Origin of the sequence: Asaia bogorensis (assembly GCF_900465345.1) — a bacterium.
Lineage (GTDB): Bacteria > Pseudomonadota > Alphaproteobacteria > Acetobacterales > Acetobacteraceae > Asaia > Asaia bogorensis_A.
In genome coordinates this window covers 171,734-229,404 of record NZ_UEGO01000001.1, presented here as the reverse complement: position 1 = coordinate 229,404, position 57,671 = coordinate 171,734, and the positions used below count along the sequence as shown (strand labels likewise).

The 57,671-nt window shown below is 59.6% G+C and carries 50 protein-coding genes (2 of these 50 running past the window's edge); 27 read left to right on the top strand and 23 right to left on the bottom strand.

Annotation, left to right across the window (positions count from 1 at the left end):
* Positions 1–331: the start of a substrate-binding periplasmic protein gene (locus ED655_RS01065; RefSeq protein WP_122048658.1), read on the bottom strand. Its footprint begins 623 nt before the window's first position; only the first 331 of its 954 coding nucleotides appear in the window; its start codon is at positions 329–331; its stop codon lies off the left edge, out of view.
* Positions 332–1,138: a phytanoyl-CoA dioxygenase family protein gene (locus ED655_RS01060; RefSeq protein ID WP_122048657.1), complete on the bottom strand. Its 807-nt coding sequence runs from the start codon at positions 1,136–1,138 to the stop codon at positions 332–334. It lies immediately after the preceding gene.
* Between the two features lie 194 nt (positions 1,139–1,332).
* Between ED655_RS01060 and ED655_RS01055 the strand changes: the two genes are divergently transcribed.
* Genes ED655_RS01055 through ED655_RS01040 form a run of 4 tightly spaced genes read left to right on the top strand, consistent with a single transcriptional unit; the run spans position 1,333 to position 5,427 of the window.
* A complete protein-coding gene (locus ED655_RS01055) occupies positions 1,333–2,484 on the top strand; it encodes an aminotransferase class I/II-fold pyridoxal phosphate-dependent enzyme (protein WP_240993434.1) in 1,152 nt (383 codons plus the stop codon).
* A 1-nt stretch (position 2,485) separates the two neighbouring features.
* Positions 2,486–3,883, top strand: a complete 1,398-nt coding sequence (locus tag ED655_RS01050) for an FAD-binding oxidoreductase (RefSeq protein WP_122048656.1) — start codon at positions 2,486–2,488, stop codon at positions 3,881–3,883.
* Positions 3,880–4,452 carry a HutD/Ves family protein gene (locus ED655_RS01045; protein ID WP_122048655.1) on the top strand — a complete coding sequence of 191 codons (573 nt, stop codon included), beginning with the start codon at positions 3,880–3,882 and terminating at the stop codon, positions 4,450–4,452. The genes ED655_RS01050 and ED655_RS01045 overlap by 4 nt, the downstream gene beginning before the upstream one ends.
* A 24-nt stretch (positions 4,453–4,476) precedes the next feature.
* Positions 4,477–5,427: an isopenicillin N synthase family dioxygenase gene (locus ED655_RS01040; RefSeq protein WP_122048654.1), complete on the top strand. Its 951-nt coding sequence runs from the start codon at positions 4,477–4,479 to the stop codon at positions 5,425–5,427.
* A 4-nt stretch (positions 5,428–5,431) separates the two neighbouring features.
* Here the strand turns inward: ED655_RS01040 and ED655_RS01035 are convergent, their stop codons facing one another.
* The 5 genes from ED655_RS01035 to hutI form a co-directional block, all read right to left on the bottom strand.
* Positions 5,432–6,592 carry an alpha-hydroxy acid oxidase gene (locus ED655_RS01035; protein ID WP_122048653.1) on the bottom strand — a complete coding sequence of 387 codons (1,161 nt, stop codon included), beginning with the start codon at positions 6,590–6,592 and terminating at the stop codon, positions 5,432–5,434.
* Positions 6,589–8,139 (bottom strand): histidine ammonia-lyase, encoded by a 1,551-nt coding sequence (hutH, locus tag ED655_RS01030; RefSeq protein ID WP_408735633.1) that lies wholly within the window; start codon positions 8,137–8,139, stop codon positions 6,589–6,591. Before hutH ends, ED655_RS01035 begins: the two co-directional genes overlap by 4 nt.
* Positions 8,140–8,142: 3 nt before the next feature.
* Entirely contained in the window at positions 8,143–9,816 is a 1,674-nt protein-coding gene (gene hutU, locus ED655_RS01025; protein WP_122048698.1) for a urocanate hydratase, read from the bottom strand.
* A gap of 264 nt (positions 9,817–10,080) precedes the next feature.
* On the bottom strand, positions 10,081–10,806 hold the full coding sequence (gene hutC, locus ED655_RS01020) for a histidine utilization repressor (RefSeq protein ID WP_122048651.1): 726 nt from the start codon (positions 10,804–10,806) through the stop codon (positions 10,081–10,083).
* Positions 10,807–10,917: 111 nt separating this feature from the next.
* Complete coding sequence (hutI, locus tag ED655_RS01015) at positions 10,918–12,162, bottom strand: imidazolonepropionase (RefSeq protein ID WP_122048650.1); 1,245 nt, start codon at positions 12,160–12,162, stop codon at positions 10,918–10,920.
* Between the two features lie 158 nt (positions 12,163–12,320).
* On the opposite strand from hutI, the gene ED655_RS01010 reads away from it, so the two are divergent.
* Both ED655_RS01010 and hutG read left to right on the top strand, forming a co-directional pair.
* Entirely contained in the window at positions 12,321–13,691 is a 1,371-nt protein-coding gene (locus tag ED655_RS01010; RefSeq protein WP_205835957.1) for a formimidoylglutamate deiminase, read from the top strand.
* A 46-nt stretch (positions 13,692–13,737) separates the two neighbouring features.
* On the top strand, positions 13,738–14,547 hold the full coding sequence (gene hutG, locus ED655_RS01005) for an N-formylglutamate deformylase (protein ID WP_122048648.1): 810 nt from the start codon (positions 13,738–13,740) through the stop codon (positions 14,545–14,547).
* Between the two features lie 390 nt (positions 14,548–14,937).
* Here the strand turns inward: hutG and arfB are convergent, their stop codons facing one another.
* Both arfB and ED655_RS00995 read right to left on the bottom strand, forming a co-directional pair.
* The gene (gene arfB / locus ED655_RS01000) at positions 14,938–15,360 is read right to left on the bottom strand and encodes an alternative ribosome rescue aminoacyl-tRNA hydrolase ArfB (protein WP_122048647.1); all 423 of its coding nucleotides are present in this window, start codon (positions 15,358–15,360) and stop codon (positions 14,938–14,940) included.
* 220 nt (positions 15,361–15,580) lie between these two features.
* Complete coding sequence (locus ED655_RS00995; protein ID WP_162993334.1) at positions 15,581–16,444, bottom strand: helix-turn-helix transcriptional regulator; 864 nt, start codon at positions 16,442–16,444, stop codon at positions 15,581–15,583.
* A gap of 98 nt (positions 16,445–16,542) precedes the next feature.
* On the opposite strand from ED655_RS00995, the gene ED655_RS00990 reads away from it, so the two are divergent.
* The 6 genes from ED655_RS00990 to ED655_RS00960 all read left to right on the top strand — a co-directional run bounded on the left by ED655_RS00990 (position 16,543) and on the right by ED655_RS00960 (position 22,469).
* Positions 16,543–17,436, top strand: coding sequence for an SDR family oxidoreductase (locus ED655_RS00990; RefSeq protein ID WP_122048645.1), 894 nt, complete (start codon positions 16,543–16,545; stop codon positions 17,434–17,436).
* A gap of 269 nt (positions 17,437–17,705) precedes the next feature.
* Positions 17,706–18,584, top strand: a complete 879-nt coding sequence (locus ED655_RS00980; protein ID WP_122048643.1) for a LysR family transcriptional regulator — start codon at positions 17,706–17,708, stop codon at positions 18,582–18,584.
* A gap of 210 nt (positions 18,585–18,794) precedes the next feature.
* Positions 18,795–19,772 (top strand): DUF1852 domain-containing protein, encoded by a 978-nt coding sequence (locus tag ED655_RS00975; RefSeq protein WP_122048642.1) that lies wholly within the window; start codon positions 18,795–18,797, stop codon positions 19,770–19,772.
* Positions 19,773–19,843: 71 nt separating this feature from the next.
* Complete coding sequence (locus tag ED655_RS00970; protein ID WP_122048697.1) at positions 19,844–20,875, top strand: methionine synthase; 1,032 nt, start codon at positions 19,844–19,846, stop codon at positions 20,873–20,875.
* 134 nt (positions 20,876–21,009) lie between these two features.
* Positions 21,010–21,561, top strand: a complete 552-nt coding sequence (locus ED655_RS00965) for a flavin reductase family protein (protein ID WP_122048696.1) — start codon at positions 21,010–21,012, stop codon at positions 21,559–21,561.
* Between the two features lie 26 nt (positions 21,562–21,587).
* Positions 21,588–22,469, top strand: coding sequence for a methylenetetrahydrofolate reductase (locus ED655_RS00960; protein WP_122048641.1), 882 nt, complete (start codon positions 21,588–21,590; stop codon positions 22,467–22,469).
* A 78-nt stretch (positions 22,470–22,547) separates the two neighbouring features.
* Here the strand turns inward: ED655_RS00960 and purU are convergent, their stop codons facing one another.
* The 4 genes from purU to ED655_RS00940 form a co-directional block, all read right to left on the bottom strand.
* Positions 22,548–23,432, bottom strand: a complete 885-nt coding sequence (gene purU, locus ED655_RS00955) for a formyltetrahydrofolate deformylase (RefSeq protein WP_122038423.1) — start codon at positions 23,430–23,432, stop codon at positions 22,548–22,550.
* Positions 23,433–23,629: 197 nt separating this feature from the next.
* Entirely contained in the window at positions 23,630–24,745 is a 1,116-nt protein-coding gene (locus ED655_RS00950; protein ID WP_122048640.1) for a metallophosphoesterase, read from the bottom strand.
* A gap of 143 nt (positions 24,746–24,888) precedes the next feature.
* Positions 24,889–28,242, bottom strand: coding sequence for a TonB-dependent receptor domain-containing protein (locus tag ED655_RS00945; protein WP_240993433.1), 3,354 nt, complete (start codon positions 28,240–28,242; stop codon positions 24,889–24,891).
* 287 nt (positions 28,243–28,529) lie between these two features.
* On the bottom strand, positions 28,530–29,225 hold the full coding sequence (locus ED655_RS00940; RefSeq protein WP_122048638.1) for an aspartate/glutamate racemase family protein: 696 nt from the start codon (positions 29,223–29,225) through the stop codon (positions 28,530–28,532).
* Positions 29,226–29,600: 375 nt separating this feature from the next.
* Between ED655_RS00940 and ED655_RS00935 the strand changes: the two genes are divergently transcribed.
* From ED655_RS00935 to ED655_RS00920, 4 genes are read left to right on the top strand one after another with little or no spacing between them, the layout of a single operon-like run.
* Complete coding sequence (locus ED655_RS00935) at positions 29,601–30,971, top strand: NAD(P)-dependent oxidoreductase (RefSeq protein WP_122048637.1); 1,371 nt, start codon at positions 29,601–29,603, stop codon at positions 30,969–30,971.
* 2 nt (positions 30,972–30,973) lie between these two features.
* Positions 30,974–32,242, top strand: a complete 1,269-nt coding sequence (gene preA, locus ED655_RS00930) for an NAD-dependent dihydropyrimidine dehydrogenase subunit PreA (protein ID WP_122038418.1) — start codon at positions 30,974–30,976, stop codon at positions 32,240–32,242.
* Positions 32,243–32,258: 16 nt separating this feature from the next.
* The gene (locus tag ED655_RS00925) at positions 32,259–33,494 is read left to right on the top strand and encodes a M20 family metallo-hydrolase (protein WP_122048636.1); all 1,236 of its coding nucleotides are present in this window, start codon (positions 32,259–32,261) and stop codon (positions 33,492–33,494) included.
* Between the two features lie 59 nt (positions 33,495–33,553).
* Complete coding sequence (locus tag ED655_RS00920) at positions 33,554–34,321, top strand: TetR family transcriptional regulator C-terminal domain-containing protein (protein WP_240993432.1); 768 nt, start codon at positions 33,554–33,556, stop codon at positions 34,319–34,321.
* Here ED655_RS00920 and ED655_RS00915 read toward each other — a convergent pair.
* Positions 34,281–35,735, bottom strand: coding sequence for an NCS1 family nucleobase:cation symporter-1 (locus ED655_RS00915; RefSeq protein ID WP_122048694.1), 1,455 nt, complete (start codon positions 35,733–35,735; stop codon positions 34,281–34,283). The genes ED655_RS00920 and ED655_RS00915 overlap by 41 nt on opposite strands.
* A gap of 225 nt (positions 35,736–35,960) precedes the next feature.
* Between ED655_RS00915 and hydA the strand changes: the two genes are divergently transcribed.
* Positions 35,961–37,355 (top strand): dihydropyrimidinase, encoded by a 1,395-nt coding sequence (gene hydA, locus ED655_RS00910; RefSeq protein WP_122048635.1) that lies wholly within the window; start codon positions 35,961–35,963, stop codon positions 37,353–37,355.
* Between the two features lie 21 nt (positions 37,356–37,376).
* Here hydA and galE read toward each other — a convergent pair whose 3' ends face one another.
* The 4 genes from galE to ED655_RS00890 form a co-directional block, all read right to left on the bottom strand.
* Positions 37,377–38,366, bottom strand: coding sequence for a UDP-glucose 4-epimerase GalE (galE, locus tag ED655_RS00905; RefSeq protein ID WP_122048634.1), 990 nt, complete (start codon positions 38,364–38,366; stop codon positions 37,377–37,379).
* Positions 38,367–38,647: 281 nt separating this feature from the next.
* Positions 38,648–39,961: a bifunctional folylpolyglutamate synthase/dihydrofolate synthase gene (locus ED655_RS00900; protein WP_122048633.1), complete on the bottom strand. Its 1,314-nt coding sequence runs from the start codon at positions 39,959–39,961 to the stop codon at positions 38,648–38,650.
* 76 nt (positions 39,962–40,037) lie between these two features.
* Complete coding sequence (accD, locus tag ED655_RS00895) at positions 40,038–40,907, bottom strand: acetyl-CoA carboxylase, carboxyltransferase subunit beta (protein WP_122048632.1); 870 nt, start codon at positions 40,905–40,907, stop codon at positions 40,038–40,040.
* Positions 40,908–41,101: 194 nt separating this feature from the next.
* The gene (locus tag ED655_RS00890) at positions 41,102–42,583 is read right to left on the bottom strand and encodes a sugar porter family MFS transporter (protein ID WP_122048693.1); all 1,482 of its coding nucleotides are present in this window, start codon (positions 42,581–42,583) and stop codon (positions 41,102–41,104) included.
* A 67-nt stretch (positions 42,584–42,650) separates the two neighbouring features.
* On the opposite strand from ED655_RS00890, the gene ED655_RS15945 reads away from it, so the two are divergent.
* A complete protein-coding gene (locus tag ED655_RS15945; RefSeq protein WP_277302596.1) occupies positions 42,651–42,776 on the top strand; it encodes a hypothetical protein in 126 nt (41 codons plus the stop codon).
* A 132-nt stretch (positions 42,777–42,908) separates the two neighbouring features.
* Here the strand turns inward: ED655_RS15945 and ED655_RS00885 are convergent, their stop codons facing one another.
* From ED655_RS00885 to ED655_RS00875, 3 genes are read right to left on the bottom strand one after another with little or no spacing between them, the layout of a single operon-like run.
* Positions 42,909–43,745, bottom strand: coding sequence for a metal ABC transporter permease (locus ED655_RS00885; RefSeq protein ID WP_346773202.1), 837 nt, complete (start codon positions 43,743–43,745; stop codon positions 42,909–42,911).
* Complete coding sequence (locus ED655_RS00880) at positions 43,729–44,406, bottom strand: metal ABC transporter ATP-binding protein (protein WP_122048631.1); 678 nt, start codon at positions 44,404–44,406, stop codon at positions 43,729–43,731. Before ED655_RS00880 ends, ED655_RS00885 begins: the two co-directional genes overlap by 17 nt.
* Before the next feature lie 6 nt (positions 44,407–44,412).
* A complete protein-coding gene (locus ED655_RS00875) occupies positions 44,413–45,321 on the bottom strand; it encodes a metal ABC transporter solute-binding protein, Zn/Mn family (RefSeq protein WP_122048630.1) in 909 nt (302 codons plus the stop codon).
* A 90-nt stretch (positions 45,322–45,411) separates the two neighbouring features.
* Between ED655_RS00875 and ED655_RS00870 the strand changes: the two genes are divergently transcribed.
* The 4 genes from ED655_RS00870 to ED655_RS00855 are packed head-to-tail and all read left to right on the top strand — an operon-like array spanning position 45,412 to position 48,892.
* The gene (locus ED655_RS00870) at positions 45,412–45,912 is read left to right on the top strand and encodes a Fur family transcriptional regulator (RefSeq protein WP_122048629.1); all 501 of its coding nucleotides are present in this window, start codon (positions 45,412–45,414) and stop codon (positions 45,910–45,912) included.
* A gap of 19 nt (positions 45,913–45,931) precedes the next feature.
* Positions 45,932–46,426, top strand: coding sequence for a hypothetical protein (locus ED655_RS00865; RefSeq protein ID WP_122048628.1), 495 nt, complete (start codon positions 45,932–45,934; stop codon positions 46,424–46,426).
* Between the two features lie 33 nt (positions 46,427–46,459).
* The gene (locus ED655_RS00860) at positions 46,460–47,467 is read left to right on the top strand and encodes an asparaginase (protein ID WP_122048627.1); all 1,008 of its coding nucleotides are present in this window, start codon (positions 46,460–46,462) and stop codon (positions 47,465–47,467) included.
* A 9-nt stretch (positions 47,468–47,476) separates the two neighbouring features.
* Entirely contained in the window at positions 47,477–48,892 is a 1,416-nt protein-coding gene (locus tag ED655_RS00855) for a sugar porter family MFS transporter (protein ID WP_122048626.1), read from the top strand.
* Between the two features lie 174 nt (positions 48,893–49,066).
* Here the strand turns inward: ED655_RS00855 and ED655_RS00850 are convergent, their stop codons facing one another.
* Positions 49,067–50,038 carry an AraC family transcriptional regulator gene (locus tag ED655_RS00850; RefSeq protein ID WP_205835956.1) on the bottom strand — a complete coding sequence of 324 codons (972 nt, stop codon included), beginning with the start codon at positions 50,036–50,038 and terminating at the stop codon, positions 49,067–49,069.
* Between the two features lie 60 nt (positions 50,039–50,098).
* On the opposite strand from ED655_RS00850, the gene ED655_RS00845 reads away from it, so the two are divergent.
* Entirely contained in the window at positions 50,099–51,217 is a 1,119-nt protein-coding gene (locus ED655_RS00845) for a zinc-binding alcohol dehydrogenase family protein (protein ID WP_122048625.1), read from the top strand.
* 324 nt (positions 51,218–51,541) lie between these two features.
* Entirely contained in the window at positions 51,542–52,891 is a 1,350-nt protein-coding gene (locus ED655_RS00840) for an inorganic phosphate transporter (protein WP_122048624.1), read from the top strand.
* 30 nt (positions 52,892–52,921) lie between these two features.
* Here ED655_RS00840 and ED655_RS00835 read toward each other — a convergent pair whose 3' ends face one another.
* Positions 52,922–54,292, bottom strand: coding sequence for a glycosyltransferase 61 family protein (locus tag ED655_RS00835; RefSeq protein WP_162993333.1), 1,371 nt, complete (start codon positions 54,290–54,292; stop codon positions 52,922–52,924).
* 300 nt (positions 54,293–54,592) lie between these two features.
* Between ED655_RS00835 and ED655_RS00830 the strand changes: the two genes are divergently transcribed.
* From ED655_RS00830 to ED655_RS00820, 3 genes are all read left to right on the top strand, one after another.
* Positions 54,593–55,357, top strand: a complete 765-nt coding sequence (locus ED655_RS00830; protein WP_346773201.1) for an EAL domain-containing protein — start codon at positions 54,593–54,595, stop codon at positions 55,355–55,357.
* A 734-nt stretch (positions 55,358–56,091) separates the two neighbouring features.
* The gene (locus tag ED655_RS00825; protein ID WP_122048622.1) at positions 56,092–57,240 is read left to right on the top strand and encodes a tetratricopeptide repeat protein; all 1,149 of its coding nucleotides are present in this window, start codon (positions 56,092–56,094) and stop codon (positions 57,238–57,240) included.
* Positions 57,231–57,671, top strand: the beginning of a protein-coding gene (locus tag ED655_RS00820) for an SGNH/GDSL hydrolase family protein (protein ID WP_122048621.1). It continues 900 nt past the right edge of the window; the window shows 441 of its 1,341 coding nt (coding positions 1–441); it begins with the start codon at positions 57,231–57,233; its stop codon lies off the right edge, out of view. The genes ED655_RS00825 and ED655_RS00820 overlap by 10 nt, the downstream gene beginning before the upstream one ends.

Sequence of the window (57,671 nt, the reverse complement as noted above, 5' to 3'; positions counted from 1 at the left end):
TCGGCCATTCGGTGATGATGAATTCGGAACGCGCCACGCCGAGGCGTTGCGTCAATGCGTCCAGGAGGTCGGCATCGATACCGTGATATACCCCATCATGGCTTTGCCAGAGAGAGGGATGAGCGCCAAGCAGCCCATTCCCGACACGCAGAACCCCCGATGCACGTATCGTGTCCAGACACCCGGCCTGTGCGACGCCCGACGCCGCCAAAGTGAGAAGACTGCAGGACGCGAGACGACGCGCCACCCGCCAGCGGCACTGACGTAGCCCCGCACGGATCGTGCTGGCTGTTCGGGACCTGCGCGCCGCGACGGGAGCCGGTTCGGCCATTCAGGCCGCCGTCGCGAGAACGGGAAAATCGGGGCCTGTTAGTTTCTCACCATCTTGCAGGGTGAGATGGGAGAAAGGCGGCGATCCCTTGCCACCTCTGTCGGCAAAGCACGCATTATCTCCCACGAGCCGCGCTGAGAACACCCGCCTCCTTGTGACCGCGCCCAGAGTCGCAGCAGCGCCATGCACTGTCCCGAAATCGAAAGCCACGGCATCACCGGGCTCCATAGCGGCAGAGACGATCCGGTAAGCGCTCCTGTCAGCGTCGATATCCGGCATGGGCGTACTGTCATCGCCCGCATAGAGGGGTGTCCCGTCAAAACGCATGGGCTTGTGATCGACGCCCCATCGGTGAGACCCGGCAACACATTCCAGCGCATTTGCCTGGGGTACCGGGTCGAGCGGAATCCAGAAACTCACGCTTTGCGGCCCGCTCACGCAGTAATAAGGACGGTCCTGGTGCCACGGCGTCACGAGCGATGTCCCTGGCTCCTTCACCAGAACATGATCATGGAAAAATCGCGCCTCTCGCGCACCCATCAACGACGCAGCCAGAACTCCAAGGGGCGAGTCTTCTATGAATGCGCGGAATTCCGGGATCCTTTGCCAGTTGCAGAGATCCTGGAAAAACGGTGCCGAGTCGGTCGGCTGATAGGATCGCTCGAGCGGGCTGGGCGATGCCATCAACCGATCGATTCCCTCACGCAGGGACTCGATCCAGGGCGTAAAAACGCCACGCAGAATGACGACGCCGTCATCACGAAAAGCCTTGACCAGTTCGGGCGACAAGGGGGAGGCAGACATCATCACGGCATGATCTCCTGACACAATCTGACGGCAAGCCTATGTTGTCTGTACAAGGAAGGTCAATTTATTTTCGTAATGAAAAAGCGAATAACCGCCACAAATATCGTATATAAGGCGCTATAAATCTTCGCGCTTGCATGATGCGAGTCGATATCGCTAGTCTTGTCTATACAACCATAAACTGGATATCGGCCGTGCATTCTCCCCTTGGAACCCCGTCATCCGTCTCATGCTGCCGCCCTGAAATAGCGGCCTTGCCAGCCTATAATGCAGGCCTTGCATCAGATGCGGTCAAGGAACGATACGGCCTCAATTCTATCGCCAAACTCGGAAGCAATGAAAATCCCCACGGGGCCCCGCCTCAGGTGCGCGACGCCCTTACCAGCCTTTTCGACAAGCTGGCCCTTTATCCCGAAGCAGAACCGAAGCTGCGCGCGCGTCTTGCCACCTACCTGGATGAGCGGATGCAGGCGCTCATCCTCGGGAATGGCTCGGAACAACTCATACGCATGATCATGCAGGGGGTAATCTCCACTGGCGACAGGGTGGTGACCGTTCTGCCCTCGTTCGGCCTGCATATCCTGAACGCAGTGGCGATGGGAGGGGTCGTCGATTCCGTGCCGGTCACCGAAACATGCGATTTTGATCTCCAGGCCCTCTGCGCTGCGGTATCCCAACCGACGCGTATCCTCATCTTTTCCAATCCATCCAATCCTGTGGGTTGCATGATGACAGAGACGCAGCTGGAAACGCTGATCTCTGCCTGCCCACATGATTGCCTGATTGTGATCGACGAGGCTTATCGGGAATACGCGGCCCACACCGCGCATTACCCGGATGCGCGCCGCGTTCTGCGCCGCCAATCCCGCCCCTGGATCGTGCTCGGTACGTTTTCCAAGGCCTGGGGACTGGCGGGGCTGCGCATCGGCTGGGCCCTGAGTGACACCCCGGCCCTGATTAACGCGCTCGAGGCCGTTCGCGATCCGTTCAATACCAATATCGTGGCACAGCTCGCTGCCCTCGCTGCACTGGAGGGAGAGAGCCATATGCGCGAGAGCGTAGCGGCCACGGTCAGGGCGCGGGATGCCCTCAAAGCCAAGATCGAAGCCATGGGCCTGGATGTCGCTCCCTCGAGCGGTAATTTCCTGTTTGTCAGACTACCCTGCCCAGCCGCACCGGTTGCAGAGACGCTGCTCCGTCACGGCGTGATCGTCAAACCCTGGAAAGAACCGGGGTTCACGGACAGGATACGCGTCTCCATTGGCCTCGATGAGGAAAACATGCGTTTCACCGTGGCACTGCGTGCCATCCTTGCCGAGCCACCCGCCCTTGAGGAAGTGTCCTGAAATGAGACCCTCTGCGCCAGACCGTATCCGACTTGTCGCCGAACTCGACACCCTTTTTCCCGGGCGGGTCTCGCGCAGCCCCTCCCTGCTGGAACAGCACAGCCACGGCGAGGGCTATCACGCCGCCCATGCGCCCGATGCCGTTCTTTATGTCGAGTCGACACAGGAGGTCTCGCAGGCCCTCGCATTCTGCAACGCCCACAACCTGCCCGTTGTGGCCTTCGGCGGCGGTACATCGCTCGAAGGGCAGCTCAATGCTGTCGAGGGTGGCATATCGCTCGATCTGTCACGCATGACGGAAATCATCGCAGTCCATGAAAATGATCTCGATTGTCGCGTTCAGGCCGGGGTGACCCGTCAGGCCCTGAACCTGCATTTGCGTGATCTGGGGCTTTTCTTCCCGGTCGACCCGGGTGGCGAGGCAACGATAGGCGGTATGTGCGCGACGCGCGCCTCGGGAACAGGCGCGGTACGCTACGGCACCATACGCGAAAACGTGCTCGGCCTGACTATCGTGCTGGCCGATGGGCGAATCATGCAGACCGGGGGGCGCGTTCGCAAATCAGCGACGGGCTACGACCTGACCCATCTCATGATCGGTTCAGAAGGGACACTCGGGGTCATCACTGAAATACAGCTTCGCCTGCAGGGAATACCTGAAACAACGGCTGCGGCTATCTGCCAGTTCGAAACCCTCGCGGGATGTGTGGAGACTGCGGTGCAGGTCATGCAGATGGGCCTGCCGGTTGCACGCATGGAATTACTCGACGACGTGCAGATGCAAGCTTGCATCGACTACTCGAAGCTCGATACCTATCGCCCCGTGCCCACCATGTTTTTCGAGGTTTCAGGTGGTCCTCAGGCCGTGGCGGAGCAGATCGGCACGATCGAGGCCCTGAGTGTCGATAATGGGGGAGCTTCCTTTGCCTGGAGCACGCGCGATGATGAGCGCGCCGCACTCTGGAAGGCCCGTCATGCCGTCTACTGGGCCTGCCTCGCCTTTCGTCCCGGCCATGTCGGCATTTCCACAGATGCCATCGTGCCCATATCCGCCCTGACAGAAATGATCCTGGGCGCAAAGAGCGATATCGAGGCATCAGGCATCACCGCGCCGATCGTTGGCCATATCGGCGACGGTAACTTTCACACGGTCATGCTTGTGCCATCGGGGGAAGACGCTCTGGCCCGCGCCCATGATCTCGATGCCAGACTGATCGCCCGCGCCCTTTCTCTGGGCGGGTCTGCAAGCGGCGAGCACGGGGTGGGACTGGCCAAACGTGACTACCTCCAGCAGGAACATGACCAGGTTTCGATCGACGTGATGCGCAGTATCAAGGCCACGCTCGATCCGAAAAACATCCTCAACCCCGGCAAGATCTTTCCCGCAGCACGACCATGATCGCGCTCTACGACCTCACCGCCTTCCCGGAGACGGACTGGAAGAACGGGCAGGGTCGTACCCGCGAACTGGCTCGGGGTGAGACACAGGAAGGGACATGGCGGGTCAGCCTTGCCTCGATCGGAGGCGATGGTCCGTTCTCCTCCTTTCCGGGCCTCGTGCGCCATCTTGCCCTTGCCTCGCCCGGCCATCTGATCCTGAGCCCCGTGGGCGACTGCCCTCATCATCTCAACCGTGCCGGAGCCATTCTGAGCTTCGACGGAGCCATGGTCGTGACAGCGGCCTGCCCCTCCGGCCCGGTCATGGCATTCAATCTAATGGCTTCGCACGGACAGCCTGCCCTTCTGTGCGCCCATGAGTCGCCTTTCCCACTGCCCCATACCGTGCATTTCACCCTGCTTCCCCTGAGAGGCCCATGGCATGTCGCCGGACGGGGACCAGCATTCGGCCCGGGCAGCGTTCTTCAGGGGAAGATTGTCGCAGGCGATACGCCCCTGCACATTTCCCCGATGGCATCTTCCGGGCCACAGGCCCCGCTCTGCCTCGCCGCCTTGATCCCACCTTCCTGACCCTCAATCCGACGGAGCCTTTTCATGAACGATATTGGCTATCTTCCAGTCATCGATCTTGCCCCGGCTCGTGCCGGCAATCTTGAGGCGACAGGGCGCGCCATCAATGCTGCCTTTTCGCAATCGGGGTTTTGCTACGTACGAAACCACGGCATTCCGGAAAGCCTGCTTGAACGGATCCATCGCGAGGCGCTCGATTTTTTTCATGCCCCCATGGAAGAAAAGCTTCTTTGCAAGCCCCGTCAGGCCGTGAGGGGTTTCAACGCGCTCAACCGCACCACCATGTATGGTGCGGCCAACCCGGATTATAAGGAGTTCTTCCAGATCGGGCTCGATCTGCCGACGGATCATCCCCTTGTCCAAGTGGGCCAGCCCTTGCGCGGCCCCAATCTCTGGCCTGAGGGACGGCCAGATTTCCGCGCCGCCATGGAGGCCTATTTCGAGGCCGTAGGCGTATGCGGACAGGTACTTCTTCGCGCTGTCGCCTGTTCGCTCGGGATCTCGCCCGATTTCTTTGTCACGCGCTATGCCAGACCGTTGCAGCGCAGTCAGGCCATCTGGTACCCGCCCCACCCGCCGGAACGCGAGGCAGATCAGTTCGGGGTGGCTCCTCACACGGATTACGGCTGCATTACCCTGCTCTGGCAGGATGACACCGGAGGGCTGGACGTGCAGGGCCCTGATGGTACCTGGATTCCCGCACCGCCCATTCCGGGAACGCTCGTCATCAATATCGGCGACCTTCTGTGCCGGTGGTCGAACCGACGCTATGTCTCGAACATGCATCGCGTCACCAACCGTTCCGGACGCGAGCGTGTTTCTTTCGCAACGTTCTACGACCCGGATTACGACGCCCGGATCGATCCGCACGATCTCAACCTGCCAGCCGGGACAGACGCCCTTTATCTGCCCGTTTCCGCCGGGGATTACATCATGGGGCGCATACGCGATTCACAAAAGCCCCGGCAGGGCTGAACCCTCATCCTGCAGAATGAAGCGCAGTCCGTCCTGCCTCGCGCAGCGCCCGGATCGTGCACAGCCCGGTAAGCGCCATGCAATCCGCCGTCTCACGGATCAAACGGTGCAAAGCGGTCTCTACATTTTTCGTTCCGCCTGCGGCCAGGGCCCAGGCCCAGGGGCGGCCCAGCGAAACGGCTCGCGCGCCCAGCGCAAGAGCCGTGACAACGTCACCGCCATGACGCACCCCGCCATCCAGCACAACATCGAGCCGGTCCTGCGTGACGTCCAGTATCTCGGGCAGCATAGTGAGAGGCGATGGTGCAGGGTCCAGCTGTCGGCCACCGTGATTGGACAGGATCAACCCGTCCACACCACAGGAAACCGCCTGCCGGGCATCATCGGGATGGAGCACACCCTTGAGAACAAGGCGGCCCTTCCAGCATGCCCGCAGCGTCTCCAGATCGGCCCGTGAGAGAGTGGGATCGATCCGGGATGCAATGTCACGGGCCTGCGCCATGATACCGCGCGCTCCAGTATAACGCCCCATCGTCCCCAGATCGTTGCGTGTTGCCCGCAACCGGTCGAGAAGCCAGGCCGGGTGCCGGGCCAGACCCATGCTCTGGCCGAGACTGGGGCGCACACGGTCACGAAACCCGTTCCGAATGTCGCGCGGGCGCAGGGGCGTAATAGCGGTATCGACGGTCAGAACAAGCGTCCCGACCCCGCACGCCGCAGCCCGGTCGAGCATATCCTGTGTCACGCCGCGGTCACGCAGGATATAAAGCTGGGCCATGAGAGGCGCCTTGACCGTCGCCACGTCCTCCAGAGCATGGATGGAGAAGCTCGAAAGGGTCGAGGCAATCCCGCATCTTTCCGCTGCCCGCGCCGCGCCAATCTCGCCGTCGCTATGAAACAGCCCGGCAAAACCGACCGGCGAGAGCAGGACAGGCGCGTTCAGAGCCATGCCGAAACAGGTGGTCTTCTGGTCGATACAGGATACATCGCGCAACCCGCGAGGCAGAAGGGACCAGCGCTTGAAAGCGGCCCGATTGGCGAGAATTGTCTTCTCACCATGGGCGCCACCATCGAGATAATCTGCAAACAGGCGAGGCAGACGACGGCGCGCTCGCGCTGCCTCGATCTTGAAAGTGCCGTCATCCGGCGCGATCACCCCACTCATTCGGCGTCGAGTGTGGGTAGTTTCAGCGATTGGCTCGCTGCCTTGACAAGTGCACCTGAGGCAATGAGCGCATTGGCAGCCTCCATGTCGGGCGTGAAGAGCCGGTCCTGCGCGAAAAACGGCACGGTCCCGCGCAGCAGGGCGGCCGCCGCGACCAGCGGCTCGGAGGAACGCAGTGGGGCCAGGAAATCAAGCCCCTGCACGGCAGAAAGATATTCAATACCGAGAATGGTACGTACATTCTCGTTGATGTCGCCGACACGGCGCGCCGCGAATGTCGCCATCGACACGTGGTCTTCCTGATTGGCTGAAGTAGGCAGGCTGTCTACGCTTGCAGGATGGGCGAGCGTCTTGTTCTCAGAAGCAAGGGCTGCCGCCGTGACCTGGGCAATCATAAAGCCGGAATTGACGCCACTGTCATTGACCAGAAAGGGCGGCAATCCGCTCATGCCAGGGTCCACCAGCAGGGCGAGACGACGCTCCGCAATCGCTCCGATTTCTGATACGGCAATCGCCATCAGATCGGCCGCAATGGCTACAGGTTCGGCATGGAAATTACCGCCAGAGATCATTTCGTCCGTATCGGGGAAATGGATGGGGTTGTCTGACACCGCATTGGCCTCGATCAGCAGGACGTGAGCTGCATGACGCAACGAATCCAGCGCAGCCCCCATGACCTGAGGCTGGCAACGCAGGCAATAAGGATCCTGCACGCGCTCGTCATCGATCTCGTGTGACGCGCGTATGGCAGAACCGGCCATGAGCGCCCGGTAGATGGCGGCACATTCGATCTGTCCCTTCTGGCCGCGCAGAGCATGAAGCCTCGGATCGAAGGGAGCATCTGTTCCCCGTGCCGCATCAAGGGTCAGTGCTCCGGTCACAAGCGCGGTCTGATGGAGGGTTTCCGCTTCGAAAAGGGCGATCAGAGCCAAAGCCGTCGAGGTTTGCGTGCCATTGAGTAGGGCCAGCCCCTCTTTCGGTCCGAGTTCCACAGGCCTCAGCCCGGCGCGCTCCAAAGCCACGGCGCCCGGCAGACGCTCACCGGCGAAAAAGGCCTCGCCCTCGCCGATAACAACTGCCGACATATGAGCAAGAGGCGCAAGATCACCCGATGCCCCGACCGACCCTTTTTCCGGGATCACGGGAATAACCCCGCGATTGAGCATGTCGAGCAGCAGGCGGACGATCTCGTAACGCACACCCGAATAGCCTCGCGCGAGCCCATTAGCCTTCAGCAGCAGAATAAGTCGCACGACCGGCTCCGTCAGAGGCTTGCCGATCCCTGCGGCATGGCTGAGCACGAGGTTGCGTTGCAGATCACGCAGCTTCTCATCGGGGATACGCGTCTTGGCCAGCTTGCCAAAGCCGGTATTCACGCCATAGACAGCTGCACCGCCCGCCACGATGCGCTCGACCGAACGCGCGGCCTCGCGCAGGCAGGGTTCGGTGCCGGCATCGAGGAGGATTTCGGGCTTGTCGAGAATAAAGCTGCGCAGGGACGCCAGATCGAGAGCGCCGGGAACGAGAGTGAAAACATGCTTCATGATGGATCAGGCTCCGTCGATCATGGGCAGGATGACACCCTGTTCCCGGGCACAGTCTCTGGCGATATTGTAGCCCGCATCGGCGTGACGCATGACACCGGTTGCGGGGTCGTTCCACAACACACGTTCCAGACGACTTGCGGCCTCCGCTGTTCCATCGGCAACGATGACCATGCCCGCGTGCTGTGAGAAACCCATTCCCACGCCGCCGCCATGATGCAGCGAAACCCAGGTGGCGCCAGACGCCGTGTTGAGCAGGGCATTGAGCAGGGGCCAGTCGGAAACGGCATCCGACCCATCCTGCATGGCCTCGGTCTCGCGGTTCGGGCTGGCTACAGAGCCGCTGTCGAGATGGTCTCGACCGATCACGACAGGGGCCTTGAGCTCACCGCTTGCGACCATCTCATTGAAGGCAAGACCGAGCCGGTGGCGATCGCCGAGCCCGACCCAGCAGATGCGTGCGGGCAAACCCTGAAACTGGATCTTCTCGCGCGCCATGTCGAGCCAGTTGTGCAGATGCGTGTCATGCGGGAACAGTTCCCTGACCTTGGCGTCCGTCTTGTAGATATCCTCGGGATCGCCGGAGAGGGCGGCCCAGCGAAAAGGCCCGACGCCGCGGCAAAAGAGCGGCCGTATATAGGCCGGAACGAAGCCCGGAAAAGCGAAAGCGTCCTCGCACCCGACCTCGAAGGCCATCTGCCGGATATTATTGCCGTAATCGAATGTCGGGACACCCATACGATGAAATGCCACCATGGCCTCGACCTGAAGGCGCATGGAGTCCTTGGCGGCGCGTTCTACGGCAGCGGGATCTGTCACGCGCTTATGCGCTGCCTGATCGAGCGACCACCCTGCGGGCAGATAGCCGTTCAGTGGATCATGGGCCGATGTCTGGTCGGTCACGGCATCGGGACGGACGCCACGACGCAAAAGCTCGGGGAAAATCTCCGCAGCGTTACCCAGCAACCCGACCGAGATCGGCACATCAGCCGTGCAGGCTGCATCGATCCATTCGAGCGCCTGGTCGAGCGAGTCCGTCTTTCGGTCAAGATAGCCCGTTTCTAGGCGCTTCTCGATACGGCTCGGCTCACATTCGACGGCCAGCATCGAAGCGCCTGCCATTACCGCGGCGAGAGGCTGTGCACCGCTCATCCCGCCCAGACCACCCGTCAGGATCCAGCGGCCGCGCAACGAGCCCCCATAGGATTGCCGCCCCATTTCGACAAAGGTCTCGTATGTCCCCTGCACGATGCCCTGACTGCCGATATAGATCCACGACCCTGCAGTCATCTGGCCGTACATCATCAACCCGGCCCGGTCGAGTTCATTGAACCGATCCCAATTCGCCCAGTGCGGTACCAGGTTGGAATTGGCGATCAGAACACGGGGAGCATCGGGATGGGTGCGAAATACCCCGACCGGCTTACCCGACTGAACGAGGAGCGTCTGGTCGGCGTCCAGATTGGTCAGGGCACGCACAATCCCGTCATAGCAGGCCCAGTTGCGGGCCGCGCGACCGATACCGCCATAAACGACCAGTTCTGAAGGCTTCTCGGCCACATCGGGATCGAGATTATTCATCAGCATGCGCAGCGCCGCCTCGGTCTGCCATGACCGCGCTGTCAGTTCCGGCCCATGGGCCGCGCGAATAATCCTGTCATTGGCCAGCCTGGCTGGCAAGGAATCCTGGGCGCTCATGACATCTCCTGACCCAAACATGTATATACATGTTAAGGTGTGTCATAAGATCTGTTTCTGTCAATCAAAAATCGTCACGATTTGAGAATGACATGCCAATGCATCGCCCGGCTCGGCACGTCTTTCGTGAGTCCCAGATGCCGTGAGAGCAAACATGCACATGGGCGGGATAGCAATCCGGGTACAGACAGAAGAAAACGGAAATCTGGGACGTGGACGACGAGGCTCGCTGGATCCCGCCCCCGTTCAGGGGCGATAGCGCCCGACGAAGCTGTAGCGGCTTCCGGGATAGGTGAAGATGCCTTTCATCACCACGCGCTCATCAACCCAGGTGCGACGCATGAGTTGCAGGCAGGCCTCGGGCGCCTCGAGGTCGAGCAGATCGCAAGTTTCCTGACTGGGCGTAACAGCAAAGACAACATGTTCTATCTCCTCGGGATGCGAGATCGAGGAAAGATGCCGGTGCGGGTGGGACAGGCTGAAATCCTGCTCCAGATAATCGGGGGCAAAATGGGGCGAAACGAAACGTTCCTCAACCTGAAGCGGCGTACCGTCTTCAAGATGAACGATGATCGAATGGAAGAGCCGTGCGCCGGGGCGCTGACCGAAAGCCATGGCTAGGTCGCTATCGGCCCGGATGGAGCCCAGCGTGATGACGCGCGTGGTGTGGGTGTGGCCGTTCGAAACGATATCCTCTGCGATATCGCGCAATTCAAGCAACTCGACACGCTTGAGCGGCTCGGCCACAAAGGTGCCCACACCCTGTGCACGGGTGACCACGCCATCGACGGTCAGTTCGCGCAGGGCACGATGCACAGTCATGCGTGACACCCCGAGAAGGTCGACGAGTTCACTCTCGGAAGGAAGCCTGTGCCCGACCTCCCATTCTCCCGTCTCGATACGGGAGAGGATGTATGATTTGACCTGCTCGTAACGTGCGGTCGGCTTGTCCTTGCCCAGCAATATGGTCACCCTCTTGCATCCCCTTTCTGCCCAGGCCAGATGTCTATACCGGTCATACCCGGCTCGCCAGTCTTTAGCACGGGATCATAACCTTCCTACTCCCGGCCGCGCTGCCCCCTATCAGAGAACCTGATCCGGAACGCCGGCGAAAACACGTCCCACAGGCATTACCCCGCCGATCCAGTATGCGAGCTCGTGAGGGGCGGTGATGTCCCAGAGCGCCATATCGGCAGCCATTCCAGGCGCCAGCATACCGCAGGTTGCCGAGAGTCCGAGCGCAGCGGCCGCGTGGCGCGTATGGCCGTCCAGCGCTTCGTGCGGTGTCAGCCGGAACAGGGTACAGGCCATGTTCATCACGGCCGTGGGTGACAGTAAAGGCGAAGTACCCGGGTTGCAATCCGTCGCAAGCGCCATGCGCACACCATGCGCACGAAAAGCCTCCACAGGGGGCAGTTTGTCTTCGCGGACGAAATAAAAGGCCCCCGGCAGAAGAACAGCCACCGTACCCTGCGCTGCCATGGCCCTGATACCCTCTTCATGGGCGTATTCCACATGATCGGCAGAGAGTGCTCCCAGCCGCGCAGCAAGCGAGGCACCGCCCAGATCGGAAAGCTGATCAGCATGAAGGCGCAGTGTGAAACCGAGATCCCGCGCCGTGATGAACAGACGCTCGATTTCATGAGGCTGAAAAGCAATGCCTTCGCAGAAACCATCTACGCTATCTGCCAGTCCTCCGGCTGCAATTTGAGGCAGGAGGTCAGTGCAAAGATGATCCAGATAGGCTTCACGACGCCCGACGAACTCAGGCGGCAAGGCATGAGCGCCGAGAAAGCTCACATGCACGCGCAGCCTCAGTTCGGAACCCAGACGACGCGCCACGCGCAACTGTTTGAGTTCGTCCTCGAGCGTCAGTCCATAGCCGGATTTGATCTCCAAAGTCGTCACGCCATTCGCCATGAGCCGCTTGGCTCGTTTTTCGGAGAGCGCAAAAAGCTCGTCCTCGCTCGCAGCCCTCGTGGCTCTCACAGTGGAGAGTATTCCCCCGCCACGTCGGGCGATCTCCTGATAGGACACGCCGCTGAGACGCTCGGAGAATTCCCCGCTTCTGTCGCCGGCATAGACGAGATGGGTATGCGGATCGATCAGCCCCGGCGTAATCCATGCTCCCCGGCAATCGATCACCTCCTGCGCCAGGGTCTCGGGTGCGCCGGGCAGGTCGCAACATGATCCTATCCAGGCAATCCTGCCTTGTTCGACCGCAATCGCACCATCGCGCAACAAGCCGGATTCCGTCTCGATATCGTGATGATCCACATGGGGCGCTAGCGTCGCAAGATGCGCGTTGATCCAGAGCCTGTCCCACATCGTTGCTCAACTCCCAGCCCGCTTGACCTAACTTATCTATACATGTCTAGTTATGAGCGCGTTAGCGCGCAACGGTAATCGTAACACGTTCCATGCTCGAGCATCCGGCTCCGGAACGTTTCCCCTGTTCTCATCCTGCGGAGTTCCTGATGTCTGAAATGTCGTCTCCCCGCGCGGTTTTCGCCAAGCAGGCTTTCCTGCCCGGTGGCTGGCGTCACGAGGTGCGCCTGCAATGGAAGGGGGGGCATTTCACTCATATCGACGTCCATGAAACACCCCGTGCAGGCGATCAGGTCGTCGACATTGTTGTACCGCCGCTGGCCAGCCTGCATTCTCACGCGTTCCAGCGCGCCATGGCAGGACTGGCGGAGACACGCCGCCATCTCGTCGACTCCTTCTGGACATGGCGCAAACAGATGTATGCGCTCGCATCGCGCATCACGCCGGAAGATATGCGCATCATCGCGGCCCAGCTTTATGTCGAAATGCTGAAGGCCGGTTTTTCCCAAGTGGGCGAATTCCATTACCTGCATCGTGGGCCCGACGGAAACGCCTATGACGACAAGGCGGAGATGGCCCTCGCTGTCGTTCAGGCTGCACAGGATACGGGCATTGGCGTGACCATGTTGCCGACGCTCTACCGTCACGCAGGGTTCGGCAAGGCGCTGGCTCCCGAGCAGGCGCGTTTTGCGAGTTCGCCCGAATTCATCGCAACCATACTCGAGACCCTCGAGACGCGGCACAAGGGTAATCCCCTTATCAAGGCAGGGCTCGGGCTACATTCACTGCGCGCCGTCGACAGAGAGAGTCTGGGCCGCATGCTCGGAATGATCGGCAAAAACATGCCGATCCATATTCATGTCGCTGAACAGCAGAAAGAAGTTGCCGACTGCCTGGATTACCTTGGCAGACGTCCTGTGGCATGGCTCCTTGATGAGGCACCGGTCGACCGGCACTGGTGTCTGGTCCATGCCACCCATCTAGATCAGGATGAAACGCACCGGCTTGCGGCCTCTGGTGCGGTTGCTGGGTTGTGCCCTATTACGGAAGCCAATCTTGGCGACGGGCTGTTCCCCTTGGAATCCTATATTACCCAAGGTGGTCGTTTCGGAATAGGAACGGACAGCAATATCCTGCCATCGGTGTCGGAAGAACTACGCCTTCTCGAATACGGGCGCCGTCTTGTGAGCCGAAAACGCTGCTGCGCCCTGCCAGACGACATGCTCGGATCGGTCGGGCGTTATCTCTACGAAGCGGCTCTCAAAGGCGGGACACAGGCCTGCCAGCAGAATGGCGGCAGGCTGGCCCCTGGCATGAGAGCCGATCTCTGCGTCCTCGACCCTGAAGCCATGGCCCTGCCCGAGCTTGAGCAGGACGCGATTTTCGATGGCGCACTCTTTGCCCGTCCGAGCCTGCCGGTGCAGCATATGCTGGTCGCGGGAGAATGGGTCATCGAAAGCGGTCATCATGCCCGGGAGAGGACCATAGCTGATGCTTTCCGGCGTGTAGTGACAAGGCTGCATCATTGAGCGCGCCCCGCAGAACACATAAGAAAGAGAGACAGGAAACCGGGCCATGAGCGAAACGAGCGTTTTTACCCTGACACGCGGCGAGTCCCCGGTCCTGATCGCGCTACCGCATAATGGCACGCTTCTGGCCCCGGGCATGGAGACGCGCATGAGCGCTACTGGCCTGGCCCGACCCGATACGGACTGGCATATGGAGCGTGTTTATGACTTTGCCCCTGATCTAGGTATGGGCGTCATTGCAGCGAGATATTCCCGCTATGTCATCGATCTCAATCGTGGGCCTGATGATGCCACGCTGTATCCCGGCCGACCGAAAACCGGGCTGGTGCCAGAATTCAGCTTTGACGGCGAAGATATCTATCGCCCCGGTGAAATTCCGGGAGAGGATGAGATCGCCCATCGTCTCGAAACATACTGGAAACCCTATCACGCAGCCCTGGAGGCAGAACTCGAGAGACTGCGGAACATATGGGGCTGGGCCTTACTCTGGGACGGGCATTCCATACGCTCGCTCGTGCCCCGGCTTTTTGAGGGGCAATTGCCTGACCTCAACCTTGGGACTAATGACGGGGCATCTTGCGATGTCCACCTGACGAACGCGTTGAGCACACTCCTTGCTGGCCAGAGCAGCCTTACCACCATCGTTAACGGGCGGTTCAAGGGCGGCTACACAACCCGTCATTACGGCCAGCCCTCACGCAATATCCATGCCATCCAGATGGAAATGGCCCAAAGCACCTATATGGCGCAGGAACAGCCGCCCTGGACAATCGATGAGATCAGACTTGGAGAGACCCAGACCGTGCTTCTCACGCTCATGCGTTATCTCACCACATGGCGACCCTCTTCAGGCTGAGACGCTACCCGCGACGTGCAAGCCATCAATCAGCCTCAGTTGCGTCCCTCCTCCGCAACAGGGCGGGCAAATGCAGCCCCGGCCGGTACGCATGGTTGATAGCGTCGAGTCTGCCGGATGAATCCGATATCTTAGATCGCAATAAACGCCCCCAGGATTCGTTCACAGAACAACCTTTGACCCGGCCCTCCCTGAAAGCCGCATTCAGGGGGACCCATTCGGGCGAGCGGGCCTCTGACAAAGATGATATACGCTCATCCCTCACCCCAGATCGCGGAACTTCCGCCGCTTCTATAGGACGCAATAACAGGAGTGAGTGGACCGCAGCCTGTCCGCTGTACAGCGCGTATATGCGAATAGTGGTCGTTCTCGCGGATTCAGCTGCGGGTTTCAGTCCTCGCGAGGTGTAGCGCGGCTGCGCTTGATCCCTGCGCGGTGGGATTTACCGTCCATCCGGCGCGCACGCGCCGCCCGGCCCGGGCGCGTAGGCACCCGAAACGGCTGACGGTGGGCGGCTTCACGGATCATTATGGCCAAACGTTCGATCGCGTCCTCGCGATTGCGGATCTGCGTGCGAAAGCGTCGGGCCGTGATAACGATCACGCCATAACGCGTTGCCCGACTACCTGCGATCTCCAGCAGACGCACGCGCACCCGTTCGGGCAGGGACGCGGAACGCGCGGCATCGAAACGCAGCTGCGCTGCGGTCGCAACCTTGTTGACGTTCTGCCCGCCGGGCCCAGACGCCAGGATATAGCTGACCTCAAGCTCGCTGTCGGTGAGGGACAGGCCGGGAAGTATGGGAATTATCATGGCACGCCCTATAGCATATCGCACCCCGAAATACCCGCATGGGTGCTGTCACGTGAGCTGACGGGAGATAGCCGAAGCCGGCCAATGGGACATGAGAAGGTCGATTTCGACCACGAGATAGGCAGCGCAACTCCCTTCCGGCTAGAGGATGTCCTGCAGCGTCATGGCAACATCCTCACTACGCTGGTCAGAGCCTTCTGCCCGCATCCGACACATCACATCAATTCGGGCCACCCCCGTCAGCCACCGGGACGCTATTGTCCGGAATCGTCTCTGCCATAAGGCGCTGGATGCGCTCGAGATCGCCTTCCGTGGCCGGATTATAGATGATCAGGCCAAGATCTGGCCGCCCATCGACAGCGAACCCTGAATATTCGAGTTCGATCAGCCCCACCGCAGGATGTTGCAGGCGCTTGGTTCCCTCACCCTGCTGCAACACGTCATTATGCTGCCAGAGCGCCGCGAAATCCGGGCTGGCAGCGCTCAGTTCAGCGACAAGCCTGTCGATCTCGGCAGAAGCACCAGCCCGCACCACATCGGCACGAAAAGCCGCCACCACCGAATAGGCAAGGCTCGACCAGTCCGTCTGCATCGCGCGTATACGGGGCGTACAAAAGACGATCTTGAGGATATTCCGGTCTTCCCGCGCCAGCTTGCTGTAATCGGTGAGCACACAGGAGGCAGCCCTGTTCCAGGCAACGACATCCCACAAGGCTGTCTTGACGATGGCTGGGCTCCAGGTGAGCGCATCAAGCACGCGTTGCAGGCGCGGCGTGATGCCTTCGGCCGCCCTGTACCGCCGTTCCGGCGGATGCCCGAGCGCCAGCATATACAGATGCTCCCGCTCTGCTTCGGTCAGCAGCATCCCCTTGGCAATACGATCGAGTACATCCGCCGAGGGCGAACCCGCCCGCCCCTGCTCCAGCCAAGTGTACCATGTCGGGCTGATATTGGCGCGTTGTGCGACTTCCTCCCGGCGCAACCCCGGCGTGCGTCGCCTTGTGGCGGGGAAGCCAAAAGCCGCCGGATCGAGACGCCCACGTCTGTCTCTTAGATAGGCGCCAAGCGCGGTGGAAGAAGTCACGGCGAGCCTGTCAGTGCTGATACTATGATAACGTCACTACTGTAACAGGATGACTATGGCGGCCATGATCATGATCTGACAACCAAGGAAGCTGGATCATGCGCGTTTTTCTGACCGGGGCGAACGGTTTTATCGGCGCCAAACTCGTTGCGGACCTTATTGGGGCTGGCCATCAGGTGCTCGGCCTGACGCGCTCGACGGCTGGCGCACAAAGACTCCAGGCCGCAGGTGCAGAAGCGTTGCACGGCGATCTTGAGGATCTCGCCAGCCTGCGCGCAGGAGCGGCAGGGAGCGACGGCGTTATCCATACCGCGTTCGACCATGACTTTGCGCATTATCTTGCCAATTGCGAGAAAGACCGACGCGCTATCGACGCCATCGGTGAAGCGCTTCAGGACTCGAACCGCCCCTTTGTAATCACCTCCACAACGCTGTTCGGCGAAGCTCATCCCGGCGCGTGCGCGGATGAGGATGTCTTCAACGCCCAGCACAAGAATCCACGGGTCATTTCGGAAATCGCAGCGCAGGGAATGATTGATCGCGGCCGGAATGTCTCGCTGGTGCGTCTGTCGCAAATTCACGATACGGCCCGTCAGGGCCTCGTGACATTCCTGATCCAGCTTGCCCGCGAGACAGGGCGTTCCGCCTATATTGCGGACACGGATTATCGCTGGTCGGCAGCCCCTGTTTCGGCCACCGTCACACTCTATCGTCTGGCGCTTGAAAAGCAGGCCCACGGCGCACGCTATCATGCAACGGCGGAAGAAGGTGTGTCGGTACGCGCCATTGCCGAAAGGATCGGGCAAACTCTCGGCTTGCCGGTCACCGGACTGAGCGAGGATGAGGCAATGGCTCATTTCGGCTGGTTATATGGCTTCGTCAGCAAGGACATGACGGCCTCGAGTCAAAAGACGCAACAACGCCTTGGCTGGCAGCCCGTTGGGGCCAGCTTGCTGAGTGACGTTGCTAATCTCAGCCCTCAAGCGGCGTGAGTCGGCAGATCGCGACCTTGCTGGCGTATCCCATAAGGGCGGCGCCAGCTTGCCTGTGACCACTCACCACCCTCACTGCGGCTGAAACCGCCTTTTCTCTGCCGAACGTCCGAGGCCGGCTGCGTCACCGGGCAAGAAAACCGGAGCAGCGTGCCGGAGCCAGAGAGATGCCGTTCGCGCTCCCGGATCGTGATCACGCCAGACCATCTGCTTGATTCCTGCCTGAAATTCATCAAAGATGATGGAAACCTGACGGATATTCATGGATCATGATCGACATTCAGCCGCTGGCCATTTTGCGTGAAATCCATCGCACCGGCAGCCTGACACAGGCAGCAGAACAATTATGCCTGACCCAGTCTGCCGTCAGTCATGCCATCCGCCGTTTCGAGGACCGATACAGCGTCAAGCTGTTCGAGCGCGAAGGCCACAAATTGCGCTTTACCCTCGCCGGAGACTATCTGCTCGGGCTCGCCCAGCGCGTCCTGCCGCAGCTTGAGCATGGCGCCGGTGTGCTGGAAGATTATGCGCGTGGTCGACGGGGCTCGATCCGTATCGGTATGGAATGTCACCCCTGTCAGGACTGGCTGATGCAGGTGGTCGATCCCTTTTTGGCTGCGTGGCCTGATGTCGAACTCGACGTCACGACCGCCTTCCAGTTTGGCGGACTGACGGCTCTGCTCGGCCATGAAATCGATATTCTCGTCACGCCCGATCCGATTGCGCGCCCGGAGCTCACCTTCACGCCCGTCTTCGACTACGAGCTCGTACTGGCCGTGTCCGACACGCACCCTCTGGCGCAGAAACACCATATCGAACCTTCTGACCTCACAACCGAAACGCTGATCACCTATCCCGTCTCGCGCGAGCGGCTTGATATCTACACGCAATTCCTCGTCCCGGCCCATGCCCTGCCGCGGCGGCACCGCACAGTGGAAACCACCGATCTGATGATGCGCCTTGTGGCATCCGGACGGGCTGTCAGCGCCACACCGGACTGGCTGCTACGCAAGGTGAAAGGGGTGAAAGGCGTCAGGATTGGTAACGGAATTCTCAAATCCATCCATCTGGGCCACCGCACGGGTACGGCACCCTCATATCTGGACGGATTCATCAAACTGGCAGCCAGTGTCAAAATCGACTCATGACGCCGATGATCAACGGCGCCGGGCCTACAGCATCCCGCGTGTCTTTCTGACACGACGAGGAAAAACATGACAGATTGTCATGTTATAACGAATTATAATCATTTGTCTTCATGATGGGTCACGCCGGATAAACGGGCCTCGCTCGCACCGCGCGGCGGCACTTTCAACGTGGCGCGGAAAACAGGTTCCAGCAGAGGATACCCGCCCATCATGACCCGCGATTTCACTTTCAAGGTTAAAAGTCTCCGGTTCGATGAAAACTACGCGCCGGCTCCCGGTACGCGGTTGACCACCAATTTCGCCAATCTCGCGAGAGGTGAATCCCGGCAGGAAAACCTGCGGGCGGCGCTGCACATGATCGATCATCGCTTCAACGATCTCGCTCAATGGGACAACCCTGAGGGTCATCGCTATGCGCTCGAACTCGATATCGTCTCCATCGACATGGATATCACCGGGTCCGGTGAAAGCTTTCCTGCCATCGAGCTTCTCAGGACCACGATCATCGACCGGACCAGTGGCAAGCGCATCGAGGGCATCGTAGGCAATAATTTCTCATCCTATGTGCGCGACTATGATTTCAGCGTGCTTCTGCCCGAGCATAATCGCGGACGTGACAGTTTTTCCGTTCCCGGTGATTTCGGCGTTCTTCATGGCAGGATCTTCAAGGCTTTCATCGCGTCTGAGGCCTACGCGGCCCATTTCACGAAGCCCCCCGTGATCTGCCTGAGCGTTTCTGAAAACAAGATCTATACCCGCACCACCAATGAGCATCCCGTGCTGGGCGTGGAATACACACCCAACGAGACCTCACTGACCGAAAGCTATTTTGGCAAGATGGGGATGCAGGTGCGCTATTTCATGCCGCCCGGATGCGTCGCGCCCCTCGCCTTCTATTTCTCTGGCGATCTGCTCAATGATTATACGCCTCTCGAACTGATCAGCACGATCAGCACGATGGAGACATTCCAGCGTATCTATCGCCCGGAAATCTACAACGCGAACTCGGCTGCCGCCTCACGCTACAAGCCCAGTCTGCGCCAGAACGATTATTCCAACACCCGTGTGGTCTATGACCGCGAGGAGCGCACGCGCCTCGCTATCGAGCAGGGACGATTTGCAGGCGAGCATTTCATTGCACCGCACAAAAGCCTTCTCGAGCAATGGTCCAGCCGCTACGCCGCCTGAGCCCTTCATTCAGCATCACTATGCCGCCCCTGTGGGCCATCCCTCTGCCCCCCTCTGAAGAGTCATATTTCATGAAGAAGCTTCTCCCCACTGCGACTGCTGGCAGCCTGCCAAAGCCCTCATGGCTTGCGGAGCCCGAAAAGCTCTGGTCCCCCTGGAAAATGGAGGGCGAGGCTCTGGTTGAGGCCAAACAGGATGCGCTTCGCGTCTCGCTGCTTGAGCAGCAGGTGGCAGGCGTCGATATCGTCAGCGACGGCGAGCAGACACGCCAGCACTTTGTCACTACCTTCATCGAGCACCTCGCCGGTGTCGATTTCGAGAAGCGCGAGACCGTCACCATTCGCAACCGCTACGAAGCCAGCGTACCCACGGTCGTAAGCGCGGTCGCGCGTGAGAAGCCGGTTTTTGTCGAGGATGCAAAATTCCTGCGTCAGCAGACCAAGGCGCCGATCAAATGGGCGCTGCCAGGCCCCATGACCATGATCGACACGCTGTATGACGCGCACTACAAAAGCCGCGAGAAACTGGCCTGGGAATTTGCCGCCATTCTCAATGCCGAAGCCCGTGAGCTGGAGCAGGCCGGTGTGGATATCATCCAGTTCGATGAGCCAGCCTTCAACGTGTTTTTCGACGAGGTCAATGACTGGGGCATTGCCACGCTTGAGCGCGCCATTGAAGGGCTGAAATGCCAGACCGCCGTCCATATCTGCTACGGCTATGGCATCAAGGCCAATACAGATTGGAAAAAGACGCTGGGCCATGAATGGCGCCAGTACGAGCGCACCTTCCCGAAGCTGCAGGCCTCGAACATCGATCTCGTGTCGCTGGAATGTCAGAACTCCCACGTGCCGATGGAGCTGATCGAATTGCTGCGTGGCAAGAAGGTGATGGTCGGGGCCATCGATGTCGCAAGCAACCGCATCGAAACCCCGGAAGAAGTTGCAGATACCCTGCGCAAGGCGCTTCAGTTTGTTGATGCCGAAAATCTCTGCCCCTGCACGAATTGCGGCATGGCACCGCTTTCACGCAACGTGGCCAGAGGCAAACTTCAGGCTCTCGCCGCCGGTGCCGAGATCGTCCGTCGCGAGCTGACCTGCGCCTGATCCCACCCTCTCGATCATGAGCGAGACGATGCCGGTTGGCCGCGAAAGCTGACCGGCCTGTTTTTCAGGATTCGGCCCCAATGGCGGCAGGGCCGCATTTTCCGCGCTCATTAAACGAAGATTCGGCAGAAATCATGACAGAAGCCCCCCTGAAGCCCAGCCCAGACATCAAGGCCCAAAACAGCCTTGATCCAAAAGCCCTGCGCGCCTGCTGTGGGCAGTTCGCGACCGGTGTCACGGTTGTGACGACCCGCACAGAGGAGGGCGATCACGGCATGACGGTCAGCGCTTTCATGTCGGTCTCGCTCGACCCACCCCTGATTGGTGTCTGTGTTGGTGCGCGTTCCACTCTTCTGGCGCGGGTCCGCCATGCTGGCCGGTTTGCCGTCAGTGTCCTCGCGCAAGATATGGAAGCCCATGCCATGCATTTTGCGGGACGACGCAACGACACATTGCAGGATCTGTTCGAGCCGCGCGACGGCTTGCCGGTTCTAAAGGGCGCAGGGGCGGTCTTCACAACGGATCTCGTGCAGCAGGTAACGGCGGGAGATCATGTCATACTGATCGGTCAGGTATGCAGCATGGTCCTTGACAAGGCCGCACGCCCGCTCCTGCATCATGCCGGGCAGTTCAAATACATCGCCTCTCCAGATTCATGCAGCCCTGAACGACAACACAGGGCATGATCCCCATAACGGGCAGGGGGAACGCCATGACGGTGCGATCAACTGGGAAAACGGACGGGGCCCACGACCCGGATCGGCTCTGGCGCTTTTCGCTCGAAGTCACGACCAAGGATCTGCCATCCCTGAAAGGCATGATGTCATCGGGAGCATTACCTCTGGAGCCAGTCACACCTGTCATGATCCCCCATCTGGCCAATGACACGCAAGCAGCGCGTCTGGAGGCCATCCGCACTATCAGGACCCTTGGCCTGCTTCCTGTGCCGCATTTCTCCGCCCGACGCCTTGCCTCGAAAGCGGCCTGCGAGACCCTGCTGGCGCAGATGGTGACCGAGGCCGGGATTGAGCGATGCTTCATTGTCGCAGGGGACCCGTCCGAGCCTGCAGGCCCTTTTGCCGACAGCGCTGCCCTGCTGGCAACCGGCCTGTTCGAGAAAGCAGGGATCAGGGTTGTTGATATTGGGGGATATCCGGAAGGCCATGCCCTCATGACGCCTGAACAAGGCTGGACGGTGTTGGAGCATAAATGCCGCGATATCGAGGCACGGGGCATGACGCCAGAAATCGTCACGCAATTCGGCTTTGATGCTCAGGCCATCATGGCGTGGCTCATGCGCCTGCGTGAACGTGGGATCACATGCCACGTCAGAATAGGCGTTCCGGGACCTGCGTCGATCGCCTCCCTGCTGCGTTTTGCCGCACGCTGCGGGGTAGGGGCCTCTGCCTCCGTGCTTTCCCGATATGGCATATCGCTTGGCAAGTTACTGGGAAGCGCCGGACCGGACCAGCTGATCACCCAGCTTGAAGAGCAGCTTGTCGACGCGCATGGCCCGGTCAGCCTGCATTTCTACCCGTTCGGTAATCTCGGGCGTACCATGGACTGGATTGGCCAGCGCATCGGCAAAGGGTGATGGATCCCAGAACCACCATGACCATCGCCCGGTGATCGCTTCTGAAAGCGATCCCGTGCAACAGGGACGCTGTCTGGCTCAGCCGTTACGCGACGAGGCAAAGGATCCCGGGCTTGCGGGAAAGACAACAGTGCTGCGGCCGTTGAGAAACACACGCCTGTGCGCATGGGCATGAATTGCGCGTGCCAGAACCTGACTTTCCACATCACGCCCCAGCGTGACGTAGTCTTCAGGTGACTGGTTGTGCGATACACGAATGATGTCCTGCTCGATGATCGGCCCCTCATCGAGTTCCGCCGTGACATAATGCGCGGTCGCACCGATCAGCTTGACGCCACGCGCATGAGCCTGATGGTAGGGATGAGCGCCCTTGAAACTGGGCAGGAAGGAGTGATGGATGTTGATCGTGCGCCCTGACAGGGCCTGACACATCTCATCAGACAGAACCTGCATATAGCGTGCCAGCACCACAAGCTGCGCCCCGCTGTCGCGAATGATGGCAAGCTGCTGCGCTTCGGCTTCGGGTTTGTTTTCCCTCGTCACCCGGATGTAGTGGAAGGGTATGTCGTGGTTGACCACCAGCTTCTGGAAATCCAGATGATTGGAAATCACCGCAACGATATTGATCGGCAGGGCCCCGATACGGGTGCGATAGAGCAGATCGTTCAGGCAATGGCCGAACCGTGACACCATGATCACGACATTCAGCCGCTCATTCTCGTCATGGAAGGTGGCGGTCATGCCGTATTGCGCGGCGATCGGGGCGAAATCGCGCTGCAATTCCTCAAGGCTCGTATTCGCCTCGGCCAGAAAACTGGTCCTCATGAAAAACCGGTTCGATTCGATATCGTCGAACTGTGAGCTATCGCGGATATTGCAGTCTTTTCCCGCGAGATACCCCGAGATTACAGCCACAATTCCACGACGTGCCTCGCACGTTACCGTAACGCAATAACGGCCCATCCTCTTCCCCTGTCTATTGCCGGCACGTGCTGCTTCATCGCCGAGGCACGATATCCCCGGCCTGCGCCCTGACCGGCTGCACGGTTATCACAACCGCCTTTATTGCTGCGGGACGTAGCAGCTTCATGCGACCGTGCCTACAGCAGGGCCATAACCGGCCAGCCTGTGAAGCGACCTACCCTTTTTCGCGCCAGCGGTCAGGCTGATTTGAGGTGAAAGCAGGTAATTTCGGAGGGTCTGCCAAGGCGAACTGCGAAGCCGGGCCAGATACCGGTGCCGTTGCTCACGTAAAGCGTCATGGCACCAACTTCGTAGCGGCGGGAAACAAAGCCGTTATTGCCACGCGCCACCATGCGGTCCAGACCATAGATCATCCCGCCATGCGTATGACCGGAAAGCTGAAGCGCCACGCCCTGAGCGGCAGCCTCACGCGCGCCGCCGGGCTGATGATCGAGCAGTATGACAGGCGCGCCTTCAGGACGTCCTGCCAGCGCCGCCGCCAGATCGGGCCTGGCCTCACCATGACCGGCTGCGGAGTGATCTGTCACACCCGCAACCACCAGCGACGCCCCGTTACGGGTGATGAGTCGATGCGTGTTGAGCAGCATGTGAAAGCCGAGCGTGCCGATATGCTGCATCCATTCGCGATAATCGAAAAAATATTCATGGTTGCCCGGACAGGCCATCAGCCCGTCAGGGGCCGCAAGCTGCGCAAGCGGGGCAACGTCGTCGCGACGCATGGCCACCGATCCATCGATAAAATCCCCGGTTACGACGATCAGATCTGCCCCGATGGCATTGGTGCGTGACACCACCTCCTCGGCCCAGCGGCGCGGGAAAACGCGGGTGATGTGCAGATCGGTCAGCTGGGCAATGCGATAGCCATCAAAGGCAGGGTCGAGCCCCGCGATGCTGACTGTCTCATGCCTGACCGGCGGTACGCGCACGGCATTCCACACTCCCAGCGCCGACAGCAAGGCAGCCAGCCCGCCGATTGCGACGCGCGGGATCGTGCCGATCACAATGCCATGCCACTGCACCAAAGCCACCAAAGCCGCGACAATATCGACCATGATTTGCCCGACGGTCACGAACATCAGGGCGCCGAACGCCCAGTTGAACAGGATGACCACAGGGCGCGGCATTTCTGGCGCAAAGACAGAGCCGGAAGAAAGGCGGCTCCACTGGTGAAAGAGCGCCGCTCCAACGATCAGGATGATCGCAGCCAGTTTGACGGGAAGTGCCAGAGGAAGCGGCCAGAGCCAGTTCAGAATGACAACGACGAAAAGCGTACCGAAAATGAATGGGCGCAAGAGACAGATGATCCTGAAAATGAGGCCGCAACAGGCAACGCTCCCGCAAGGCAAAAGGTTTTCCCTGTGCCGCGCCACTTTCAGGACTATCGGGAAAGGCGCGTTGAAAAACCCCTCTGCTTTTGCAGAGGGGTGCGGTTGCGTCAGAAATGCACGCCGATATTGAGCTGGAAACTGCGCCCGATAAAGGCCTCGTAATAACGGTTGGTATCATAGATGCCCGGGTCCTTCGGCAGGGCATCGGTGATGTTGTTGATGACGAAATTGGCCGCGAGATTCTTGGTGATTTCATACGCCAGGGAGAGATTGAAATAGGCGAATGAAGGACGCTTGTTATCCTGATAACGCGTGGCCGGTACCTGCACCGCGTACTGGGTCGGCCCATACCAGAGCGTCTGCCACTGGGCCGAGAACGGACCGCGCATGTAGTTCAGGTTGAGCGTGAAGTTGTCATTGGGTGCATCTGTCGTTCCCGAAAGGAAATACGTGCTGCCCAGATAGGTGTTCTGGCTCTTGAGATAGTGAACGTAGTTGCCGCTCAGATCGATTTCACCGGCACCGTCGCCCAGCCCGAAACGCGACAGGGGAGCGTAGTAGTCGAAGGTTGCCTGCAAAGCCTGCGTCTCATAGCTGGCAATGTTGTAATAGCCTGCGCTGAAGGTCGAAAGCTGACCGGAGGAATCACGTGTGAAGGTGTTGCAGAAGGCATTGGACGGGTAGCTGGACGAGTCATAGCAGGCATTCATCAGATCCTGCGCGCCCAGAGAGGTGATGGCGTTTTTCACCTTCACATCCACAAAAGACGCCTTCATGTCGAGGCCACGCACGAAATGCGGCCGGAATTCGAGGCTGCCCGTATAGCTCTTTGAGGTTTCGTTCTTGAGGTTGCTGTTGCCGCCTGCGCTGCCCGGAATGGTGTAGAAATTGAAGTTGGAGGTGAAGGGTTGGGTGATGCCCGCCTTGGCGCAGTTTGCCGCACGAATGGCCGGGTTGGGGCCGGAACCAATGCCTGCGTCGGAGCACGGATCAACGCCTGTTTCGTAATCGGTGGAGCGGGGCGAAAACAGTTCCGTCACGGAGGGATTACGCACCGACTGCGCGTAGTTGCCACTCAGGCCGAAATCCTCCGTCGGCCACCAGGCACCGCCGAACATGTAGGTCCAGTAATTGCCGGTCATGCTGTTATTGATGAAGCGACCATTGGCTGTGGCTGACAGGTTATAGATACCTGGCACGTTCATGGTCGGCGAGACGAAAGGAACGTCCAGCTCGCCGAAGGCTTCATGCGTATGATACGCGCCCCCTGTGGGCGGGATAGCCGTGCTGTTGCCATATTGCTGATACGTGCCATCACCCTGCGGCCAGCCGCGGAAGAAGGCACCCGGATCGAAATGATACCCTTCGCGGCGATGCTCATAGCCCAGATCCCACCGGATATCGCCTGCGGGCAAGCGGAACACCGTTGAACTCAGTTCGGCCTGGATATCGCGCTGCGTGTTGTTGTTGCGTGAATGGGCATCAGAAATGACATAGTCACGTGCGCCCGGCGTCATCTGGTTATAGCCGAAGGGATTGAGTGGTTCACAGGTCGAACTGCGCGTGGCGATGGGTGCATTCTGATAGCCCGAAGCGCACACGATATTGCCGCTGGAATCACGCACGGCGTTGAGGGCATTGACGAGGTTCGGAGTGACGATGGAAGGCGTCCAGGTATCGTTCATGTAGCGCGTGTATTCACCACGCACTTTCCAGTCGAACTTGCGCCCCACTGCATTGAAATCACCGGCAAGCCCGCCCTGGAAGCGATACATCTGCACCTTCGTGCGATACAGACCCGCGTCGAGGTCCTGGTTCAGACGGTTCAGGTAGAAGGTGTCTGTCGGCTGGCCATTGGCAGCCAGAGCATTCTTGATTGTCTGCTGCTCGGCGCTGGTCAGATAGGGATTGCTCGTGCTCAGCGCATAGGCGCCATTGACGACATCATTGGTGTAGTAGCTGCTGCTCATCGGGCCAGCCGTATTGAGCGTCAGGGGATTGTCGAACTGGGTTGTGCTCCAGGTGCCCTGACCCACCTGACTCTCGGCGCTGCCACGGGCATACCAGCCCTGCCATGTAGCATGGATGTGCCGGGTAATGTCGTAATGCCCGAGCAGCGTCAGGTTCAGCTTATCATTGGGGGCGATCAGCTGATTGTAGTCCTGCAGGGCGATACCATTCCCGCCGATACCGTGCGTGGTATCTCCCTTGAGATAGGCATTCGCCTGAAGGGGAATGAGCGACTGGCCATTCTGGCTGAACATGAGCGGCATATTGGCGGCATTGGCCACGGCGTTATTGGCCTGACCGGCCAGCGCGGCGCCAGCAGACCCCGCATAGACCGGCAGATTGCCGTAATCACCGGTGATCATGGGAATACCGGTCACGGAGTTCTGGATGAACCGCGAGCCAGCACCCAGAACATAGGTATAGGGCGAGCTCTGCCCGAGCGGCACGCGATGATAAAGCACCGCGTCGCGCCCGAACACATCAGGCCGGTCATTGGCGACCATACCGCCCTGGTTGCGATATTCCACATCAAAGACCATGCCGCCCTTGTCATGGTCGAAATTGCGGCCAGCCTTGAAGGTCAGTTTCTCACCCGGTGCATCGAGCTTTTGCGACCAGTTACCCTGGGCATTGAAATCGACACCGGTGAAGTGGTCATCGAGCGTATAGTTCATCACGCCCGCCACGGCGTCGGCACCATAGGCCGCGCCCGCACCGCCGAGGCGCGTATCAATACCCTTAATGAGCGAGGTCGGAATCGTGCTCACATCCACCTGCGAGCCCGAACCGGAACCATAGATCGAGGCTGTCGCGCCACCGCCCATACGCATGCCATCAATCAGGGTCAGCGTACGCTGGGCGCCCAGATTGAGGAGGCCGATAAAGGACTGACCCGCCCCGAAGCTGCCCTGGTTACCGATGGTGGAATTGCCACCCTGGCTGATTGCCGGATTTTCACGCAGCAGGGCCGTACCGAGATCGTAATATCCCCGACGTCGGATCTGTTCCCCACCCAGGGTCGATCCTGCCATGACATTCGTCAGGCGCGATTGCGACAGGCGCGTGCCGGTTACGATGATGGTCTCTTTCTGCGGCGAAGAATCCGCCGTTTCCACGCCACTTGAGAAAGGCAGGGCAGGCTGGGCAGCAGCACTCGACGCGCCGTTTTGCGGTGCCGTGCCTGCACCGGTTACCGCTGCGCTGCCACCAGCGCTCCCTGCCGCCACGCCCACCTTCGAGGATGTTGCCTTGGCCGTTGCCCGAGCGGGTTTTTTTGTCGCGTGGGATGACCGACGCGCGGTGGTCTTCTTGTGCGCGGTTCCCGCCCCCTGAGCGATGGTCTGGGCAAGGCCCTCTGCCGGCGCAGCAAACACTGTGCAGAACAAGGCAACCATCAATGTGCTCTGCCGCAGGCCCCTGTGACGATAAGGCAATGTTACCCGGCGCACCATCGTGAGACTCCCGTCAATATGTTTCGTAAATTTAACGATACATACCGTAAGGAAATTTCTCCGATTTGGTATCTATAACGCAACGATAACGAAATTTGGTTGCGATCGTTGCTTTTTCGCAACATAGCGTTACCACTCGTGCCGCGATGACAGTCAACACCCATCAAACAACGGTAGAAATCCCATCTGGCATATGGATAACCATAAAATTGGGTGACGACGCGCTGATAACGCTGGGCGACCCGGATCAGGAAATAATGCGCCCTTCTGCGTGTCTGGTCGTCCTGTCAGTCGGCCAATGCCTTTTCGAGGGTGGCCTGGACATGCAGGGCTGTCGTATCGAAAAGCGGCACCGTGCTATCCTCAGCCCCGACAAGCAGCATGATTTCCGTGCATCCCAGAATGATCGCCTCAGCACCCGAAGCGACAAGGCGGGCCATGATGGTGCGATAAAGCGCGCGGGATGACGGGTTGATCTGCCCGGCCACGAGCTCGTCATAGATGATACGATGTACGTCCATGCGGTCCCGTTCGTCGGGAATGATCACCTCCAGACCATAACGCTCGGTCAGTCGCTTCCTGTAGAAATCCTGCTCCATGGTAAAGCGCGTGCCCAACAGCCCGATACGTCGAAGGCCGCTCTGCCTGATCTGTTCGCCGGTGGCGTCAGCGATATGCAGGATGGGAATCGATAGTTGCGCCTGCACCGCATCCGCCACGCAGTGCATGGTGTTCGTACAGATTACCAGATCATCCGCTCCCGCCTTCTCCAGATGGCGCGCCGCCTCAATCAGACGCTCGGTCAGGACATCCCACGCGCCACGATGCTGGAGATCCTTGATCTCGGCGAAGTCGAATGACCACAAAAGGCAGCGTGCAGACGAGGCAGGACCGAGCCTGTCACGCACACCCTCATTAAGCAGACGATAATACATGGCCGAGCTCTCCCAGCTCATACCACCCAGAAGCCCGATCATTCTCATCGTTTATCCCCACTCTTTGCTTAGTCGTGACCAGCGCTTCACCCTATAGCGCCTGCGTGAGGGGCGTTCCAATCCGGTAACGCTTTCTGGGCCAGATGCAAAAATGTTCCACTTCTTTGCCGTTACGGCATCGCGCAAGCGATTCACCTCCCCCGGTATCCCCCTTGCTAGCACGGATTATGTATCGATATCGGAACAGACAGGTGTGCGACATGTTTCCTTGCCCCCGCTGTTCTGACCGCCGCGCTTCGCAACGGGATCAGGCAGAGAGTGTCGGGCGCCAGATATCTGAACATATGGTCAGATTTTACTTGCAGCGCGCATCATCCCGATCGTAACGTTCGTTTTACGGAACAAACAGAACCGGATTCTCCCATGCGCCCTGATATTGCCTGTGGTCGCCTGCCCCAAGAAATTCTGGCGCGAAATTTCGCGGATGCCCATCCGGGACTGACCCCCGAACAGGCAGCGCTGGAAGCCGATCGATGTTTCTATTGTTATGACGCGCCCTGTATCGAGGCCTGTCCGACCGATATCGACATTCCGCGTTTCATCAAGGCCATTGCCTCGCGGAACACGGCAGGTGCGGCCAGGACCATCCTGCAATCAAACATCCTCGGCGGCTCCTGCGCCCGCGTCTGCCCGACCGAGATCCTGTGCGAACAGAAATGTGTGCACACCGCCATCGAAACTCATAAACCTGTTCGTATCGGCGCGCTGCAGCGCTACGCCACAGACTGGCAGATGGCCCAGGACACGCACCCTTTCACACGTGCCACCCCGACGGGGCGACATATCGCCATCGTGGGTGCGGGTCCTGCGGGTCTCGCCTGCGCTCATCGTCTGGCCATGCACGGTCATGAGGTGACGCTGTTCGACCGGCACGAAAAGGCGGGCGGCCTGAATGAATATGGTGTTGCCGCCTACAAGCTGGCGGATGATTTTGCCCAGAAGGAAATTGATTTCCTGATGGCAATCGGCGGTATTCATTATCAGGGGCGGGCCATTCTGGGCGAAACGATCCACCTCGCTACGTTGCGACAGGTTTACGACGCCGTCTTTCTGGCGATCGGCCTGTCCGGGGTGCGGGCCCTTGGCCTCCCCGGCGAGACCATGCCTGGCGTCAAGGATGCCGTGGCGTTCATTGAACATCTGCGCTCCCACCCACTGGCCTCGGTGCAGGTCGGGCGGCGTGTCGTCGTGATCGGTGGAGGCAACACAGCCATCGATGCCGCCGTACAGGCGAAACGCCTTGGTGCCGAGGAGGTCACGCTGGTTTATCGTCGGGGTGAGCCCACCATGTCGGCCACCGAAGTCGAGCGCGAGTGGGCGCAGACCAACGGGGTCACGCTCCGGCTCTGGGCCGCACCAACCCGGTTGGAATTCGACAATGGCGCCCTCACCGGCGTGACATTCAGACGCACTGACACAGCCGCAGAGGCGTCGACAGGCCCCGCCACGCCCCCTGTCGATTTCACGATTGCCGCGGATATGGTGCTCAAGGCGATCGGGCAGGTTTTTGTCCCTGATCCGGTTTCACAGGATCAGATCCTGATCGAGAATGGCCGCCTTGTGGTGGACGAAAAAGGCCGCACCACACTGGCTGGCGTCTATGCTGGCGGCGACTGCACGGCGGGTGAAGATCTCACCGTGGCTGCCGTACGCGACGGGCGCGAGGCGGCACAGGCCATTCACAGCGACCTGACTCCTGACGATCTTTCTCTCTCCGGCACAGGAGTTCTCTGATCATGGCCGATCTGCGCACCAGTTTCGCCGGCATCACCTCACCCAATCCGTTCTGGCTGGCCTCTGCCCCACCCACCGACAAGGAATATAATGTCCGTCGCGCCTATGAGGCCGGATGGGGCGGCGTGGTCTGGAAAACGCTGGGAGAAGACCCGCCGGTGGTCAATCTCAGTTCGCGTTACGGCGCCCTTCAGTTCGAGGGCAAGCGTCTGATGGGGCTCAATAATATCGAGCTGATTTCCGACAGGCCGCTGGCGACCAACATCGCCGAGATCAAGCGCGTGAAGCGTGATTTCCCGGACCGGGCGCTCATCGTCAGCCTTATGGTGCCGTGCGAGGAGCATCGCTGGAAGGCCATTCTGCCGCTTATCGAGGAGACGGGAGCGGACGGAATCGAGCTGAATTTCGGCTGTCCGCATGGCATGTCCGAGCGCAATATGGGCTCTGCCGTGGGGCAGGTGCCTGAATATGTCGAGATGGTCACGCGCTGGTGCAAGCAGAACACGCGCATGCCGGTCATTGTCAAACTGACCCCCAATGTCACCAATATCCTCATGCCCGCACGCGCCGCCCGTCGTGGCGGGGCCGATGCGGTGTCGCTCATCAACACCATCCAGTCGGTTATCGGGGTCGATCTGGACGCCATGGCCCCCATGCCGGTCGTGGGGGGCAAGGGCACGCATGGCGGCTATTGCGGCCCGGCGGTCAAGCCCATCGCCCTGCGCATGATCGGCGAGATTGCCCGCGATCCCGAAATGGCGGGAATACCCATTTCGGGCATGGGGGGCATCAGCAACTGGCGGGACTCCGCCGAATTCCTCGCCATGGGGTCGAGCGCGCTACAGGTTTGCACGGCGGCCATGCATTACGGGTTCCGTATCGTCGAGGACATGATTGACGGGCTCTCGAACTGGATGGACAGCAAGGATTACGCGACCCTGCCCGATCTGAGCGGGCGGGCCGTGTCGCGCTTCGTGCCCTGGAACCAGCTCAACATGAAGTTCCGCACCATCGCGCAGATCGATCAGGAAAGTTGCGTGGGGTGCGGCCTGTGCCATATCGCCTGTGAGGATACCTCGCATCAGGCCATCGCCAAAAGCACCGGGCCGAACCGTCGCGAATACAGCGTGATCGAGGACGAATGTGTGGGCTGCAATCTCTGCGCTCATGTCTGCCCGGTGGATGATTGCATCACCATGACACCGCAGCCTGTTGACGGCGAGATGACTTGGCTTGACCATCCCTCCAATCCGCATCGTCTCTCCGCCTGAAAGGATCTCCCGCCGCATGAGCAATATCCGTATCGATGGCCGCGCCCTCTGGGCCGATCTCATGGAAACTGCGCGTTTTGGCGAGACCGCCAAAGGGGGAATCAAGCGCCTGACCCTGACGGAAGAGGACCGTCAGGTACGTGACTGGTTTGCCGCCACCTGCACGGCGCTCGGCTGCACGGTTACGGTTGATCGACTGGGTAACATGTTCGCCCGTCTTGAGGGGCAGGATAGCAGCCTTCCGCCCCTGACCATGGGGAGCCATCTCGACACCCAGCCCACAGGCGGCAAGTTCGATGGAATTCTGGGTGTGCTGGGCGGCCTGGCCGTGCTGCGTGCATTGCGCGAAGCCGGGCATGTGTTGCGTCACCCCGTCGAGCTTATCAACTGGACCAATGAAGAAGGCTCGCGGTTTTCTCCCCCCATGATGTGCTCCGGCGCGTTTGCAGGCGTGTTCACGGAGGAGGAAATTCTCGACAAGCGTGACCGCGCCGGCGAACGTTTTGGCGACGCACTGGAAGCGATTGGTTACCGTGGCACGCAGCAATGCGGCGATCACCCCGTCGCCGCCTATTTCGAGCTCCATATTGAACAGGGGCCGATCCTCGAGGTCGAAAATCGGGTCATCGGCGCCGTAACCGGCGTGCAGGGGATGCGCTGGTATGAGGTCACGGTGACAGGCCGCGATGCCCATGCGGGCTCAACCCCCATGACCATGCGCGCAGACACGCTTCTGGCGGCTGCACGCATGATCAGTGCCGTATCGGATGTCGCCACGGCTCATGCACCCAAGGGTCTTGGTACTGTCGGCCTGATCGAGAACCGGCCGAACAGCCATAATGTCGTGCCGGGAGAAACCTTCTTCACCATCGATCTGCGCCATCCGGAGGATGCGACGCTTGCCGTGATGGAGCAGGAAATGAAGCAGGCTCTCACCAATCTTGCCGAGCAGGCCGGGGTGGAACTTGCCCTGCGCCAGATCTGGGATGCCCCTGCCGTCCCGTTCGATCGACGCTGCATCGACATGGTGTCTGACGCCGCGCGTGATGCCGGATTCGACGCGATGGAAATTGTGTCCGGCCCCGGCCATGATGCCGCCTATATGGCGCGCATGACCCCAACCGCCATGATTTTCGTCCCCTGTCGTGACGGGTTGAGCCATAACGAAGCCGAAAGCATTACCGAAGCCGAGGCCGAAGCCGGTGCCAATGTGCTGCTGGGCGCCCTGCTGCGCGCCGACAAGGTCTTTTGAGGCCAGGTGAGCCCGCAAGACAGGATCCCGACGGCTCAAGAAGCAGGAGACAGGACGGAATGACCGATAATACTGTGCCCCTCGCCGGAAGGATCCTGCCCCATAAGGATCACCTCGCCTCTGGTCACCATGACAGCGCAGGCAGTGACCTCGCCCCTCGTGGCTTCAGGGCAAAAGCGTCACCTGACGCCGACACAATCAAAAAGCCCAGAAGACCCAGTGCCCCGCGTCAGGCGATGCTGCCCCAGATCCTCAATGCCGCCGAGACGACCTTCGGGACGCGAGGCCTTAACGGCACGCGCCTGGAGGAGATTGCTGCGCTGTGCGACATCCCCAAGGCCAATATCCTCTATTATTTCGGTTCCAAGGAGGAGCTGTACAACGCCACGCTCAAAAGGCTTCTCGATGTCTGGCTGGATGATGCCGATCACTGGCTCAGCGCCGATCGTGACCCGATTGACGGCATGGAAGGCTATCTGCGTGCCAAGATCGCGTTTTCACGCACCCGGCCGGAAGGCTCGCGGCTTTTCGCTCAGGAACTGCTTTCAGGAGGGCAGCGGCTCGAAGGCTTTCTGAAGGACGTGCTCCGCGCCCATGTAGACCGCCATGCCGCGATCTTTCTCGGCTGGCAGTCACGGGGGCTCATGACCCCCATAGACCCCACCCATTTCCTGTGCCTGCTCTGGTCCGGAACACAGGCCTATGCGGATATGCAGGTCCAGTTCGAAGCCCTGCTCGACACAGCCCCTCTGGGTGAGCGCGATTATGATACCGCGTTCGAAACCTTCATGATTCTTGTGAGGCCGCTCTTCCCCCGCGGGGGCTGAGGCCCGAAAGGCCGAAGTGAAACACGCCGCCAGTCACAAGCCCGATCACCCAGGCGTAGTTCTGCGCACCATTCAGGGCGGGGACGAAGACCACCATGAGCCCCAATACCACCGATAGCGCCAATGCCAGAACAGCGCGCCGATTGACGCCGCCCCGGTACCAGTACGGGCCATCAGGCGCTGTGGAATAAAGACCAGGCAAATCGAGACTGGCTTTTTGCACGTGATAATAATCGACCAGCAGGATGCCCGTAACCGGTGCAATGAACAGTCCGAGAATATCGAGTGTCAGATGAATAAGCTCGGGATGAGCGTAGAGATTCCACGGTGTCAGCAGGATCGCCCCGATTGAGGCAATCAGCCCCCCTTTGCGCCATGAGATGCTGGCAGGGGCAATATTGGAAAAATCGAACGCAGCCGAGACGAAATTGGCCGAGATATTGATCCCGATCGTGGCGGAGACAAGGGTGATCGTCCCGACAAGCATGATGGTCGGACTGTCGAACATCATGATGGTTCCGGCCGGATCGAGGATCAGCCGCCCCAGTGCAGAACGCGCCAGAACGAGTGTGGTCAGAACCAGCATGACAAACGCCATGAAATTGACGGGTAATCCCCAGAAATTGCCCCGACGCACATCAGACATGCTCGTGCCGTAACGGGCAAAATCACCAAAATTGAGAATGATCGGCGAGAAATAGGCCAATGTCAGGGAGGCCACGCTGAAAACCCCGGCAAGGGCGACCGGCCAGCTGACGATCGACTGGGGTAGAACGGAGAGATGGAAGGCACCGTGCGTGCGCCATAAAAGCGCGATATCGAGCCCGAGAATGACAATATAAATGGCAGGCCCTGCCCAGTCGATGAAGTGCCTGATGGACTCCATCCCTCGCCAGAACACGGCAATCTGCAACAACCAGACAAAAAGGAAGGCACCCCAGCCCAGCAGGGACAGCCCAAGAGCACCGTGCAGATGCGAATCCGCATAGCCCATCACACCGGGGTCCATGTGCAGGATGAACAGAACGATCGCATTCGAGGCCAGCCAGGTTTGTATGCCGTACCAGCCCACCGCAATGACGCCACGTACCAACGCGGGAACGACCGCGCCATACACGCCGAAGGCCCCCCGTATGACCACTGGGAACGGCACGCCAGCGCGTAGGCTGGGGACCGCCACCAGATTGCACAGCACATGCACGATGATCACCGCCGTCAGAAGCCCGGACAGCACAGCACTGACCGGCAGCCCCATGGTGAAAAAGCTGCCAATGGTCATGTAACCCGCAACGCTGTGAACATTGGACATCCACAGGAACAGATAGTCCTTCCAGGCCCAGTGCCGCTCCGACACAGGAGCGAGATCCTCATTCGATAACGGCCCAGAGAGCATGTTCACGTGTGCCTGCGTCATCGCCATCCTTTCCGGTCGTCCCGTCATGATCACCCTGTCATGACTGCCCCGCCCTGCCGAGCTTGTCACGACCCTCACGGCATGGCCATCCTGCATGATTCAGCCGGACGCCCGGCGTGCCAGCAATAGATTGACCATCTGGTCAGGCTAGTCTTATGATTTCGGTATTACAACGATATTATGGCTGGTTCCTTTATCCGGGCTTTTTCACAGGAGAACAGTGTCATGCTGCTCATCAAGGGTGGAACGATCGTCACAGCCGAGCGCAGTATGCGCGGTGATGTCCTGTGTGACGATGAAGGCCGGATTGCCGCCACAGGTCCCGATCTGGAACAGCCAACCGGCTGTACGCTGGTCGATGCCACTGGTCTGCTGGTCATGCCGGGTGGAATCGACCCCCATACCCATATGGAAATGCCGTTCATGGGGACGACCGCGAGCGACGATTTCTACACCGGCACGGCGGCAGGGCTGGCGGGTGGTACGACCAGCATCATTGATTTTGTCATACCCGCAGCCGGGCAGCGGCTGTTCGAGGCGTGGCAGGACTGGCGATGCAAGGCCGAGAAAGCCGCTGCCGATTACGGATTCCATGTCGCGGTCACGCATTGGGATGAGCAGGTACACGAGGATATGGGTCGACTGGTGCAGGAAGGCGGCGTCAACTCCTTCAAGCACTTCATGGCTTATAAAAACGCCCTGATGATCGACGATACCGTGTTTCTGCGCTCCATGAGCCGTGCGGGCGCGCTGGGTGCCCTTTGCACCGTCCACGCCGAAAACGGTGACGCCGTGTCTTTCCTTCAGGCGCAGCTTCTCGCCGCGGGTGAGATCGGCCCCCACGCCCATCCGCTGTCACGCCCCGCCGAGGTCGAAGGCGAGGCAGCCCAACGCGCCATTACCCTGGCGACACTTCAGAACACACCGCTTTATATCGTGCATGTCTCGACCCGCGAGGCCACGGAAGCCATCGCTGCAGCCCGTCTCAAGGGTATGAAGGTTTATGGCGAGGTACTTCCGCAGCATCTCGTTTTCGATGAGAGCGTCTATCACGACGGGGACTGGCTCTCCGCTGCCCGCCATGTCATGAGCCCGCCCTTTCGCGCCAGATCCCATCAGCGCGCCCTGTGGGGCGGGCTGGTTTCGGGGCAGCTACAGACAACCGCCACGGATCATTGTTGCTTCTGTCGCGACCAGAAGGAACGCGGCCGCGATGATTTCACGAAAATCCCCAATGGCGTGCCGGGGATCGAGGAACGCATGAGCGTGCTCTGGCATCACGGGGTTGTCAGTGGTCGCCTGACACCGGAGCAGTTCGTGGCCATCACGTCGACCAACACGGCCCGTATCTTCAATATCTTCCCCAAAAAGGGCTGTATTGCACCGGGGGCAGATGCCGATCTGGTGTTGTGGGACCCAACTGCCTCGCGCACCCTCTCTGCCGCCACCCTGCATCAGAACGTCGATTACACGCTCTATGAAGGCATGACCCTGACCGGCATTGCGAGAAAAACCATCAGCCAGGGCGAGGTCGTCTGGGATGATGGAACCCTTCGCGCCGTACGCGGCAAAGGCCGTTACATACCCCGGCCCGCTATCAGCGTCGCCCGGGCGTTCTGACGAAGGCGCATCCGGGGCTTGTCACGCCCCGCCATAGCCATGGGGATGCGCCTCGCGCCAGCGAAAGGCGGTCTCGACTATCGTGTCGAGATCCGACAGGCGCGGTGTCCATCCTGTATCTTTGCGGAAACTGCCTGAATCGGCGATCAATGTCGCCGGATCACCCCCGCGTCGCGGTGCGGCATCCCATGGTAGCTTGCGACCACTGACGCGTTCGACGGCACGGATGACTTCGATATTGGAGAATCCGCGTCCGCTTCCAATGTTGTAGAGCACGCTGCGATCATCGATGCTGGCGAGAGCGCATTGATACGCGGTCGAGAGATCGCCAACATGCAGGTAATCGCGCACGCATGTGCCATCACGGGTTGGATAATCGGTACCGAAAACGCTCAGGTGCGGGCGACGCCCTAGGGCAGCGTCGATGGCAATTGGCACAAGATGCGTCTCGGGCCGATGGTCTTCCCCGGCGCGGCCCAGAACATCGGCGCCAGCTGCATTGAAATAGCGCAGGCAGGCACTACGCAAACCGTGGATGCGATCGGCCCAGTGCAGCACCCGCTCGATCATGTATTTACTCTCCCCATAGGGGGAGCCGGGATCGACCAGTGCATTTTCCGGGATCGGGGCATCACGCTCGGGACCACCAAAAAGCGCAGCCGTCGAGGAGAATACAAGCTTGCGCACATCATGCCTGACCAGCGCGCGAATGAGGTTGAGGGACGAGATATAGTTCTGTTCGAAGTAGCGCAGAGGATCGGCCATGCTCTCACCGACGAGTGAGATTGCCGCAAAATGCAGGGCCGCATCGAAATCCTGACTGCCGACCACCGCGTCCAGAGCCTGCGCATCCATCATATCGATCTGATGAAGCGTCACACCCGATGGCACGGCCGCCAGATGGCCTGTGCTGAGATTATCGACAACAACGACCTCGTGCCCGGCATCCAGCAAGCCCAGCACGGCATGGCTGCCTACAAACCCAGCCCCGCCGGTTACGAGGTAACGCATCTCTCACTCCTCCATTCCGCCCTTGCGCGCCTCGCTTGCATTCGCCGCGTCTGAGGCAGGATGGATATGGCTCTACCTGATCATTGCCATAAAATATACGAGCACCTGCGGACACTCATTATTCGTCATCCTGTTCTTTTTCGTTTTCATTAGACGAATAGATACGACAACAATTGAGTCTGATACACCGTGAGAGACTTTTGCTTTGATAGATCAGGGCGTGACGGTTCATCTGACAGCACCATAATCTCATTTCCCTGCGATCAGGCGCTGAACACATCTCAGCGAGGCAATGTGCCATCCTGCTTCAGAACCACACCTGCCAGATAGAGACTGCCGCAGATCAGCACCCGCGCTGGTGGCCCCTCGAAGCGGGGGAGGACCGCTGCGATCGTCGGCCCGGCAACAGCGTGACCACCTGAGGCCTCGATGATGGCTTCTACGGGCAAAGCAAGGTGCTGACCCTCTTCTGCCACAGCATGAAGTGTCGTCGCATGACGCTGTACGGGGCGGAGAAAACCCGCAGCATCCTTGCTCTGCTTCATGCCAACAATGACATGCAACGGACGGTCGGACCAATCGGCCAACGTGGCCGAGAGCGCCTCGCCAGCATTGGGGTTATGCCCCCCATCGAGCCACAACTCCCACCCTGCGGGCAAAAGGGCGGCAAGCCTGCCTTCCAGACGCTGCAATCGGGCGGGCCATTGCGTCTGGGCGATTCCAGTCCAGGCCTGGTCAGGCAGGGGGAAACCGCTGGCCCGCAGGGCGGCCACGGCCAGAGTGGCGTTCGCAACCTGATGCACGCCCTTCAGCCCCGGTGCCGGGAGTGACAGGCCCCCAAGCGGATCCTGATAGGTCAGGGTGCCATCAGGATTACGATTGCAGGTTACATCCCGTCCGACCTCCCACAAAGGGGCCTTGCAGGACGCGGCCTGGGCCTCGATCACATGTCGTGCCTCATCATGCTGGAGAGCGCATACAACCGGCACACCCGGCTTGATGATACCAGCCTTTTCGGCAGCGATCAGACCGAGTGTTTCACCCAGAAAGGCCTGATGGTCGAGATCGACCGGCGTGATCACACACACGATCGGGCGCGCAACAACATTGGTCGCATCCAGACGACCACCCAGACCGACTTCGAGAATCGTCAGATCCGCAGGTGTTCGTGCGAACAGCAACAGACCCGCCGCCGTCAGAACCTCGAACACGGTAATAGGCGCACCATTATTGATGCGCTCGATTTCCTCCAGTGTCGCAACCAGTGCCTCTTCGGTCACCAGTGTGCCCGCGACGCGAAACCGCTCCGTCACGTCCACCAGATGCGGACTGGTCATGACATGAACGCGCAGCCCGGCCTCTTCGGCTATGGCGCGCAGGGTGGCGCAGGTACTGCCCTTGCCATTCGTCCCGGCCACGTGAATGACGGGCGGCAGCGCGCGTTCAGGGTTGCCCAGCTTGTCGAGCAGGGCGTGCAGCCGCGTAAGGGAGAGATCGATCAGCTTGGGATAAAGCGCCTGCACACGGGCCAGCACGACACCGGTCCGGCCCTCATATTCATCGCTGAGTCTGGCCGGGGCGGCTTGGGTCGTCATGGGTCAATCCGTGTGGGAGCGAAAGAAAAAACCCCGCCCGGTTGCGCAGGACGGGGCCAGCAGGGAGCAGAGCCGGTCAGGCTGCTTCAGGGGCAGCAGCAGGCTTGTTCATCATCATGCCAATCAGACGGCCGAGCATGGTCTGAAGCTCGGGGCGCGCCACAACCATGTCCACCATGCCGTGGTCACGCAGATACTCGGAACGCTGGAAGCCCTCGGGCAGCTTCTCACGCACCGTATCCTGAATGACGCGCGGGCCGGTAAAGGCAATCAGCGCCTCGGGTTCGGCAATCTGCACATCGCCCAGCATGGCGAAGGAAGCCGAGACACCGCCCGTGGTCGGGTTGGTCAGCACAACGATATAGGGCAGACCGGCATCCTTGAGCATCTGGACGCCAATGGTCGTGCGCGGCATCTGCATGAGCGAAAGAACGCCCTCCTGCATGCGGGCACCACCCGAGGCGGTATAGATCACCAGCGCTGCCTTCTGCAGCACGGCCAGACGGCAGGCTGCAATGAAGGCTTCGCCAAGAGCCGTGCCCATGGTGCCTGCCATGAATTCATAGGCCATGACGGCCACCACGGCATCATGACCACCGATCTTGCCGTGGGCCACAGCCAGAGACTCATCAAGGTGGGTCTTGGTCTTGGCGTCCTTCAGGCGGTCGGCATATTTCTTCTGGTCACGAAAGCCGAGCGGATCGCTGGGAACCTTGGGCAGCTCGATCTTGGTATATTTGCCGTCATCGAAGGTCCACTGAAGGCGCTCATTGGCCAGCGCCTTGCCATGATGGCCGCAATGGGGGCAGACGCGCTGGGCCTTCTCGAGATCCTTGATCAGGATCATCTGCGAGCAGGACTCACAGCTGGTCCACAAATTCTCCGGCACTTCGCGCTGCAGAAGGCCACGGATTTTCGGTCGAACGTATTCGGTCAGCCAGCTCATCTTGATCCTACTTCTCGCCCGATCCGCATGGATTTCCCTGGCGTGCAGGCGTTGCGGTCGAATGGGCAATCGTCATTCAGAGCCCGCTTTTAGCGATTTCTGCGGCGCAATGCCAGTTTCACGAAAAAGGGGTGGCCCCTCCCTCAAAGGCCACCCCCATCGTCACGCGAACTGCCCCCTTGGATCTGTATGGCTCAGGCGGCGGCCTCTTCCTGAACGTCCTCAGAAACGATGCGTGTCTGCCCCCTACTGGGGCGAAAGCGCTTTTCGTGCAGGGCAAGCTCGATATCTTCAAGCGTGGCGCCGGCTGTTTCTGGCACGAAGAAGAAGATGAACGCCACAGAGGCCAGATTGACCGCCGCATAGAACCACATGGTGCCTCCCAGTGTGATGAGCTGCACCAGCGTCAGCGCCGTGCCCGTCACCAGCAGGTCAGAGCCCCAGAGCGTTGCAGCGTGGAGGCTGGTGGCCTGGCCACGCATGGAAAGCGGGAACATCTCGGCGCCAAGCAGCCAGCCACAGACCTGGATGCCGCCCGAATTGAACGCCATGAACAGCAGCAGGAACACGATCACCAGATAGGAGCCCGCGCTGCCTGCAGCAGGGTGCATGGCAAAGACAATCCCCAGACCAATCAGACTGACAATGGAACCCGGCCCCATGATCAGCATGAGGCGACGGCGACCGACCCGGTCGACAATCAGACAGCCGATGAAGGTCATGATGCAATAGGTGATGGCCACACCCAGCGAGGCCATGAGCGCCGATGAAGCGCCGAATCCCGCATCGCGCAGAAAGGTAGGCGCGTAATAGATCATCATTTCCAGACCGCCGCACTGGGTGAAGAAGGCCACGCCCAGAGCGGCAACAAGGGCCGGACGCACCCAGGGCCGGAACAGTCCCTTCCAGCCACGATTGCGCGGATCGGCGGATTCCGCGTTCTCGCGCATCTCGCGCACTTCCTTGCGGATCACCTTTTTCGATGTACGGATGCGCCCGAGCTCGATGATAGCGCGCTTCATGCCTTCATTTTCAGCAGTCCAGCGTGGGCTCTTGGGCATGAAAAACATGGAGACAAAGACAATGGCAGCAGGCACGGCGGCAAGGCCCACCATCGGGCGCCAGCCCCAGGCCTCGCGCTCGGTATAGCCAATGATGTTGGCCAGAAGGATACCAAGCCCGATGGCCACATTGAACATCGTGACCAGTGTGCCGCGTTTCTCCGCCGGTGCGAGCTCCGAAATATACATCGGCACGACCTGCGTGGAACCGCCCACGGCGAAGCCGAGGAACACGCGTGAGATGATCAGCAGCCAGACATCGGGCGAGAAGGCGCAGGCCAGCGCCCCAAGCACAAACACGCCGCTGACCAGCGTCACGCAGGCGCGTCGTCCGTATTTCTCGGAGAAGGACCCGGCTGCGAGCGCGCCAAGAATGGCGCCTGCCAGAATGGCCGAAGCCACCATCTCCTGCATGGTGCTGCTGAGATGAAAATCATCGGAGATCAGCAGCAGCGCACCGGAGATGATTCCGGTATCGTAGCCATACAGACCGCCACAGATTGCAGCGACCACAGCCGCCAGAATCAGGATATATTTTGCATAGGGAGAGACCTCGATCGGATGATCGTCATGATGGCTCAGCCCGGCGTCAGTTGTCTCTGAATTATTTTTCATGACGATATAACAAGAGACCAGCAAACTGGTTTAGGATCAGTATGCAAAAAACAAGAAGGAGCCATTCATGGCGAAGCCACACAAGCCCAAACCTGATGTACCGACAATCAATGTGCGTGAACTGATCATCATGCATGTTGTGCTTGCGGTATTCGTCGTGGGAATCATGGTACTCGACTGGCATCTGGACTGAGCGTCGGTATCAACTCTCCTCTGGCTGGGTAATGGTCAGGTCCATTGCAGCACCAGACACAAAAACGGGTTCACGGCAGAGTGTTTGGCCGCATAGTCACGTATCAACATCACCGGTGACATACAGCCCGCATCATGGACGCGAAGCTGACAGAAGCCCGGCGCTCGCGATACCCCGTGCCAGCAGATAGCAAAGCGCCGCCCCCGCGCTGATACAAAACGAGACCGGTACCCCGGTATACCACGCAACAACAAGTCCACCCCAGGACAGGACCAGCGCCAGAGACGCCGAAACCAGCAGGCCCACCCAGGGTGAGAGACCAAGGCGCAGGGTGCATGAGGCCGGCCCGACCAGCAGGCTGAACACCAGCAGAATTCCGATCGTGCGCGAGCCTATGGCAGTAGCCAGCGCAACAAGCATCATGAAGCCGCAGGCCACAACGCGCAGCCGCACGCCTTTGGCTGCTGCAAGGTCAGGGTCGAGGCTGGCAAACAGCAAGGGCCGACCCAGCACGCAAAGCCCGGCCAGAGACACACCACCAAGCAACAGCAACATACGCAAGGTCGCCCGGTCCACACCAAGCACATTGCCAAAAAGCAGGGCCGTGGTGCTACTGGCAGGTGTATGGGCCATCTGCAGGAACAGCAGGCCAAGCCCGAGGCTGGCAGCCAGCACAAGGCCGATCACACTATCTCGCTGACTGGCGCTCGCCGCATTGGCCCGCAGATCGCCCTGCGGCTCCCAGCCGAGCACCAGCCCTGCCGCCAGAGCAGAGAGCACCATGCCTGTCAAAGGCGTCATGCCGATAAGTACGGCACCGGTGGCCCCTGCAAAGCCGATATGCGAGAGCGCATGCCCCGCAAAACTCTGGCCGCGCAATACCAGAAACCACCCCACCAGCCCGCACAGAAGCGCCACGACGCCCGACGCCATGAAGGCATTCTGCATGAACTCATAATGCAGCATCATGAAGCTCCAGTTTCTGATCACTGATCCGGAGCAGATGATCGGCAAAGGGCCGGACGGCGTCGAGCCCGTGGCAAGACATGAGAACCGACATGCCGGTGTCGCAGCATCGTTTGTGCAGCATGGATAAAATCCGCGTCTGCCATTGCGTATCCATACCGCTCAATGGCTCGTCCAGAACAAGAAAGGACGGGCTATCCAGCAGGGCCTCGGCAAGGAAAAGCCGTTGCCGCTCCCCACCTGAAAGCTGGCTGAGCGGTTGCCGGGCCAGGGCCTCGGCTCCTGTGAGAGTCAAAGCAGCCCCGATACGGGCATTCAGTTTCCCGCCCCAGCCCGGCAGGCCGAAAGAGGCCCCCCGCCATGAGGCCGCCAAGAGCGCATGGCCGGTCATCTGTGGCGCAGGCAGACGACGATCCTGAGGCATGTAACCGATCTGCCCTCTTATGGCAGCAGGATTGCGGCCCAGCACCTCAATTCGCCCCTGCTGAGGGCGGTGCAGACCCAGCATTGCTCGCAGCAACGTCGTCTTGCCATGACCGTTCGCCCCGTCCAGCACGATGAAGCTTCCGGCCTGCAAGGTAAGATTGGCCTGTGCAAACAGGACCCGGCTGCCATGGGCCAGGGTCACATCATGCAGGGTCAGGGCAGCGGGCAGATCAGTCATGGCCAATCAGTTACGAATGTCCAGCGCGGCTGCAAGCCGGTTGAGCCGCACGGTCATCCAGTCCTGCCACAGCAGAGGGGGGGCTGGAAACTCGTCAAAGGCCACGACAGCAATACCGGAGCGATGGGCCAGCGCGATCAGGCGCGAGATGGATGGCGTCTCGACCGCCGGGTTGATGACAAGCGCCTTGACGGCCTTCTGCTGAATGGCCTCTTCCAGCCGCGCCACATCGCGCGGCGCAGGATCAACATGATTCATGACCGCCAGCGCAAAGTCCGGATCGATAATCTCCAGACCAAGCGCCGCAAAAAGGGGTCCCCCAACGGGCTCTGTAACAGCAATCTTCATGCCCTGCGTGCGGGGACGCAGGATTTTCAGCCGGGCATTGAAGCCATCGAGCATCTGGTGAAACCGCGCCTGTGCGGCGGCAATATCGTCTGCCTTGTGGGGAAGCAGCGCCGCAAGGTCACGGGCAAGGGCATCCACCACCCGGCCGACAGCCTCGGGGTCATCGAAGAGATGCGGGTTGTCACCCGGCTTCAGCCCGGCAAGATCGAATGCCGATATGACACGACGCGCCGCATTGGGCTGGGCATCCAGCAGCGGGGTCATCCAGTCATCATAATGGCCACCCGTCATCACTACGAGACTGGATTGCGCCAGAGTAAGCGCCATATCAGGCGTGACCTGAAAATCATGCGGGTCGATGCGCGGTGAGGTCAGGACACTGGCAGGGCTGACAGAATCCCCCCCCAGCCCTGTGGCGAGATCGCACCAGAGCGCTTCGGCACAGAAAATCCGGGCCTTGGGCGGCTGCGTTGCGACCGGTGTACCGGCAGCAGACTGCGCCCGGCTGGTTCCGGCAAGGCCGTGCAGGGCGAGGGCACAGAGCATGATGAGCAGAAGCTGGCGCAAAAAAGTCGCCTTTAGTTATATTATAACGACTGGGATACGCGATATAGAGGCGGAACTCTGGTCAGGACAAGCCGGAAAAGGAATTTCCAGATGCTCACCCTTACGGCAACGACAGATCAGCCCGCGTTTTCGGCAGACACACAGGCCCTGCTGGACCGTGCAGCGTCTTTCTGCGCGACGCGTGCCAGCCGCCTGACAGAAATCAGACGACTGGTGCTCGGCCTTATTCTGGAAAGCAGCAAGCCCGTAGGGGCCTATGAGATTCTCGACCATCTCAGGCAGTATCAGCGCAATGCCGCCCCACCCACTGTCTATCGGGCACTCGACTTCCTGCTCGCGCAAGGGCTGATCCATCGTATCGAGCGTATGAGCGCCTTCATTGGCTGTGCGCATCGTCTGGAATGTCATCATGGTCATGGGTGCGGCCATCGCGCCCAGTTTCTGATCTGCAGTGGCTGCGGCATGGTGAGCGAGGTGGAGGATAGCGAGATCTCCCACGCCATTTCACGGGCTGCCGCAAGGATCGGATTCAGGCCGCACCAGTCCACTGTCGAGATCGAAGGGCTATGCGCAACGTGCCAGAAAGGCTGATCGGTCAAAGCCGCTTCTGATGGCCTCCTCGGGAAAGCTCCCCTTTACCGATGGCGAAAGCCGCTCGCGCCCTGCCGCTCGCCACACACGCAGGACGCTACCCGGCCTGGTGTCCCCTGACAGCACCCAGCCCGACCTTTTCGATTATGTACCGCCCGTCAGACGCACCCGTCTCGACCCCGAGGAGGCTCCCCTCCTGCTGGTCACGACAAGGGCCTTTTCCGACCGTGAAAAAGACGATGGCTGGCTTTACTGCCTGACAAGCGCTGAAGCGAGCGAGGCATTACTTCAGGACGGGCTGCCCCTCGATGCACGCTTCCCCCTCCTGCTATGCACCCGCCCCGCCGTGCTGGCGCTGCTGATCGACCATGCGCAAACAGAAGACGGAGCGCAGCCCGTTCTTCTGCGTGTGCGCCAGGCCCATGTCGCACCGTGGCTCGAAAATGACCCCGACATGAGTGCACGTCTGGGCGCATCCTGCTATCTGCTGTCGAGACAGATACCGCTCGGCTGAGTCCGGGCCCTTCCAGCTTTCAAGGAAACCGTCATGGACGATATCGCTATCGCCGAAGTCACACGCGGCGGCCGCGTTGAATCACGCCACCTCGGGCGCATTGCTGTCATGGATGATGCCGGTCGCGTCGTTCATGGTCTGGGTGCCATCGACAAACCCGTCTTTCCACGCTCGACGGTCAAAGCCCTGCTGGCCCTGCCGCTTGTCGCCACAGGCGCGGCCGATCGTCTTGGCCTGACTGACGCCGAGCTTGCTCTGGCCTGTGCCTCGCATAATGGCGAGCCCCGCCATGCCGAGACGGCGGCTGCCATGCTCGACAAGGCGGGTCAGGGTCTGACCTGTCTGGAATGTGGGGCGCACTGGCCCACCTATGACAAGGCAGCCCAGGCACTTGCGGCCTCGGGCGGCGTGCCAAACGCGCTGCACAACAACTGCTCTGGCAAACATGCCGGGCTGATCTGCCTCGCCATTGACCAGTCTCTCGATCCGAAGGGGTATATCGATCCGTCCCACGAGGCGCAGCGTCAGGTAACCGAGGCGCTCGTCATGGCGACCTCGACCCCGCATAATGACGAAAACCGCGGGCTGGATGGGTGTTCCATGCCAACCTACGCCGTTCCTCTGGCGGCTCTGGCCACGGGTTTTGCCCGATTTGGCACAGGCAAAAATTTTTCACAAAGCGATGCGTCGGCAGCGTCACGCCTGCGTTCAGCAGTCGCGTCCAATCCCTTCATGGTGGCAGGGAGCGGACGTTTCGATACGACATTGATGACGCATTTCGGTAACCGAATCTTCTGCAAGATGGGTGCAGAAGGGGTCATGGTCGCGTCTCTGCCCGAGCTGGGGCTGGGAATTGCGATCAAGACCGATGACGGGGCAAACCGGGCAGCCGAAGTGGCGCTTGCCGCCCTTCTGCTCGACCTGGAAGACGCGCACTGGTCTGACCAGGACCGCGAGGTGCTCGCCGGATTGTCGCATCAGGTCATGAGAAACTGGAATGGACGAGAAGTCGGCACACTGCGTGCCGCCGGTAAAGGATAAGACCTAAAGATGGCGATAGATACAGATGCCGGAAACTCAGATGGCGTGCTGGCGTCGGTTTTCGATGCAACCAAGTTCAAGATCATCGTAATCGGGGTATTGGCCGCGCTTGCGGGTTTGATGTCAGGTCTTGATATCGGCGTGGTTGCCGGTGCGCTCGATTTCTTCGCCAAGCAGTTCAATGCCTCAACCTTTGCCCAGGAATGGGTGGTGAGTTCCATGATGGCGGGTGCTGCCGTAGGCGCGCTTGCCGCGGGCTGGATGTCTCATGCGCTCGGCCGCAAGCGCTCGCTCATCGCGGGTGCGTCGATTTTTGTCATCGGCTCCATCGGTTGTGCGCTGAGCTGGTCCATTCCCTCCATGATCATTTTTCGCGTGGTCATGGGGCTGGCCGTTGGTATCTCAGCCTTCACCGCCCCCCTCTACCTGTCGGAAATCGCCAGTGAGGCAACACGCGGCGCAATGGTATCGACCTACCAGCTGATGGTGACAGTCGGTATTTTCCTCGCCTTCCTGTCCAACACCTATTTCTCCTATAGCGGCAACTGGCGCTGGATGTTCGGTGTGGCTGCCATCCCGGCTGGCCTCTTCCTGATCGGCGTGCTTTTCCTGCCCTACAGCCCGCGCTGGCTGATCATGCAGGGACGTCACAAGGAAGCGCGGGAAGTGCTGCTCTCCCTGCGTGAAGACCCGCTTGAGGCCGCGAAGGAAATCAAGGCCATTCGCGAGCAGCTTGAAATCAAGCAGCACGGCTTTGAACTGCTCAAGACGAACTCGAATTTCCGTCGCTCGATCGCGCTCGGCATCATGCTGCAAGCCATGCAGCAGCTCGCCGGCATCAATATCATCATGTATTACGCGCCCAAAATCCTCTCGAGCGCCGGATTCGATGCCACATCGCAGATGTGGTGCACGGCCATTATCGGTCTGGTGAACATGCTCGCGACGTTCATCGCGGTTGGTCTTGTCGATAAATGGGGCCGCAAGCCCATTCTTTATATCGGCTTTTCCGTCATGGCGCTGGGTATGGCTGCGCTTGCCGTGCTGCTCAACACGGACATGTCCGGTGAGACATCGAAATTCATCGCCATTTTCCTGCTGCTGCTGTTCTGCACGGGTTTTGCCATGTCAGCAGGTCCTCTCATGTGGGTGCTCTGCTCCGAAATCCAGCCGATGCAGGGGCGTAATCTGGGTATCTCGCTCTCGACGCTCACCAACTGGATCACCAATATGGTTGTGGGCGCCAGCTTCCTGACGCTCATGAACACGTTCGGAACCTCCGGCACGTTCTGGCTGTTCGCCGGACTGAATGCCTCGTTCATCCTGCTCACCTTCCTTTTCGTGCCGGAAACCAAGGGTATGTCGCTTGAAGTGATTGAAAAGCGCCTGATGAGCGGCGAGAAGCTGCGTAAACTCGGACGCTGATTTTTCTACCGGGGGGCGCCATACCCCCCGGCAATTCATGGGCTAGGCTGTGCGCTTAAGGCCCGAGGCAGTGTCTTTCCCTAGGCCATGCGACCCGCTCCTGATCGGTTTAACGTGGACCTGCCGCGTTCCCATGCAGAGCCGGATGCGCCTTTCTCACCTTTAGAAAAAAAATTATCGGCTCTCTCTCGGGCGTCCTGATTCCGAATCCCGGCCATAGGCGCGGGGTGATTGGCCCATTGCCCGCTTGAACGCCGCGCCAAATGCGCTCTCAGATTCATAGCCAACCGAAAGAGCCACCTCGCCCAGTGTGAGGGGCGAATGCCTTATTCGATCCGCTGCGAGCATCATGCGCCAGCGGGTCAGATAAGCGATGGGCGTTTCACCCGTGACGCGCCGGAAATACGCGGCAAAGCTTGCTCGAGACATGCCCGCCACACCGGCAAGTTCGCGCAGCGTCCAACGCCGGGCGACATCTGCATGCATGGCGCCAAGCGCTAGGTTCATGGCCGGAACAGCCAATGCTGCGAGCCACCCCTGTCGCGCCATGCCTTCTTTGAGATGGGCGCGCAAGGCTTCCACCAGAAGCGCCTGAGCCAGATGACTGGCAAGAAGCGCACCACCCGGGCGCGGTGTCCCAAGCTCCCGCATAAGGCGCCGTATACCATCGCGAAGCACAGCCTTGGTGGCATCAGCATGGATATGCAAAAGCGGTGGAACGGCGTCGAGCAGGCTATCGAGCGCCACCCCCTCGAACCCGAAAAATCCACCAATACCCCGACAGGCCTCGCCCCCGTTGAGTGTCGCCAGCGCGCCCGGCGGCACGCTTGTCAGGAGGGCTATGGCATCGACAGGATCGACCGCCGCAGACGAAAAGAGAAAGACCTCCCGCCTTGCAGCCATCAGCACGAGATCACCTTCTTGCAGACACACAGGCGCTTCATCTCCCGCGAAGCGGAACCAGCAGCTTCCCGCCTCGATTGCAAAGCAGCGCAGCCCCTCTGCTGCCGGAAAAGACAGCGCCCAGTCGCCCCCGGCTGCCAGACCACGAAAGCCATAGCCACCCGGGCGCATCAGCGTGAGGATATCGGAAAGCGGGTCCATCAGTCTCAGACGATCGCGACGAGAATACCGACCATCAAGCATGGAGGGTCCATGTTGATTACGCCTAGATCATGGTCAGCGCTATCAGAAAGGACGCACCTCATGGTTGAACATGCTGCCCTGTGGCTGCCCGCAAAACGTCGTGGGCTGATTGTGGGTCCTGCGCCCGCTATTGCGCCGGGCCCGGGCGAGATCGTCATTCGCGCCCATGCGGTCGCCGTCAATCCGTTCGATCGCTACATCCAGACGATGGGCGACGTGATAACGTCCTATCTGACCTACCCCGCTGTGCCGGGTACCGATGTGGCTGGCGAGGTTCTCGCTATTGGCGCAGGCGTGACGCGCTTCGCCCCGGGAGATCGCGTAGTCGGGCATGCCGCAGGGCTTGAAAAAAGCCGCAACCGGGCTGCCGAAGGGGCTTTTCAGGAAAAAGTGCTGCTGCTCGCGCATATGACCGCGCCCATACCGGCGCACCTCTCCTATGAACAGGCGGCCGTCCTTCCTCTGGGGCTGTCCACAGCAGCATGTGGCATGTACCAGAAGGACTTCCTTGACCTCGCTGCACCGCAGATCAACCCGGTCCCGACCGGAGAGACCCTGCTCGTCTGGGGTGGTTCGACCAGCGTAGGCAGCAACGCCATACAGCTTGCCCGTGCATCGGGTTATGAGGTCATTACCACATGCAGCCCTCATAATTTCGGCTATGTCCGGTCGCTCGGTGCAAGCGAGGCGTTCGATTATAACAGCCCTGACGTCAAACGCGCGATTATCGGGGCGTTGCGTGGGCGAAAGATGGCTGGTGCCATCGCAATCGGCCAGGGATCGGCGAAGGCCTGTATGGATATCCTTGCCCAAAGCACAGGTCGGCGCTTCGTGGCTCAGGCCACACCGCCTACATCGTTCGACAGTGTTCCAGCCGGAAAGGGACGGTGGCGCAAACTGGTGCCTTCCGTCGCCAGAATGATCATGGGCAATCTTGCCCTGACGCTACGATCCTACCGCCTTGGGGCAGCCACCAGGATGATCTGGGCCGGCTCTCTTATCCACAACGACGTCGGGCCGATGATTTACGAGACTTACCTGCCCAAAGCGCTCGCACAGGATGCTTATAAAGCCATGCCGCCCGCCCATGTTGTCGGGCATGGTCTTGGCCACGTTCCAGAAGCCATGGAACAACAGCGCCGCGGTGTCTCTGCGCGCAAGCTCGTGGTGACCTTGTGAGAAAGCGCCCGGATATCGGTCACCAAAAGCTGTGTCACTCTCTTGAAAGCCGCAAAACAGGTTCAGACGACCAACAGAACAAGAGAAACCTTCGCATAATATCCCCCCGCTGGTGGGAGAGACATGACCCGGAATGGGCGCAGGCAGAAGCAGGAGACCCTTTGCGGCGGCGCCCCCTGGTGGAGAACAGGCTCGAACTCTGGCGAGATCGCGTCCCTCTCCCCTGCAATCATGAAGTTTCAGAGAAACCCTGCGTCAAAGTCTTTCACAAACGTCAACGCTGACAGAGATTGGGAGCATCCTGCTGCAAGGGCTTCCTGATCGATGCTTCACTTTGCTCCTTCCTCCACGGGATCGCTGATCATGCTCGCGATCTGCTTCCTGCTTGTCTGTCTCTTCGAATTTGCCAATGGCTTTCATGATACGGCCAACGCGGTTGCAACGGTGATCTACACCAACTCGCTCAAGCCCCGTGTGGCTGTTATCTGGTCAGGGCTCATGAACCTGCTGGGTGTGCTGCTGGGCGGCATTGCCGTGGCGTATGCGCTGGTCGAGCTACTCCCGCCCGATGTGCTGACACCTCCCAATGGCAACCCGGCGGTGCCGATGCTGGTGGCGCTTTTCGGTACAGCACTGGCCTGGAATCTCTGCACCTGGTGGTTCGGGATTCCAAACTCGTCCTCGCATTGCACGATCGGGGCGCTGATCGGCATCGCTATCGGGGATTCGTTTCTGCATGCGCGTGATCTGGGTCATAGCGTGGATTGGGGGCAGATCTGGAAAGTCCTGCGTGCGCTTGCCATCTCGCCGCTGCTCGGCTTTTTTCTGGCCGGCCTGCTCTATCTGCTCATTCGCTTCGCTGTGCGGATGCCAGCTCTTTTCACCCCCCCAAAACCCGATGAGAGCCCAAACCCGATTGTCCGGGCGCTGTTGATCCTGACCTGCACTTCCGTCAGCTTCTCGCATGGCAGCAATGATGGGCAAAAGAGCATCGGGCTTATCATGCTGACAATCATCGGCCTGATGCCCGCCACTTATGCCATGAACCCGGATCATCCGACCGATCGCGCGGCTCTGGCCCAGATGGCGCAGGAGGCGAGGCCCCTGATCGCCCAATATGACCGCTACAGCTTCAAGCCGGACGCACTGGCCTCCATCGACCGCCTGAAAATGGTCACCACACCCGCAACACCGGCCCAGATCCGCGGCGACGTTTATGAAATTCTCTCAGGACTGCGGGATGTCAGTGCCAATCCGGCCTCTTCGTCGCAGGAGAAACAGACGAGCACCCGGCTTGCCAAGGCGCTTCGCCCGACCGTCGAATATGCGCCTTACTGGGTCCGTGTACTCAGCGCCTTGTGTCTTGGTGTCGGCACGATGGTGGGGTACCGCCGCATCGTCAAGACGCTGGGAGAGGGCATAGGCAAGCAGCATCTGACCCCCGCACAGGGGGCTGCCTCGGAACTCGTCGGCGCTGGCCTCATTGCCTCAGCGGGCTATACCGGATTGCCGGTTTCAACCACGCATATCATCACCTCAGGTGTAGCAGGTACGATGGTTGCCGCCGGATCGGGCATCAATATGCGTATGCTCGCGAAAATCGCTCTGGCATGGCTGCTGACCCTGCCCGTCACCATCACGGTTTCGGCCTGCGCCTTTTACCTTTTGAACTGACCGCGTGATCGGGTACCAGCCCGAATGGGATCAGGGCACAACCAGCGTGAATTGCTCCCATCCGTCTGGCACAAGACGATCGCAGCAGACACGCCCATCGGGCAAGGCGCACAGGAAGCGCCCGGTGGCATGGTTTTTCAGGGCGACCCTGTCATGTGCAAGGCGCTGGTAGCGAAAGAAGACAACCGCACCCTGCTGCACGTTCTGCTCCACTGACAGACAATCCCCCGTCGACGTCGTCAGGGCGGCCCAGCCGTGATCGTCCAGACTGACAAGCACCTTCTCGATACGCGCCCCGCCGCCGGATCCATGCCGCAGCAACCCTGTCTGCCGGTCAATCTGGAGACAGGTATCGTGGGCCGTACGCAAGGCCCGATCAGGCATTCGGTCAATCCTGATCGGGGGATCATCATCTTTTACCTGAGCCCAGGCACCTTGCTGCACCAGGTCGCAGAAATGGCGCGCGACCCTTGGGGGATCGGTGAGGCGGTAGATTGCCGGCTCTCCGATAACAAACTTCTCCGTCCTGATGCCGGGGGTCTGGGCATAGATAATTCTGGCGCGATTGACCTGATCCATGAGCACATAGTTGGAAGACACCAGCCCATCGCAGCACAGGGCTACCCCGATGGGTCGAGCGCAGAAAATGCTGTTGTGAAAAGCCGACCCGACAAATCCTGCCGTCGGACGATGGGAAGAGAACAGCCCGACCTGCTGCCTGATCGACAAGGCCTCCGGTGAGATCACCATAAAGCCTGCATGGTGAAGTCGGGTCGCGACCTCATCTTCACCCAGGATGACGCGCATCTGGCTCTGGAACCCCGAGCGTGTGAGGTAGAGCGGAGCCGAGCCCGTCATTTGCTCGCCATAGCGTTCCCCAAGGTCATTGCAGAACCGCGCCAGCGCATGATGGGCGAAATGATTTTCCTCAAAAGCCGAACCGGCAACGATGACCGCACGCAGGCGCGTGGGCCGGTCGAGCACCACAAAATCGTCGCGGCACAGACCAAGGAGGTCGAAAAGCGCCTTTATCCACGTGAGAGAAAAGAGCTCCTCAAGCGATTTCTCGGCATGGACCAGTATCCTCAACCCCTGGTAGCCCTGCCGTCCAACCCAGTACCGCGGCAGGGTTTCAGTGAGGAAATGACCGAAATGATTGGTGATATTGCCGCCATAGAAATAGAGCGGGTCGGGTGCTGTGGGGAAGGCCGATGAGGGGCTGACACAGCAGCTCTGGTTTTGGCCCAGACTGGCGTTGGGCCAGCCACGACGCGGACCAGCAGTCTGGATCAAACGTCCATAGGGATCATAAAGTCCGAATTCGGCATCGTAATGCCCCGGGATACGGGGGATATAAAGGGCGTCAAAGCGGGTTTCGACCGGAGGATCCCGGTCGAACACCTTTAATCCCGCATCCATACAAACTGCATTTTCGTACATACGAAAACTATATTTATAAAAATTCTATCATCAAGGACGTTTATTGAACGTCTAGATCTTATAAAATCCAGGAAAAGGAATTATCCATCTTATATTTTTTATCGTGATTACATGTTGCCTGGCCAACTAGCTGCAATGACGAGCCCATCCTCCTCTCGTCTGCTGTAACAAAAATAATCGCTCTCCCTGTTTCAGATTCACCAACTTGTGAGCATCACTTGCGTTCGGGATGGCGCGAAGTCGATGCGGGAGGGTAGCGCGATGATGGCATCATTCTGGGGTGGTGGAAAACGCAAGGCTTGCGTTGGCTGCAGCGATGGTACGGGCTTTGATGTTCCCATCACCATGGCTTTCCAGCCAATTGTCGATCTCTCAACCCGGCAGATCTTTGCTTACGAGGCTCTGGTGCGTGGAAAGAACGGTGCCAGTGCGCAGGAAATCCTCTCACGCGTCACGCCTGAAAACCGCTACGCCTTCGACCAGACATGCCGGGTGACAGCCATCACTCTCGCGTCAGAACTCGGACTTGCCGAGCAGGGTGCGCTCCTTTCCATCAACTTTCTGCCCAATGCCGTCTACGATCCGACGACCTGTATCGGCGCGACGCTTGAAGCGGCGGAGCGCGTCGATTTCCCAACCGACCGGATCCTGTTCGAGTTCTGCGAAAACGAAACGTTGGACACCGAGCATCTTCTGCACATTCTCCAGACCTACGATCGCATGGGCTTCAAGACGGCCATTGACGATTTTGGTGCTGGCTATGCCGGATTGAGCCTGCTCTCACGCTTCCAGCCGGATTACGTGAAGCTCGATATGGGCCTGTCACGTGCCATCGACTCCACCCCGGTCAAGCAGGTCATGATGCGCCATACCATCGCCATGCTCGAAGGACTCAACGTCACCCCGATTTGTGAAGGCGTTGAGACCCCGGAAGAGGCAAGCATTCTTTCTGATCTGGGTATCTCGCTCCAGCAGGGCTATATCTACGCCAAACCGGCTCTGGCCGAGTTGCCGATGCTGCACTGAAGATCAGAGGAGCGACACATTAATCCCAAACTCAGCGAAGCAAGATCCTGCGTAATAGAACTATCGTACTTTCCATATTGCGACTGATACGTTTATTTAGGTTGAATTATAATAATATCATATTTTTACTTCATAACTTTTATTTAATTGTTGATGAATATTTCAAACATATTTATAATATAGATTGGCGATTATATGCTCGCAGCATCTTGTCCCGCTCAACTGATGCGCGACAAGCGCTACCTATCTACGCGTTGGAGGCTTCGGATAGATACAGGCACAATGATTCGATCCAGGCCTGAGTTACTCATCATCATCATGACGCAGCGATCTGCCAATTCTTGAAATATCTAATGCCCTTCCTGAGCCTATCGCCTTTCTGTCCGCTCGTCTGACGAGAGAGACGCGAGAAAAATTACGTCTCTCCTTTCAAAACTCTCGCCGCCTTGGTTCCAGGCACAAGCGCTGGCATTGCGGTGCGCCACGAGAGGACAGCGAGATGTGACCACATCAAAGGAATGTCAGGCAGTGTTTCGTCCCTCAACCCGCTGATATGGACGTATGTTCAAACTTGCTGGAATATCATGAGACATAAAGGCATCCCGCGTAATCCTGTCATGTAAAGTAGAGAATTTAACATCGTGTTGATTACAGCGAATTTTTAATATTTGTTATATAAAACAGGCAAAATATGACGGTTTTGCGATAAATCTGTCTCATGGAACAGCTCTGAAATGCCTCTTATCTATTCTGACGAACACATCCAGGCTTTTTTCAGGCCGGGCCATAGTGACGTCACCTATATATTCTTTTCAGAACTTACGTTTCAGGCAAATGGTCGTAATTTCTGGGGCGAAAATCTCGCCGATCGGCTCGACCTGAACTGTGTAGCCTTCGTTGCAACCGGCCCTCACTGGTACCCGCAGAGTTCCATGCGGCGTGCCATCGCAGCAGCCATGCCCTTCCTCGTCGATCGCTTCACCTTTTCATACGCGGCAAGCATGGGTGCCTACGCAGCCCTTCGCTACGCTGAACTACTCGACGCCAACATCACGCTGGCTGTGGCACCTCAATGGTCGATCGACCCTTCCCAAGCCCCATACGAGCCTCGTTTTACCCGTTATTTCGCGCCCCATCTGCATGACGCGATGGAGATAAGATCAAACTCGGGCTATTCAACGGACAGGAACAGAGCGTACATCGTCTTTGACCCGCTTGACCTTCCTGACAGCTCGCATGCACGAGCCATAATGGCCGTTCAACCCCATACCCAGCCGATCCCGGTTCATCATATTGGTCATCCCGCGATCTTCGCATTCTCTGGATCAGCGACGATCTCAGCGATTTTCGGTGCGCTCGTCAGTGACCATCGTCGTGATGTGCAACTCATCTTGCGGCGGCAGAAAAAAGACAAATTACCCTACCTGCTCGGTCTGCTCTCGGCAGTCATCACCAGAGGTCATCCAATCTGGGCACAAAATCTGATTGACCGCCTTCGGGCGCAGAACATCTATCTCCCTTCGCACATGTATGAACTGGCCATCGATGCGAGAGCTGCAGGTGAGCACGGAAAGGTGGTTGCCCTTTGCAGGGAGCTCCTTCGGATCAACCCCGAGCATATTGAGGCCTATCATCGTATAGCAGAAGCCTCGCGGAAAATGGGCACCCCGTCGCAAGGCATCACCTATCTGCAACGCGCGGTCATTCTGTTCCCTCAGGAATGCCATCTCTGGGGACATCTTGGCATTACCTTGCAAGAAGACGGGCAATATCGCGAAGCCATAAAAGCCTTCGATAAGGCCCTTGCGATCAACCCCGGTCTTGCAGACCTTGTCGCACGCAGGGACCATTGCCAATCGGCTCTGTCGCTTTCATGCGCCTGAGTTCTGTCCCGCTCCTTTTCGCTGTAATGCTGGCCACGTTCCAGCCAGGGTCAGCAGTGCAGGCGCAGGGACACGACGCGGGACTCTTTCAGCGTGCCCTGATGATTGGCAGCAACGTGCGCAATGCCTCGGGCCCAGGTCAGTACTCTTATCAGGCAGACTACTCCGTCCCGACCCGTTTCGAAACCATACGACTGCTACTGGTCAACACAGCTCTGACACCACAAAGACTGGAAGGGATTGTCGCCGCATCAAGCCAGTCCATGAAGGATATGACAAGCCCTGATGGCGGTACCTGGTCGGTGGTTACCATTGCAGGCTCTCGTACCCCCGTATTGGCGGCAGCCACCAGCCCGTCACTACCGTCCTATACACTCAGTGACGAGATCCGCCTCCGCTCCCTTCCGCGGTCGGATAGCAAGGCTGGCAGT

Bases quoted from the DNA above. Each gene is read 5' to 3' on its own strand.
- ED655_RS01060 (WP_122048657.1), bottom strand. From the start codon at position 1,138: ATGATGTCTGCCTCCCCCTTGTCGCCCGAACTGGTCAAGGCTTTTCGT.
- ED655_RS01050 (WP_122048656.1), top strand. From the start codon at position 2,486: ATGAGACCCTCTGCGCCAGACCGTATCCGACTTGTCGCCGAACTCGAC.
- ED655_RS01045 (WP_122048655.1), top strand. From the start codon at position 3,880: ATGATCGCGCTCTACGACCTCACCGCCTTCCCGGAGACGGACTGGAAG.
- ED655_RS01040 (WP_122048654.1), top strand. From the start codon at position 4,477: ATGAACGATATTGGCTATCTTCCAGTCATCGATCTTGCCCCGGCTCGT.
- ED655_RS01035 (WP_122048653.1), bottom strand. From the start codon at position 6,592: ATGAGTGGGGTGATCGCGCCGGATGACGGCACTTTCAAGATCGAGGCA.
- hutI (WP_122048650.1), bottom strand. From the start codon at position 12,162: ATGTGGGACAGGCTCTGGATCAACGCGCATCTTGCGACGCTAGCGCCC.
- ED655_RS01010 (WP_205835957.1), top strand. From the start codon at position 12,321: ATGTCGTCTCCCCGCGCGGTTTTCGCCAAGCAGGCTTTCCTGCCCGGT.
- hutG (WP_122048648.1), top strand. From the start codon at position 13,738: ATGAGCGAAACGAGCGTTTTTACCCTGACACGCGGCGAGTCCCCGGTC.
- arfB (WP_122048647.1), bottom strand. From the start codon at position 15,360: ATGATAATTCCCATACTTCCCGGCCTGTCCCTCACCGACAGCGAGCTT.
- ED655_RS00990 (WP_122048645.1), top strand. From the start codon at position 16,543: ATGCGCGTTTTTCTGACCGGGGCGAACGGTTTTATCGGCGCCAAACTC.
- ED655_RS00980 (WP_122048643.1), top strand. From the start codon at position 17,706: ATGATCGACATTCAGCCGCTGGCCATTTTGCGTGAAATCCATCGCACC.
- ED655_RS00975 (WP_122048642.1), top strand. From the start codon at position 18,795: ATGACCCGCGATTTCACTTTCAAGGTTAAAAGTCTCCGGTTCGATGAA.
- ED655_RS00970 (WP_122048697.1), top strand. From the start codon at position 19,844: ATGAAGAAGCTTCTCCCCACTGCGACTGCTGGCAGCCTGCCAAAGCCC.
- ED655_RS00965 (WP_122048696.1), top strand. From the start codon at position 21,010: ATGACAGAAGCCCCCCTGAAGCCCAGCCCAGACATCAAGGCCCAAAAC.
- ED655_RS00960 (WP_122048641.1), top strand. From the start codon at position 21,588: ATGACGGTGCGATCAACTGGGAAAACGGACGGGGCCCACGACCCGGAT.
- purU (WP_122038423.1), bottom strand. From the start codon at position 23,432: ATGGGCCGTTATTGCGTTACGGTAACGTGCGAGGCACGTCGTGGAATT.
- ED655_RS00945 (WP_240993433.1), bottom strand. From the start codon at position 28,242: ATGGTGCGCCGGGTAACATTGCCTTATCGTCACAGGGGCCTGCGGCAG.
- ED655_RS00940 (WP_122048638.1), bottom strand. From the start codon at position 29,225: ATGAGAATGATCGGGCTTCTGGGTGGTATGAGCTGGGAGAGCTCGGCC.
- ED655_RS00935 (WP_122048637.1), top strand. From the start codon at position 29,601: ATGCGCCCTGATATTGCCTGTGGTCGCCTGCCCCAAGAAATTCTGGCG.
- preA (WP_122038418.1), top strand. From the start codon at position 30,974: ATGGCCGATCTGCGCACCAGTTTCGCCGGCATCACCTCACCCAATCCG.
- ED655_RS00925 (WP_122048636.1), top strand. From the start codon at position 32,259: ATGAGCAATATCCGTATCGATGGCCGCGCCCTCTGGGCCGATCTCATG.
- ED655_RS00920 (WP_240993432.1), top strand. From the start codon at position 33,554: ATGACCGATAATACTGTGCCCCTCGCCGGAAGGATCCTGCCCCATAAG.
- ED655_RS00915 (WP_122048694.1), bottom strand. From the start codon at position 35,735: ATGACGCAGGCACACGTGAACATGCTCTCTGGGCCGTTATCGAATGAG.
- hydA (WP_122048635.1), top strand. From the start codon at position 35,961: ATGCTGCTCATCAAGGGTGGAACGATCGTCACAGCCGAGCGCAGTATG.
- galE (WP_122048634.1), bottom strand. From the start codon at position 38,366: ATGCGTTACCTCGTAACCGGCGGGGCTGGGTTTGTAGGCAGCCATGCC.
- ED655_RS00900 (WP_122048633.1), bottom strand. From the start codon at position 39,961: ATGACGACCCAAGCCGCCCCGGCCAGACTCAGCGATGAATATGAGGGC.
- accD (WP_122048632.1), bottom strand. From the start codon at position 40,907: ATGAGCTGGCTGACCGAATACGTTCGACCGAAAATCCGTGGCCTTCTG.
- ED655_RS00890 (WP_122048693.1), bottom strand. From the start codon at position 42,583: ATGAAAAATAATTCAGAGACAACTGACGCCGGGCTGAGCCATCATGAC.
- ED655_RS15945 (WP_277302596.1), top strand. From the start codon at position 42,651: ATGGCGAAGCCACACAAGCCCAAACCTGATGTACCGACAATCAATGTG.
- ED655_RS00885 (WP_346773202.1), bottom strand. From the start codon at position 43,745: ATGATGCTGCATTATGAGTTCATGCAGAATGCCTTCATGGCGTCGGGC.
- ED655_RS00880 (WP_122048631.1), bottom strand. From the start codon at position 44,406: ATGACTGATCTGCCCGCTGCCCTGACCCTGCATGATGTGACCCTGGCC.
- ED655_RS00870 (WP_122048629.1), top strand. From the start codon at position 45,412: ATGCTCACCCTTACGGCAACGACAGATCAGCCCGCGTTTTCGGCAGAC.
- ED655_RS00865 (WP_122048628.1), top strand. From the start codon at position 45,932: ATGGCCTCCTCGGGAAAGCTCCCCTTTACCGATGGCGAAAGCCGCTCG.
- ED655_RS00860 (WP_122048627.1), top strand. From the start codon at position 46,460: ATGGACGATATCGCTATCGCCGAAGTCACACGCGGCGGCCGCGTTGAA.
- ED655_RS00855 (WP_122048626.1), top strand. From the start codon at position 47,477: ATGGCGATAGATACAGATGCCGGAAACTCAGATGGCGTGCTGGCGTCG.
- ED655_RS00850 (WP_205835956.1), bottom strand. From the start codon at position 50,038: ATGCTTGATGGTCGGTATTCTCGTCGCGATCGTCTGAGACTGATGGAC.
- ED655_RS00845 (WP_122048625.1), top strand. From the start codon at position 50,099: ATGGTTGAACATGCTGCCCTGTGGCTGCCCGCAAAACGTCGTGGGCTG.
- ED655_RS00840 (WP_122048624.1), top strand. From the start codon at position 51,542: ATGCTTCACTTTGCTCCTTCCTCCACGGGATCGCTGATCATGCTCGCG.
- ED655_RS00830 (WP_346773201.1), top strand. From the start codon at position 54,593: ATGATGGCATCATTCTGGGGTGGTGGAAAACGCAAGGCTTGCGTTGGC.
- ED655_RS00825 (WP_122048622.1), top strand. From the start codon at position 56,092: ATGCCTCTTATCTATTCTGACGAACACATCCAGGCTTTTTTCAGGCCG.